The organism is Kitasatospora sp. NPDC048298 (assembly GCF_043201465.1).
Lineage (GTDB): Bacteria > Actinomycetota > Actinomycetes > Streptomycetales > Streptomycetaceae > Kitasatospora.
This window is the reverse complement of the sequence record NZ_JBICYZ010000020.1, coordinates 1-56,759: the sequence shown is the minus strand read 5'-3', so window position 1 is coordinate 56,759 and position 56,759 is coordinate 1. Positions and strand designations below refer to the sequence as shown.

The window sequence follows — 56,759 nt, the reverse complement described above, 5'->3', positions numbered from 1 at the left end:
GAGAAGGGCCGCAAGCAGAGCGGCCGGCTCGCCGGTGCCCGCCGCCCGGGCCGCGGCGGTGCCGCGCGTCCGTCCGGCGGCGGTGCGCCCGACACCGCCAAGATCCGCGCGTGGGCCAAGGAACAGGGCCTGGAGGTCAACGACCGCGGCCGCGTTCCGAGCAACGTCCGCGAGGCCTACGAGAAGGCCAACGCGTCCTGATCCCGGCGCCGCAGGCCCGCCGGAGCGGGTGCGGGGCCCCGGCGGCCGGGGACGGCACCGCCATCACACGCACGGGGCGCGGAGGATCTCCTCCGCGCCCCGCGGCGCGTGCCCACCGGGGCCGCGCCACCACCGGTACCGAGGGCCGCGCGGGGCGCCGGCTCGGGCGGCGGAACAACGACGGCCTGTGCAACGCTGTAGGGGCGAAGCGGCAACGCGGACACCTCCGGGCGGTGCACCCGGGCCCCGGCCGCCGTCGAACCGCCGTCCCCACGGCCCGACTTCTCGCCAGGCGAACACCGCCACCGCGGAAACTGCGCGAGAAGCGCCCCGATACCGGGTATGAATGCAGGTGGACGGGTTCTTCGGCCCGTCCAGGGGCAGTAAGTGCGACCGGCCGGAGCCGTTCCGGCCGCGCCCCGGCGGCACGTGTTCGCCGATGGCGTAGCGGAATCCGGTGCATCCGGCCCGTCTGCGGGAACACCGTTTCCCAGCATCAGGTTGAGATTGGTGTCGGCTGGTCGCGCAGCATCTCGCTCCTCTACCGGGGAGTGAATCCGTGGGCCGCGCCGCTGAGCGGGACTAGCATGCGGAAGGACAGGGCGGGGACGGACCCCGAACTGCCCGACCGCTCTGAGGAGCGATAAACGATGTTCGAGAGGTTCACCGACCGCGCGCGGCGGGTTGTCGTCCTGGCTCAGGAAGAAGCCCGGATGCTCAACCACAACTACATCGGCACCGAGCACATCCTCCTGGGTCTGATCCACGAGGGCGAGGGCGTCGCCGCCAAGGCCCTGGAGAGCCTCGGGATTTCTCTTGAGGCCGTTCGCCAGCAGGTCGAGGAGATCATCGGCCAGGGCCAGCAGGCCCCGTCCGGCCACATCCCCTTCACGCCCCGGGCGAAGAAGGTCCTGGAGCTGTCGCTCCGCGAGGCGCTTCAGCTCGGCCACAACTACATCGGCACCGAGCACATCCTGCTCGGCCTGATCCGCGAGGGCGAGGGCGTCGCCGCCCAGGTCCTGGTGAAGCTGGGCGCCGACCTCAACCGGGTGCGCCAGCAGGTCATCCAGCTGCTCTCCGGCTACCAGACCGGTGGCGGCGGCAAGGAGTCGGCCACGGCCGGCGGGCCCGCCGAGGGCACCCCGTCGACCTCGCTGGTCCTGGACCAGTTCGGCCGCAACCTCACCCAGGCCGCCCGCGAGGCCAAGCTCGACCCGGTCATCGGGCGCGAGAAGGAGATCGAGCGGGTCATGCAGGTGCTGTCCCGCCGCACCAAGAACAACCCGGTGCTGATCGGTGAGCCCGGCGTCGGCAAGACGGCCGTGGTCGAGGGCCTGGCCCAGGCGATCGTCAAGGGCGAGGTCCCGGAGACGCTCAAGGACAAGCAGCTCTACACGCTGGACCTGGGCGCCCTGGTGGCCGGCTCGCGCTACCGCGGTGACTTCGAGGAGCGCCTGAAGAAGGTGCTCAAGGAGATCCGCACCCGCGGCGACATCATCCTGTTCATCGACGAGCTGCACACCCTGGTCGGCGCGGGCGCCGCCGAGGGCGCCATCGACGCCGCCAGCATCCTCAAGCCGATGCTCGCCCGCGGCGAGCTGCAGACCATCGGTGCCACCACCCTGGACGAGTACCGCAAGCACCTGGAGAAGGACGCCGCGCTGGAGCGCCGCTTCCAGCCGATCCAGGTCGCCGAGCCCTCGCTGCCGCACACCATCGAGATCCTCAAGGGTCTGCGCGACCGCTACGAGGCCCACCACCGGGTCTCCATCACGGACTCCGCTCTGGTCGCCGCCGCCACCCTGGCCGACCGGTACATCTCGGACCGCTTCCTGCCGGACAAGGCGATCGACCTGATCGACGAGGCCGGCTCCCGAATGCGCATCCGCCGGATGACCGCGCCGCCGGACCTGCGCGAGTTCGACGAGAAGATCGCCGACGTGCGCCGCGAGAAGGAGAGCGCGATCGACGCGCAGGACTTCGAGAAGGCCGCGTCCCTGCGCGACGACGAGAAGCAGCTCCTGCAGGCCAAGGCCAAGCGCGAGAAGGAGTGGAAGGCCGGCGACATGGACGTCGTCGCGGAGGTCAACGAGGAGCTCATCGCCGAGGTCCTGGCCACCGCCACCGGCATCCCGGTCTTCAAGCTGACCGAGGAGGAGACGTCCCGCCTGCTGCGCATGGAGGACGAGCTGCACAAGCGCGTCATCGGCCAGAAGGACGCCATCAAGGCGCTCTCCCAGGCCATCCGGCGCACCCGTGCGGGCCTCAAGGACCCGAAGCGCCCCGGCGGTTCGTTCATCTTCGCCGGCCCGTCCGGTGTCGGTAAGACCGAGCTGTCCAAGACGCTGGCGGAGTTCCTGTTCGGCGACGAGGACGCGCTGATCGCGCTCGACATGTCCGAGTTCTCCGAGAAGCACACCGTCTCCCGGCTGTTCGGCTCCCCGCCCGGCTACGTGGGCTACGAGGAGGGCGGCCAGCTGACCGAGAAGGTCCGCCGCAAGCCGTTCTCGGTCGTCCTCTTCGACGAGGTCGAGAAGGCCCACCCGGACATCTTCAACTCGCTGCTGCAGATCCTGGAGGACGGTCGCCTGACCGACTCCCAGGGCCGCGTGGTCGACTTCAAGAACACCGTCATCATCATGACGACCAACCTCGGCACCCGGGACATCTCGAAGGGCTTCAACCTCGGCTTCGCGGCCGCGGGTGACACCCAGACCGGGTACGAGCGGATGAAGGCGAAGGTCGGCGAGGAGCTCAAGCAGCACTTCCGCCCCGAGTTCCTGAACCGTGTCGACGACATCGTGGTGTTCCACCAGCTGTCCGAGGACGACATCATCCAGATCGTCGACCTCATGATCGCCAAGGTGGACGAGCGGCTCAAGGACAAGGACATGGGCCTGGAGCTCAGCGTCGAGGCCAAGAAGCTGCTGGCCAAGCGCGGCTACGACCCGATCCTGGGTGCCCGTCCGCTGCGCCGCACCATCCAGCGCGAGATCGAGGACCACCTCTCCGAGAAGATCCTCTTCGGCGAGCTGCGGGCCGGCCACATCGTCGTCGTCGACGTCGAGGGTGAGGGCAAGGAGGCCAAGTTCACCTTCCGCGGTGAGGAGAAGTCGGCCGTCGCGGACACCCCGGCCGCGGTCGCCTCGTCCGGTCCGGACCTGACGAAGTAACCCAACTTTTAACAGACAACTTCACAGCCATCGAGCCCCCGGCGTTCGCGCCGGGGGCTCGTTGCGTGCGCCTCCCACCAGGGCCGGAGCCGGTGCGGGCCGGGATGGCTGGCTCCCACTCCGGCTGGTGCGGGTGCGCCCGGTTTCTCAGCGAGCTTTAACCAACATACGGTTGACAGACGGTCAGGTGATGGGAAGTCGCGGAGCATAGCGCCGTGGCCATGTCATGGTCAAGGTCTATCTTTTCTGTGCACGCTTGTATCAAATGACGTCCACCTGTCTTTCATTTTGGTTTGCCGGGCTTTGGCCATGTGCTTGGCCCCGGTCGGGGAGGACGTCACAACGTTGAAGAACACCAGGAAAGCCGCTGCGGCCTCGACGGCCGCAGCGGTCATAGTCGCGCTCGGCGCGGGCCTGTTCCCGGGCACCGCCGTCGCCGCCGGCTCGGCCCCGGTCCCGAAGGACCCGGCCGACGCCGTTCAGAACACCGAGCACAACATTCCGGGCCCGCTGACCGCGAAGGTGGAGGCGGAGCAGAAGGCCGCCACCGAGAAGCTGCTCAACGGCACCGCGCAGATCGAGCAGCACAACGGCAGCACCAGTGTGAAGCTCGGCAAGGACAAGTACGTCGAGCTCGCCCGCGAGCGCACGGACAAGATCTTCACCATCCTCGTCGACTTCGGTGACCAGGTGGACAACACCACCAAGACCGCCGACGGCAAGGTCAAGTACGGCGGCGAGGCCGGCCCGAAGCACAACGAGATCGAGGCGCCGGACCCGGCGACCAACAACTCGACCGCCTGGCAGGCCGACTACAACCAGCAGCACTTCCAGGACCTGTACTTCGCCAAGGACAAGCCCTCGCTGAAGACCTACTACGAGAAGCAGTCCTCGGGCCGCTACTCGGTCGACGGCGTGGTCTCGGACTGGGTCCGGGTGCCGTGGAACGAGGCCCGTTACGGGTCCGACTACTGCGGCTCCAACGTCTGCGCCAGCGCGCAGGACCTGATCCGCGACGCCGTGGACATCTGGTACAAGGACCAGCTGGCCAAGGGTCAGACCGAGGCGCAGATCAAGGCGACCCTGGCCCAGTACGACCAGTGGGACCGCTACGGTTCGCACCACGACGGGAACTTCAACCAGCCCGACGGGTACATCGACCACTTCCAGATCGTGCACGCCGGCGAGGACAAGTCGGCCGGTGGCGGCAAGCAGGGCACCAAGGCCCTGTGGGCGCACCGCTCGTACGTCTACGGCAACCTGCAGGGCACGGCCGGCCCCGAGGGCAACAAGCTCGGCGGCGTCCAGGTCGGCAGCAGCGGCCTGTGGATCGGCGACTACACGATGCAGCCGGAGAACGGCGGCCTCGGCGTCTTCGCCCACGAGTACGGCCACGACCTCGGTCTGCCGGACCTCTACGACACCGCCGGCAAGGGCATCGACAACTCGGTCGGCTTCTGGTCGCTGATGTCCTCCGGTTCCTGGCTCGGCGAGGGCAAGAACAGCATCGGCGACATGCCGAACGACCTCGACGGCTGGAGCAAGTACCAGCTCGGCTGGCTGAACGCCGACCGCGCCAAGGCCGGCACCGAGTCGACCCACCACATCGGCCCGGCGGAGTACAACAGCAAGCTGCCGCAGGGTCTGATCGTCGACCTGCCGAAGAAGAGCATCACCACCGACATCAACAAGCCGTTCGGCGGCACCGGTGAGTGGTGGAGCGGCAGCGCCGACAACCTGAACGTCACGCTCACCCGTGACATCGACCTGACCGGCAAGACCAAGGCCAGCATCAACGCCAAGGCCTGGTACGAGCTGGAGCAGGACTTCGACTACGCGTTCGGCGAGGTCTCCACCGACGGCGGCAAGACCTGGACCGTCGTCGACGGCACCTGGAACGGCACCGCGCTGCCGCGCGAGAACGGCCGTCCGGCCATCAGCGGCCAGGTGGCCGCCTGGGGCGACCTGTCGTTCAACCTGGACGCCTACGCCGGCCAGCAGATCAAGTTCCGCTACCACAACACCACCGACGGCGGCCTGCACTACCGCGGCCTGACGCTGGACAACATCGCGGTCGTCGCCGACGGCGCCACCGTGTTCAGCGACGACGTCGAGAAGGCCGACAGCAGCTGGGCGGCCGAGGGCTTCACCCGCTTCGGCGGCTCGTACACCAAGGACTACGCGCAGTACTACATCGCGGAGAACCGGCAGTACGTGTCCTTCGACCAGACGCTGAAGACCGGCCCGTACAACTTCGGCTTCGCCGACAAGCCGAACTGGGTCGAGCACTACTCGTACCAGCCCGGCCTGCTGATCTGGTACTGGGACGAGTCGCAGACCGACAACAACGTCAGCGCCCACCCGGGCCACGGCCTGGTCCTGCCGGTCGACTCGCACCCGGCTCCGCTGAAGTGGACCGACGGCAGCCTGATGCGTCCGCGCATGCAGGGCTACGACTCCACCTTCGGCTCCCGCCGCACCTCGGGGCTGACCCTGCACAAGGCCGGCGCCGAGACCGTCATCCCGAAGGCCAAGGGCGTCGACGAGTTCAACGACCTGAAGTCCTGGTGGAACAAGGACAACCCGTACAGCGGTGTCGACGTCCCGAAGACCGGGACCAGCATCGAGGTCGAGAACGAGTCCTCGAACTACCTGGAGACCTGGATCCGGGTCCGCCCGGTCGACAACTGATCGCCACCCCGGTAGCGATCGGCCTGTGACCAGGCAGCTCTGACAACTCCACGTCCGGCCCGTCCCCGCAGCGCGCGGGGGCGGGCCGGACGCTTTTTGTCGGGCCCGGCCGGCGTCGGGCCGGACGCCCTGTCGGGCCCGGCCGGCGTCGGGCCGGGGTTCAGGACCGCCCGGCTCCGGGGCCGGCCGGCAGCCGGTCCAGGAAGGCGGCGACCGCCACCGCGACGTCCGCGCCGGTCCAGTCGAGGGCGGGCGCGGCGACCGTGACCTCGGTCATCGAGAGCCCGGGCGGCCCGCACTCGCGCCAGGCGCCGAACAGCCCGATCCCGGTGTCCTCGGCCAGCCCCAGTCCGGCCTCCTCCAACTCCGCGGCCGGGTACGGCAGCCAGAGCTGGAGCTGGTGGGTGTGCGGCGGGGCCGGCTGCACCCGGGCGCCGGGGACGGCGGCGACCGCCCGGGCCAGCGCCCCGGCGACCGTCCGGGCGTGCGCCACGTACCCGGCCAGCCGCGGCAGTTCGCGCTCCAGCCCGGCCAGGGCGGCCAGCGCGAACGGCCACTGCTGGTAGAGCTGCCCGCCGTAGCGGTGCCGCCAGGCCCGGGCGGTGCGGACGAAGCCGCCCGGGCCGGCCAGCGCGGCGCCGCTGATGCCGCCGAGCGTCTTGTAGAAGGAGACGTAGACCGAGTCGGCCAGGGCGGCGACCTCCGGCAGCGGCCGGCCGAGGGCGACCGCGGACTCCCAGATCCGGGCGCCGTCCAGGTGCAGCGCCGCACCGTGCTCCTCCCGCACCACCGCGGCCAGCTCCACCAGCTCCGCCCAGCCGGGCAGCACGAACCCGGCGTCGCGTAGCGGCAGCTCCAGGCTCAGCGCGGCGTACGGCTCGTCCAGGGCGCGCAGTTCCCCGGCGGTGGGCTGGCGCGGCGCGGTGGTCGGCCAAAGGCTGCGCAGGCCGGACAGGACGCCGAGCGCGTGCCGCTCGTGCCGGTCGGTGTGGGCCAGCGGATGGGTGACCACGGCGCGCAGCCCGGCGGCCTCGGCGTGGATCCGCAGCGCGGTCTGCTGGGCCATCGTTCCGGTCGGGAAGAAGGCCGCGTCCTCGGTGCCGAGCAGCTCGGCGACCCGGTGCTCCAGGGTGCGGACCACGCCGTCGCCGTACTGGTCCGGACGGCCGTCCAGGTCGGGGGCGGTGTGCGGCTCGGAGGTGGCCCCGGGCTCGCCCGGGGGCCGGCCCGCCAGGTCGGCGAGGCGTTCGCGGATGCTCTGCGGCCGGGCCCCGGACAGCAGCCGTTCGCAGCCGCGCAGGGCGGCGAAGCGGCGGTCCGGCAGGCTCGGGCGGTCACTGGCGTCGGGATCTTCGCTCCTGTTGCCATACATGGCTCGATGGTCCCGCAGCGGACCGGACCGGTCAGCGGTGCGCGCGGAAAGCGGTCCGAGTCCGTCAAACCCCGGCCGCGCGTGGTGCTGGTCACAGGCCTCCGACGCGGTACGACCGGCGGTAGTAGTGGAGCCGGCGGGATCGGCGGTCCGCTCCGAAGCCGTCATGGACGATCGGATCGCATGATCACTACTCCATCGGTTGGAATCTCCGCCGCCACGCTGACTACATGCCGTAGTACGTCACCGCGTTTGGGACTCCGCTCAGTGACCGTTAAACCTGAGTGGTCCCCCGCTCAGCACGCTCCCGAACGGGCCCTTCGTGCTGCCCTCGTACGATCCGTGAGGTACGGCAAGCGATGTCCACCATCCCGCCCGTCGGGCCGGCCCTCCGCCGGCTCGCCGCCCGAGCGGTGGCCCAGGCCGCGGCCCAGGCCGCCGTCTGGCGACCCCGGATCGGCCACGCCGTCCGCACCCAGGCCGCGCCGCTGCGCACGCTCGGTTCGCCCCGGCACACCACGCTGCCCGGCAGCCGCCAGCGCGCCGAGCACGACCACGCGCTGGTCTCGGCCGGAGCCGCCGCCGTGCTGCTCGCCGGCGTGCTGCTGGTGGCCACCCCGGGCACGGCCTCGGCGCAGACCGTACGGCCCACCACGCCGGGCAGCTCGGCCTTCACCGTGCCGCGGGCGGAGGTGCCGAACGCCGGGCTGGTCCAGGTGGCCGGCCCCAGCCCGTACAAGCTGCCCGACGACGGGGACTCGGCGCAGCAGTCCGTGGGGGTGGCGGCCAACCTGCTGCCGCTCGCACCGCCGGCGCCGGAGCCCGGGGAGGAGCCCGCCGGAGAGCCGGCCCCGGAGCCCGAAGCGGCGCCCGGTCCCGAGCCCGAGCCGGCTCCCGGGTGGTCGGCGCCGGTGCCGAACGCGCCGACCAGCAACCCGTACGGGAAGCCCAACCGCCACTACGCGGCCGGGTACCACACCGGGGTGGACTTCGCGGTGGCCCCGGGCACGCCGCTGCTGGCGGTCGGCGACGCGACCGTGGTGTCGGCCGGCTGGGACGGCGCGTACGGCAGGGAGGTCGTGCTGCGGCTGGCGGACGGGCACTTCGCGCAGTACGCCCACATGTCCTCGGTCTCCGTCTCGGCGGGCCAGCGGGTGTCGGCGGGCGAGCGGATCGGGTCGTCCGGGAACACCGGCAACTCGACCGGCCCGCACCTGCACTTCGAGATCCGCACCAGCAACCGCTACGGCGCGGTGGTCAACCCGATCGCCTACCTCGCGGGGCACGGCGTCACGGACTTCTGAGCCGCCCGACGGTCGTCAGCCCGCGCTGGGGGCGGGGTGGCTGATCCGGGCGCCGATCTCCAGCGCGATGTCCCGGGCCGCCCCGATCGCCTCGTCCAGCTCGGCCGGGGGCGGCTGCTCGCCCCACACGTTCGGGGCGTGCTCGCAGTCCGCGTTGTCCTGCTTGACCAGGAACAGCGACGAGTGGACGGTGAACAGCGCCATCGCGGCCCGCAGCCGGTCGTGGAAGTCCGCGCCCGGCCCGTGCACCAGCTGCATCATGGTGATCATGCGGTCCTTGAAGGCCAGCCCGGCCGGGGACTCGCGCAGCGCGGGCTGGTTCTCGTGGAAGAAGCGCAGCAGCGGGGCCCGCTCGGCCATCCCGTCGGCGAAGCGGCGGATCAGCTCGTCGCGCACCTCCGGGTTCCAGCTCTGCTTGCGGCCCCACGCGATGGTGTCGTCGATCGGCGCGGCCATCCGCTCGACGATACCCAGGACGATGTCGTCCTTGGTCTTGAAGTGGTAGTAGAGCGCGGCCTTGGTGACGCCCAGGCGGTCGGCGATCTCGCGCAGTGAGGTCTGCTCGTAGCCCTGCTCGGAGAAGAGCTCCAGGGACACCTCGATGATGCGAGCCCGGGTGTCGCTACGGGGGCTGTGCGGAGTGCCCATGGCCTGCCTCATGACTGCGTCGGTGACTGCTGCGGACCCCGGGGCGGTGTCCGCTCCGGGCTCATTCTCCCTGCCCAGAAGGCCGGTCGGGAAACTGGCTTGACGACCGGCTAGTGAACAACCTACCGTGCCGACGGTCGATAAACTAGCCGGGCGACAAGTAAGTGAGCCGCCCCACGGCACCACGCTCCGCCCGCACCACCCTCCGGGAGACCCACCTCATGTCACAGTCCAAGACCGCCGGCCCGGTGCCGGAGGACAAGACGGCCGAGGAGGAGCAGCCGCGGTCACCGCGCGAGATCCGCCTCGTGATGGTCGGCCTGGTCGTCACCATGCTGCTGGCCATGCTCGACAACCTGATCGTCGGCACCGCGATGCCGACCATCGTCCACGACCTCGGCGGCGCCGAGCACCTGTCCTGGGTGGTCACCGCGTACACCCTGGCCACCGCCGCCTCCACCCCGATCTGGGGCAAGCTCGGCGACATGTACGGCCGCAAGGGCACCTTCCTCACCTCGATCGTGATCTTCCTGGTGGGCTCGGCGCTGTCCGGCCTGTCGCAGACCATGAACGAGCTGATCGGCTTCCGCGCCGTGCAGGGCCTGGGCGCCGGCGGTCTGATGGTCGGCGTCATGTCGATCATGGGCGCGCTCGTCCCGCCGCGTGACCGCGGCAAGTACCAGGGCATGTTCGCCGCGGTAATGGCCCTCGCCACCATCGGCGGCCCGCTGGCCGGCGGCTTCATCACCGACCACCTGAGCTGGCACTGGACCTTCTACATCAACCTGCCGCTCGGCGTGATCGCGCTGGCCGTGGTCGTCGTCACCCTGAAGCTGCCGAAGGTCCGCAGCAACGCCAAGATCGACTACCTGGGCGCGATCCTGCTCACCACCGGCATCACCTCGCTGGTGCTGATCACCACCTGGGGCGGCCAGCAGTACGCCTGGGGCTCCAAGGAGATCCTCGGCCTGGCCGCGCTCGCCGCCGCCTCGCTGATCGGCTTCTGCTACGTGGAGCGGCGGGCCCAGGAGCCGATGCTGCCGCTGGGCCTGTTCCAGAACCTGAACTTCACCCTGGTCTCGATCATCGGCTTCATCGTCGGCTTCGTGATGTTCGGTTCGACCGTCTTCCTGCCGCTCTACCAGCAGACGGTCCAGGGCGCCTCGGCCACCAACTCCGGGCTGCTGCTGATGCCGATGATGTTCGGCATGCTGATCATCTCGCTGGTGGTCGGCCAGGCCGTCACCAAGACCGGCAAGTACCGGATCTTCCCGATCATCGGCACCCTCGTGATGACCGGCGGCCTGATCCTGCTCTCCACCATGGGCACCGAGACCAGCAGGTTCACCTCGGCCTGCTGGATGGTCGTGCTGGGCGCCGGCATGGGCTTCCTGATGCAGATCACCATGCTCGTCGCGCAGAACAGCGTCGAGCTCAAGGACATGGGCGTGGCCAGCTCCACCGCCACCCTGTTCCGCACCATCGGCGGTTCCTTCGGTGTCGCGCTGTTCGGCGCGCTGTTCAACAACCGGGTGACCGACACCATGAAGGAGCGGCTCGGCGAGCAGGCCGTCGCCGGTGGCGGCGCGCAGGACCCGAGCCAGATGAGCATGGACGACCTGCGCAAGCTGCCCGAGGCCGTTCAGGACGCCTACCACCACGCGGTGTCCAACGGCATGCACACCGTCTTCCTCTGGGGCGCCGGCGTGGCCGTGATCGCGATCGCCGCGGCGGTGTTCCTGCGCGAGGTGCCGCTGCGCGGGACCGGCAAGGACGAGAAGCAGGCCGAGGCCTCGCTGGAGGCGGCGGCCGTCTGACGGCTCCGCCCCGTACGGCGCCCCCGGGAGGTTCGTCCTCCCGGGGGCGCCGTCGTTCCGCGGGCGCGCTGTGGTTCCGTGGGCGCCGTCGTTCCGGGGACGGGCGGCTTCGCGGGGGCCGTGGGGCCGCGGGGCCGGGCGGGGGCCGGGTGGGTTCGGCGCGGGAGGTGCCCGCTACTGGGGCAGCCGGTAGACGCCCTGCTCGACCGGCTCGACCAGGCCGTCCGCCACCAGGCCGTCCAGTGCCCGGGCCCGCTGCACGGCGTCCGGCCAGACCGCGTCCAGCCGGGCCTGCGGCACCGTCCCGTGCGCCTCGCGCAGCACCGCGAGCAGCTTGCCGCGCACCTGGCGGTCCGTGCCCTCGTAGGACTGGCCGCGCCGGGCCGGGCCCTCGTACGGCGGGCGGCCGGCCCGCTGCCAGGCGCAGGTGGTGAACAGCGGGCAGTCCCCGCACTCCGGGCCGCGCGCGGTGCAGACCAGCGCGCCCAGCTCCATCACGCCGACCGCCCAGGTGGCGGCCGTCTCGGCGTCGTCCGGCAGCAGCGCGGTGGCGGTGCGGCGCTCGGCGGCGGTGGTGGCCTGGGCCGGGTACTCGACACCGGTCACCGCGCGGGCGAACACCCGGCGGACGTTGGTGTCCAGCACCACGTGCCGCTGGCGGAAGGCGAAGGAGGCGACGGCTGCGGCGGTGTACTCCCCCACCCCGGGCAGCGAGAGCAGGGTGTCGTGGTCGTCCGGGACCTTGCCGCCGTGCTCCTCGGTGATCGCCACCGCGGCCGCGTGCAAGCGCAGCGCCCGGCGCGGGTAGCCCAGTCGGCCCCACATCCGGACGGCCTCGCCGGGCGCCTCGGCGGCGAGGTCGGCCGGGGTCGGCCAGCGGGTGAGCCACGCCTCCCAGGCGGGCAGCACGCGCTTGACCGGGGTCTGCTGGAGCATGAACTCGCTCACCATGACCGCCCAGGGCGTCGCGTCGGGGGCGCGCCAGGGCAGGTCCCGCTTGCTCGCCTCGTACCAGTCCAGGACGGTCGAGTGGAACAGCGGCAGGGGCATCGGCGGCCGGACGGCGCCGGCGGCGGCAGGGGCGGTGATGGCAGTCATGGCCCTTCGATCCTCCCACGCCCGCCGACCGGGCCGAAGTGGACCGGAGTGGTCCGGATCACCCCCGGGACCCGGCTGAAATCGTCCGGTCGGGGCTCGCTCGAACGGATCAAATGGCGGATCATGTGAAGGAAGGGGCGACTGTGCGGTGTTGGTGAGTCAATCGCCACACACAGTCTCGTAGAGTTTGATCGTGCCTTCTCTGCGTCAACCAGTCGGACCACTGCCGGCCTCGATCTACTGGCGTCGGCGCGTCGTCGTGCTCGTCGCCGTCGCGGCGGTCGCCGCGCTGATCGCGTGGCTGATGATCGATCAGGGCGGAGGGGGTGACGGCGGCTCACAGGGCAAGGCCGCACAGGCCGTTCCGTCCGAGTCCCAGAACCAGACACCGGCCCAGGCCATCACGCCCGGCGTCTCCCCGAGCGGCCCCGCGGCGCGCCCGGGCGGCGGCAACGGGGGCGGGCCGGTGGCGGGCGGTGGCGGAACCGAGGTCAACCTCAGCGGTGGCACCGGCGCCGGCGCGGCCAACCCGGCCCCCGGCGGCGCGGCGCCGGCCACGGGCGGCGGCACCGGTGGCGGCGCCGGCGGTACGGGCGGGTCCGCTCCGGCGGTCAACACCCCCGAGATCATGGCGCTGCCGGTCTGCGCCTCCTCCCAGGTGGCGCTGGAGCTGGCGGGCACCCAGAACTCGTACCAGCCGAAGGACAAGCCGCGGCTGGCCCTGACGGTCAAGAACTCCTCCGGCAGCAACTGCCGGGTTGACCTCGGCCGCACCGCCTCCGTGATCACGGTGAGCGGCAGCAGCAACGACCGGGTCTGGTCCTCCGGCGACTGCCCGGCCGACAAGGGCAACATCTGGGTGCAGCTCGGCGCGAACGGCAGCCAGACCGAGACCTTCACCTGGGACCGCAGCCGCAGCAAGCCGCAGTGCGCGACCGCCGACCAGACGCCGCCGCCGAGCGGCACCTACGTGGTGCTCGCGGAGCTCACCGGGGTCGCCGGGGACAAGGTCTCGGCCCGGGCCTCGATCCGCCTGGACGGCTGAGCGCCGGTCAACTCCCCTCGGAGCCCCCGTCCGCCGCGCGGACGGGGGCTCCGTCGTGCCCGTCGTGCTCCGTCGTGCCCCGGGGTTGCCGGCGAGGTGGGGTGCGGATGTGCGACGGCCCCCCGGGGAGGTGCTCCCCGGGGGGCCGTCGCCGTGTTCGTCCGGCGTTCGTACGGCCGCGCGTGCGGTCAGACGTAGCGTTCCAGGATGGACGATTCGGCAAGGCGGGACAGGCCCTCACGGACCGAACGGGCGCGGGTCTCGCCGACGCCCTCGACGGTCTGCAGGTCGTCGATGCTCGCGGCGAGCAGCTTCTGGAGGCCGCCGAAGTGTTCGACCAGGCGCTCTATGACCGTGTTGGGCAGGCGCGGGATCTTCGCCAGCAGGCGGTAGCCGCGCGGCGAGACCGCGGCGTCCAGCGACTCCGGCGAGCCCGAGTAGCCGAGCGCCTTGGCGACGGTCTGGAGGTCCAGCAGCTCGGCGTGGGTGAGCGCCTCCAGGTCGGCCAGCACCTCGGTGACCGTCCGGCCCTTCTTGGCGGCCCGCTCCGGGAAGTAGTCCCGGGCGACCAGCTCGCGCTCCGGCTCCACGCCCGCGATCAGCTCGTCCAGCTGGAGCGAGAGCAGCCGGCCGTCGATGCCGAGCTCCAGCACGTAGCCGGCGATCTCGGTGGCGATCAGCCGGACCATCTCCAGGCGCTGGGCCACGGCGGTGACGTCGCGGACCGTCACCAGGTCCTCGATCTCCAGGGCGGAGAGCGTGCCGGCCACCTCGTCCAGGCGGAGCTTGTAGCGCTCCAGGGTGGCCAGCGCCTGGTTGGCGCGGGACAGGACGGTGGTGGAGTCCTCCAGCACCCGGCGGGTGCCGTTGACGTACATCGCGATCAGCCGCATCGAGTGCGAGACCGCGACCACCGGGTAGCCGGTCTGCCGGTTGACCCGCTCGGCGGTGCGGTGGCGGGTGCCGGTCTCGTCGGTGGGGATGGTCGAGTCCGGCATCAGGTGCACGCCGGCCCGGACGATCTTGGTGATGTCCTTGTCGAGCACCACCGCGCCGTCGAGCTTGCACAGCTCACGCAGCCGGGTGGCGCTGAACTCGACGTCCAGGACGAAGCCGCCGGTGCACAGGGACTCGACGGTCTTGTCGAAGCCCAGCACGATCAGACCGCCGGTGTTGGCCCGCAGGACCCGCTCCAGGCCGTCCCGAAGCGCGGTACCGGGCGCGATGGCGGTGAGGGAGGCCCGCAGCAGGGCCTCCTCGCGGGAGGCCTTGTCCGCCCCCCGGTCGCTGGCTGCCACGTGACTCCTCCGGTCGACCCGTGCCGCGCGCCTCACGCCGTGCGCCGGTCCGCGGTCTGTTGCTCTGTCGCTCAGTACCGCTCGGTACTGCCTTCTGGCCAATGAGACTGGGGAAAGTCTAACTGTGTGTGGCCTCGGCAGGGCTTGGGTCAGCGCAGTTCGTCGGAGTCGAGCGGCTCCCAGCCGTCCATCAGCTCCTCGGGGTACGCCGCGGGACGCTCCGCGCCCCGGGCGGAGCGCGGGGCCGGCGGCACCGACGGTGCCTCACCGCGCTGTTCGGTGCGCGGCTTGGCGGCGGAGCGGCGGCGGCCCGGGATGGCCCGCAGCGCCTCGCCGATGTCGGCCACCTCGACCACCTTCATGCCCGGCGGGACCTTGCCCGGGTCCGGCGGGACCAGCGCGTGGGTGAAGCCCAGCCGGTGCGCCTCGGCGAGCCGCCGCTGCACCCCCGTCACCCGCCGCACCTCGCCCGCCAGGCCGACCTCGCCGATCGCCACCAGGTTGCTGGGCAGCGGGGTGTCGGTGGAGGAACTGGCCACCGCGAGCGCCACCGCGAGGTCGGCGGAGGGCTCCGTCAGCTTCACCCCGCCGACCGTCGCGGTGTAGATGTCCTGCTTGCCGAGCTTCACCCCGCCGTGCCGCTCGACCACGGCCAGGATCATCGCGATCCGGGGGGACTCCAGGCCCGAGGTGGTGCGGCGCGGGGAGGGGATCTGCGAATCCACCATCAGCGCCTGCACCTCGGCCACCAGCGGGCGCTTGCCCTCCAGGGTGACGGTGAGGCAGGTGCCAGGGACGGGCTTGTCACGCCTGGTCAGGAAGAGGCCGGACGGGTCGGCCAGGCCGACGATGCCCTCGTCGTGCAGCTCGAAGCAGCCCACCTCGTCGGTGGCGCCGTAACGGTTCTTGACCCCGCGGATGAGACGCAGCCGGGCGTGCCGGTCCCCCTCGAAGCTCAGCACCACGTCCACCAGGTGCTCCAGCAGACGCGGGCCGGCGATCTGGCCGTCCTTGGTGACGTGGCCGACCAGCAGGGTGGCCATGCCGCGCTCCTTGGACGCCCGGATCAGCGCGCCCGCCACCTCGCGGACCTGGGCCGGGCCGCCGGGGGCGCCGTCCAGCTCGGCGGAGGCGATGGTCTGCACCGAGTCCAGGATCAGCAGGCCGGGGTTGACCGCCTCGATGTGCCCGAGCACCGCGCCGAGATCCTGCTCGGCGGCGAGGTAGAGGTGCTCGGAGAGGGCGTTGATCCGGTCCGCGCGCAGCCGGACCTGGCCGGCCGACTCCTCGCCGGTGACGTAGAGCGTGCGGTGCTGCGCGGTGGCCGCCTTGGCGGCGACGTCCAGCAGCAGGGTGGACTTGCCGACGCCGGGCTCACCGGCCAGCAGCACCACCGCGCCGGGCACCAGACCGCCGCCGAGCACCCGGTCCAGCTCCGGCACGCCCGTCGAGCGGGCCGTCGCGACCTGGCCGTCCACCTGCGCGATCGGGCGGGCGGGCGCGCTGACCGGGCCGGCGGCCGTGGTGCGGATCGGCACCGCGCCGTACTCCTCGACCGTGCCCCAGGCGTTGCACTCCGGGCAGCGGCCGACCCACTTGGGCAGCTGGTTGCCGCACTCGGTGCAGCGGTACGCCGGGCGGGGCTTGGCGGTGGTCTTGGAACGCGGAGGCATGCGGCCCACCGTAGCGCCTGGGTCCGACAGTGCCCGGGCGGACGGCGGGCGGGGCCGGCGGCGGGCTCGCGGTGCGGGGAACGTGCGTCCGGCCGCGCGTGCGGCCGTGTGTCCGACCGTGGCATCCACACAGATGGGCGATGTTGTTACCCGAAAGAAGTACATACGCCTCGAATGGTCGGGGTCAGCCGGCGGCGTTCTCTACGGTCGGACGGGTGACGACGAGAACTGTTGGGCAGGCCGGGGCGGCGCGGGCCGCATCCGCGCTCGCGGCGTACGACCGGCAGGTGGACGGCCTGTTCACCTACTGCCTCTCGGTGCTCTGCGAGCACGACGCGGCCGCCGACGCCCTGGGCGAGGTCCGCGAGCTGGCGCGGCTGCACGGCGCCCGGCTGGCCGAGCCCGGGCTGCTGCGCGCCTGGCTGTTCTCGCTGGCCCGGTACTGCTGCCTGCGCAGGCTGGCGGGCGGGGTGAGCGGAGGGCCCGGTGTGGGCACCGGGCTGGTGTCCGGGGCCGAGGGGGGCCGGGCCGGGGCGGGTGAGGCCGAGGCGGCCCGGCGGCGGCGCGAGCTGGCCTCACTCGCCTGGCCCGAGGCCGCCGGCACCGACCCCGAGCAGCGCGAGGCGCTGGAGCTGTCCGTCCGACACCGGCTGACCCCGCTGGAGGTGGCGGCGGTGCTGGGCCTGCCGTTCGAACGGACCCGCGCGCTGCTCGCCGGGGCCGAGGCCGAGGTGGCCAGGACCAGGGCGGCGCTGCTGGTGCTCGGCGTGGGCAGCTGCCCGGAGCTGGACCGGCTCGGCGGGGCCGGAGCGGAGTCCTGGCGGGACTGGGTGCTCGGCCCCGCGCTGCGGCGGGAACTGGTGCAGCACGTGGTGGACTGCCCGACCTGCCGGGGGACGGCGGAGCGGGTGGCGGCGAGCCGGGCGGCGGAGGGCTCGGCAGGTGCGGCTGGTTCGGTGCGTGCGGTCGGTTCGGCGGGGCTGGCGGGGCTGGCGCTGCTGCGGGCGCCCGCGGTGGCGGGCCCGGAGGCGGCGCTTCGGGAGGTGGTCGGCCGGGCGGCGGAGCCGGGTCCGCGGTTCGACCAGGGCGGCTTCCCCCGGCACCGGGCGCCGGACGCGGGGCGCGGACTGGCGGTGCGGCGGCGGGTGGTGACCACCGGGGTGCTCGCGGCCGTACTGGCGGCGCCGGTGATCGCGCTCTGGGCCGGGCACCGGGGCGGTGGCGGGTCGGGGTCGGGAGTCTCGGTGTCGGCGGTGCGGGTGGACGAGTCCGGCCGGGCGGGCGGCCGGCGGCCGCAGCCCGCGGTGGACGGCCCGGCGGGGTTGGGTGCGTCCGGCATGCCCGGGACGGAGCTGACGGGGACCGGGGGCGGGCTGGTCTCGGGCGGTGTCGGCGCGGGCGGTGCCGACACGGGCGGTGCAGAAACGTTGCTTCCCGGATTTCAGCGACTCAGCTTCCAGGGCGCGGTGATCCCGGTCCCGGCCCACGGCGCGGCCCCGCTCGGCAGCCCGACCCTGGCCGCCGCACCGGTCCCCTCGGTCGACCGGGCCTCCACGACGGACGCCGGCGGACCGGCCCCGGCCGGGCTGCTCACCGTCGAGGCCGGCGAGTACGGCAGCCGGACTGTCCTCACCCTCACCAACTCCGGCACCACGGAGATCCGTTGGCACGCGGTGACGGACGCCGGCTGGCTCCGGCTCAGCCGCGACTCCGGCACCCTGGCGCCCGGCCAGCGGATCACCGTGATCGTCACCGTGGACGAGGACCAGGCGCCGGCCACCCACTGGACCGCCCGGATCGCGCTGCCGCCCTCGCAGGCCGTGGTCACCCTGGAGGGCGGGCCGCACAACCGCGGCGGCGCCACCTCCGCCCCGGCCGATCCCTCGCCGTCCTCCACACCGGCGCCCACCGGTTCCGCCACCGCCGCCACCTCCGCGACGGCATCGCCCACCCCCGCGCAGACCCCCACGACACCACCCGCCTCGGACGCCTCACCGCATCCGACGGCCTCCGCAACCGCCTCCCCGTCGGCCCCGAACTAGGCCGAGCTGTCGCCGGGTTGACTGCGCGAGACGTCGACCCGGCCGAACTCCCCCAAAGCCCCGGGCCAAGGACGCCCTCACGCAAGGGGCCGGGCGTCAGACGCGGTGGATCGGGGGGATCTGGTAGGTGCCGTCCAGGACCGGGGGCTCGGGCTGGTAGATGCGGAGGATGGGGCGGAACTCGGCGGGTGGGGTGGGGAGCCAGTTGGCGGCGGCGGTCGGGTCCTCGGGCTGGTCGTGTTGGAGGGTCAGGGTGAGGGAGCCGTCCTCGCCGTGGACCAGGCCGGGGGTGCGGTCGCCGATCGAGTAGCGGTCGATCGGGTTCTCGACCAGGTGGTAGTCCGGGACGGAGTACATCGTGACGGACCAGAACGCCCCGGTCGGGGGCGGCTGGTCGAAGTGCAGGGTGTAGCTGTGGAGGCCGGTGAGGGGCCGGCCGTCGGAGTCGTCGTAGGTCATCGCGTACGAGGCCTCGTACGCGTGGTTGCCCCAGAGGCCGGCCCGGGCGGCGGCGGCCCGGCTGAGGTAGGCGGCGCGGCGGTCGGGGATGCGCCACTCGGGGTCGTCCAGGGTGCCGGGGCCCAGGTGGTCGGTGTTGTAGTCGAAGAGGTGGAGCGCGCTGCGCCACTCGCCGGGCGGGTGGTCCTCGGGCGGGCGGCTGGCGTCCTCGACCCGTTCGCGGCCGGCGGCCAGGCCCTTGGCCAGTGCCAGCGTCCACTCGGGGGCGGCGGCCTGGTACGGCGAGGCGCCGTCGTCCAGCAGGCCGAGCGGGGCGAAGCGGCGCTGGTACTCGATGTCGGCGGTGGCGGGTGGGAAGGCCTGCATCCAGACCCGCAGCCGTTCGAAGAAGGCCAGCCGCTCGGGGACCGCCTCGTCCGGCTCGGGCAGTCCGGCGGCCAGGCCTCCGGGTTCCAGCGGCTCCAGTTCCAGGGCGGCCTGGAGTGCCCGGACCCGGGGCAGGTCGTCCGGGCCGGCGCAGGCGAAGCGGCCGACGAGGGTGCCGACGGTGGTCGGCAGCTCGATCACCCGGCTCGGGTCCGGCGGGGTGCCGTGCCAGTCGGGCGGGACGATCAGCCAGGTCTGCGCGCCGGTGCCGGTGGCCCGGCGGCCGAGGTAGGCGACGTTGTCCGTCCAGGCGTCGATGATCTGCAGCACGTAGTAGGCGCCCTCGGTGTCCGGGACGCGCAGCACCTGGGGGCCTTCGGAGAGGTCGAGCTGGGCGATCGAGTAGATCGTGTCGTTGTTGACCGAGACGAAGCGGTCGGCCGGACCGGCCAGCCGAGTGGCGTGGCTGATGTGGTTGAACGGCGCCGCCGGCAGGGTGCCCAGGCCACCCCGGGCGAAGCGCTCGACCATGGTGAGGCCGGCGACCAGCGGGTAGCCGTAGACGTACGCGTCTGCGGCCAGGGCCTCCAGCTCGGGCTGGTTCATCACGGGTCCTTCGTCCGGGGCGGGCACCGGGCCGGGGTGCGGTCGCCGACCGCGGCACGGGCGGCACAGGCGGCATGGGCGCACAACCGGCACAAGCCGTACAGATCGGATGCTAAGGCGGCCCCGGAGGCGCGGCACGTCGGACCGGACGCCGTTCGGCGCCGCCGACCCGATATCTGCCCACCGCTAATCCGGGCGTACGGGCCGGGCGTACGAGGCAGGGTCGTCGACATGAAGATCCTCCTGCTTGGGGGCTCGTCCTTCCTCGGACGGGCCTACGCTGCCGAGGCCCTCGCCCGGGGCCACCGGGTCACCACCTTCAACCGCGGCCGCAGCGCCGCCGACCTGCCCGGAGTCGAGGCCGTCCGGGGCGACCGCGACAGTGCCGGGGACCTCGCCCGGCTGGTCGACGGCCGCAGCTGGGACGCCGTCGTCGACACCTCCGCCCAACAGCCCGCCCAGGCCGCGCTCAGCGCCCGGCTGCTGCGCGAGCGGGCGGGCCACTACACCTTCGTCTCCTCCGTGCACGCCTTCGCCGACTGGCCCGCCCGGGTGGTCGACGAGGACTCCGCGCCGCACCCCTGCCCCGCCGACACCCCGCCGGGCCAACCGCCCGGCACCGCCCTGAAGGCCGGCTGCGAGCGCGCCGTGCTGGCCGGATTCGACACCGAGCGCGCGCTGGTGCTGAACAGCGGACTGCTCGTCGGTCCGTACGAGTTCGGAGGCCGGCTGCCCTGGTGGCTGGAACGGATGGCCCGCGGCGGGCGGGTGCTCGCGCCGGGGGATCCGCGGCGGACCATGCAGGTGATCGACGTCCGGGACTTCGCCGCCTTCGGGCTGGACCTGCTGACGGCCGGTACGGCGGGGCGGTTCGTCACCACGGCGCCGCCCGGCCGGCTCCGCTTCGGCGAGTGGCTGGAGACCTGCCGGGAGCTGGCGGGCGCCGCGGACACCGAGCTGGTCTGGGTACCGGACGGGCCGCTGCTCGCCGAGGGGCCGGACCAGGTCGGCGCGTGGACCGAACTCCCCCTGTGGGCACCGGATCTGCCCGAGCTGGCGGGCGCCTGGCTGGCCGACACGAGCCGGGCGGAGGCGGCCGGGCTGCGCTGCCGGCCGTTCGCCGAGACGGCGCGGGACACCTGGGAGTGGCTGCGGGCGCGCGGGCCGGCCGAGGACACCGACGCCGAGGGGCGCAAGGGGCGGCCGGGGGCGGCGGTGCGGCAGGGCATCGAACCCGCCAAGGAGCAGCGGCTGTTGGCGGCCTTCGGCTGACGGCGGACCGCCTCGGGAGCACAGACGCCCCGGGACGCGGCAGGAGTGGGAGGTCGGCCCAGCCGACTTCCCACTCCCGATGATGCTTCCGAGCAGCGTTGGTAGCGGGCGCCCGCTCAGTGCGTGCGGCGCGCACCCCGCTCAGTGCGTGCGGCGGGTGACCAGTTCGGCGAGCGCCAGCAGCTCGTCCGCCGCGGCCGGCTCCGGCACCGCGGCGGCCAGCTGCGCCATCGCCGCGGCCATCCGCTCACAGGACTCGCCCTGCGCCCAGCCGCGCCCGCCGGCCGCCTCGACCGCCGCCGCGCACTGCGCCAACTCCTCGGCGTCCAGCGGGCGTTCGATCGCGTACAGCTCGGCCAGCCGCTTGCCCTCGGCGGTGCCGGAACCCAGCGCCGCGACCACCGGCAGCGACTTCTTCCGGGCGACCAGGTCCGCGCCGACCGGCTTGCCGGTGACCGCGGGATCCCCCCAGATGCCGATCAGGTCGTCGATCAGCTGGAAGGCCAGGCCGATCTCCCGGCCGAAGCCGTCCAGCGCCTGGGCCGCCTCCTCGGAGGCGCCGCCGTACAGGGCGCCCATCGCGCAGGCCGCGCCGAGCAGCGCGCCGGTCTTGGCCTCGGCCATCGCCAGGCACTCGGGCAGCGAGACGTCGTTGCGCCGCTCGAAGGCGCAGTCGATCTGCTGGCCCTCGCAGAGCTCGACCACGCAGTCCGCGAGCCGGCGGATCGAGCCGTGGGCGGCCGGGTGGCCGTCCTCGGCGAGCAGGCGCAGCGCGAGGGAGTGCATGGCGTCCCCGGCCAGGATGGCCTCGGTGGTGCCGAACACCCGCCAGGCGGTGGGCCGGTGGCGCCGGGTGTCGTCGCGGTCGATGACGTCGTCGTGGAGCAGGGTGAAGTTGTGCACCAGCTCCACCGCGGCGGCCGCGGCGACGGCCTCGTTGGGCTTGCCGCCCAGGGCCTGGGTGGCGGCGAGGACCATGGCCGGCCGGATCGCCTTGCCGGCGGAGGCCTCGGCGGGGGTGCCGTCCGCCTCCCACCAACCGAAGTGGTAGCCGGCCACCTTGCGCATGGTGCCGGGCAGCGAGTCGACGGCGGCCCGCAGGACCGGGTCGACCAGGGCGCGGGTCCGGGCGAGGATGTCCGCCGCCTCGTGCCCCTCTTTGTGGTCCCGCTCCAGCATGGGACTCGTCATGGGTGTTTCCCCCTGTCGGGCGCCTGTCGTGGGACGGCCCGCCGACGGCGGGCCGGGGTTGCGCTGCGGTGCCGGGCGCGGTCACGCACCGCCCATGGCCGCCCTCGGGCGGGGGCGGGCCTGGCCGGTACGCGCCGGTGCGCACCCGGGCGCGCACCGTCCGGCCGGGACCGATGGGTGGCCCCGACGGACGGCGCGGCCCTGCGGCCGGCCCCGCGAGCCGTCAGTACTGCGCGATGTCCACGTTCTCCAGGACGCCGACCGCGTCCGGCACCAGGATCGCGGCGGAGTAGTAGGCGCTCACCAGGTAGGAAATGATGGCCTTGTCGTCGATTCCCATGAACCGCACCGAAAGGCTCGGCTGGTATTCGTCCGGAATTCCGGTCTGGTGCAGGCCAATGACGCCCTGGTTGTCCTCGCCGATCCGCATCGCGATGATCGAGCTGGCGCCCCCGACGATCGGGATCTTGTTGCACGGGAAGACCGGGACCCCGCGCCAGGACATGATCTGCCGACCCTCGACCTCGACCGTCCCGGGGTAGAGGCCGCGCTTGTTGAGCTGCCGGCCGAAGGCGGCGATCGCCTTGGGGTGGGCCAGGAACATCCTGGTGCCGCGGCGGCGGCTGAGCAGCTCGTCCATGTCGTCCGGGGTGGGCGGGCCGGAGTGGGTCTGGAACCGCTGGTCGTACGCGGCGTTGCTGAGCAGGCCGAACTCGGGGTTGTTGACGAGCTCGTGCTCCTGGCGCTCGCGCAGGGCCTCGATGGTCAGCCGGAGCTGGTGCTCGGTCTGGTTCATCGGCTGGTTGTAGAGGTCGGCGACCCGGGTGTGCACCTTGAGGATGGTCTGCGCGACGCTCAGCTCGTACTCGCGCGGCTTCAGCTCGTAGTCCACGAAGGCGCCGGGCAGCTCGTACTCGCCCTGGTGGCCGGAGGAGAGGTCGATCGCGGCCTCGCCGTGCTTGTTCTGCGCCTGCTGGAAGCCGTTCAGGTACTCGATGATCTGCAGCTGGAGCGCCTCGGAGCGGTCGTGCAGCTCCTGGAAGGCGGGCCAGGACAGCGTCAGCACGGTGCCGGAGGTCGCGGCGCGGACGGTGTACGGCCAGTCGCCGCCGTCCTGCCGGACCGCCTCGTCGCCGAGGTGGTCGCCGTCGGCGAGGGTGCCGACCACCGTCTCCTCGCCGTACTTGCCGGTGCCCAGCCGGTCGAGCTTGCCGTGCGCGATCAGGAACACCTCGGCGATCGGCGCCCCGGCCCGGACCAGGACGTCGCCCGCGTTGAAGTCCCGCTGCACGAAGCGCGCGGCCAGCTCCTCCAGCACGGCCTCGTCCTGGAAGCCGCGCAGCGCCGGCACCTCGACCAGCGTGGGCGGGACGACCCGCACCTCGGCACCGGTCTTGACGAAGCTCACCCGACCGCGGCCGACCGAGTAGCGCAGGCGGCGGTTCACGCGGTAGGTGCCGCCGGACACCTGCACCCAGGGCAGCTTCCTGAGCAGCCAGCGCGGGCTGATGCCCTGCATCTGCGGCGCGGACTTTGTGGTCGTCGCGAGGTTCCGCGCGCCCGCCGTGCTCAGACTCTGCTGCTGCCGGATCTCCGACTGCGCACCTGGCGCGGGCGCTGGAATACCGGCATTGGTTTCGGTCGACATGAGGGGAGCCCTTCGCATACCCGATGAAGTGTCGCCTTGCACATGCGTGTTGCAGCTTCATGGTGGGCCCATTCGAGGGCAGCCCGCAATCACTCGTTCGAGTGGTTCGGAATGGCCGAACAAATAGTACGAATAGATCACCCGATCGATATTGTTCGACTGTTTATTCGAACATATCGGCGTGTCAGGCCCCATCCTCGCGCATCCGCACCCCCGCCGACACCACCCCTTGACACGATGCACGGGTTGACGCGATCCGCGCGTCGACCCGATCCGCGAGCAGCCGCGCGCCGGACCTACAGCGGGCCGGACCTGCTGCGCGCCGCCCCTACAGCGGGCCGTCCCTGCTGCGGACTGCCCCTACAGCGGGCCGTCCCAGTCGAGGGTCGGCTCCAGCACCCCCTCCAGGGTGAGCAGCCAGCGCTTCACCTCGATCCCGACCCGGCCGCCGCCGAAGCCGCCGATCCCGTCCGCCGCCACCACCCGGTGGCAGGGCACCAGCAGCGGGACCGGGTTGGCGGCCATCATCTGCCCGACCGTGCGGGCGGCCAGTCCGGGCTCCGTGACGTCCTCGAACACCCCACTGCGGGCCGCCAGTTCGCCGTAGGTGATGGTCCGGCCGTACGGCACCTCGCGCCAGAGCGTCTGCAGCACCGCGCGGTGCGGGCCCGAGCTGAGGCTCCAGTCGATCGGCAGGCCCAGCTCGCGGGTGCGGCCCGCCAGGTAGGCGCCGATCCGCCCGGTGACGGCCGCGATCTTCGACTCGTCGGTGCAGGGCGGCACTTCACCCCCGCTCGGCCCGCCGTATCCGGCCGACACCACGCCGAGCGGGGTCACCGCGATGCGCATCGGCCCGCTGGGCAGCGGGGTGGGCACGGTGAGCCAGGACATCGACAAGGACTGCGGCACGCTCGGGCCCCCACCCTCCGCCGGACCGGCCGCCGGCCACCCCGGCACCCGGGGGGCGTCCCCGCCCCGCGCGCCATCGTACGGCGGGCGGTCGGCGGCCGAAGCGGCTCCGGTCGAAGCTGCCCCTTCCGTCAGAGCTGCCCCTTCAGGCCGCGGGCGTTCGACGCGCACCAGTGCACCAGCTCGGCACGGTCCGGGGTGCGCCCCTCGCACAGCACGGCGAGCTGTTCGTCGGTGATCCGGTCGGGCCCCGGGATCTCCAGCAGGTACGCCAGGTCGGCCAGCACGGTGGCGAGCCGCTGCGCGTCCACGTGGTCCAGGGTGACCGCGGACCCGTGATGGCTGATGGTGAGCGAACCGGGCATGATCGACCTCCTCCGTCACCCCCGACCTCCACCGTACGTCCGGGTCGGCCGCCCCGCCCGCCACGGAGGCGCACGTGCGCGGGAAGGGCAGCCGTTCGCGCTCCGGGGCCGGCCGGGCGCGGTGCGCGGTGGGCCGGGGGTGCGCCCCGAAGCCGTCCGAGGGGTTGGTCAGCTGTCCGGGCCCTCCTCCCAGCGGCGGTTCCGTACCGCCGGTACGGTCAACACTACGACCCCGGCCGCCAGTTGCCAGACCGCCCCGAGCAGCAGCACGGCGCCCGCGCCGAACCGGTCCGCCAGCGGACCGGCCGCCGCCGGCCCGAGCGGGCCGAGGGCGAAGGAACCCGGCACGCCGAAGGCCGTCGTCCGGCCGAGCAGCTCCACCGGCACCCACTTCTGCGTGGTGGTGTCGTAGAGCGTCCCGCAGACCGCCGAGCCGAGCCCGGCCACCAGCGCGCCGACGGCCACCCAGGGCAGCCCCGCCCCCGCCGCGAGCGGCCCGGAGGGCAGGGCCCACGCCGGTGCCGCCACGGACGCCACCGCGAGCGGCCGGGCGGGCGCCCGGCCGGGCATCAGCAGGCCGCCCGGCACCGCGCCGGCACCGTACCCGCCCATCACCAGACCCCGGGCGCCGCGCGCGGGCGGCGGGCGCAGGCGGCGGGCGCAGCGGTCGCGGGAGGCGGGCGCAGCGGCAGGCGCGACGTGCGAGCGGCGGACGCGGCGCCAACACCCTTGGCACTGGCGGGACTTCGAAGGCAGCTCCCGCCGGCGGCCGAGCATCGCCGGCCGGACGGCGGCGGCCTCAGGGCGAAGGACGCCACAACCGACGTCACGCCGTTACGCAGCCGATGGGCGGCCGTGACACGACCGGCCGAGGACCGCGACACGGCCCTCCTACCGTCGTCCCCGACGCCACCGGCCGAACCCGCAGAACCGGGCGAAGCGGCCGAAGGCGTCCGCGACGAGGACGCACGCGTCCGGCGCCGACGACGTACGTCCCCGCGACACCAGCACGCCGAGTCCCGCGGACCGCACCGCGGACCGGCGGGCCACCACGTACCGACCGATGCAGACGATGGAGACACCCCGCATGAGCAGGAGCCGTACCCACCACTCCCCCGCCCGCCGCGTCCTGGCCGCCTGCGCCCTGACCGGCGCCGCGCTGCTCGCCACCGTCACCGGCGGGCAGGCCTGGGCCGACGGCGTGCCGACGCCGGTCGCGACCGCCCCCGGCGCCATCCCCAGCGTCGTCCCCAGCGCCGCCCCGGGCGGCGGCACGGACGGCGTCCCGGCGCCGAAGACCGCCGTGCCCGCACCTTCGGCCACCCGGGCCGAGGGCGCGCCGGCCGTGTCCGCGCCGAAGGGCGCCACCCCGGCCCCGGCCGCCCCCGGTGGCGCCCAGCCGCAGGTCCGCGAGGTGCCCAAGGGCGCCGCGCAGGCCGGTGACGGATCCGCCGCCGCCGACGGTTCCGGTCTGATGCTCGCCGGTGGCGGTGCCGTCGCGGCCGTCGGCGCCGCGGCCCTGGGCTTCGCCGTCCTGCGCCGCCGCTCCGGTGCGCGCGGCTGACACCGGTCCCGAGTCCGCCGGGCACCCCGGCGCCGCTTCCCCGTACCCGGCCAGTCGGGGAAGCGGCGCCGGGGTCGCCCCGGTGGCGGGGACCGCCAGCCACCGACGCTCCAAGGAGCACCAGCGGGACAATCGCCGGGACAACCGGCGGGGACGCCGACGCGCCCCCCGCCCCGGCCCGGGCCCCCTGCGCCGCACCGCCTTCGGCACCGCGGGCCTGCTCTGCCTGGTGCTCGGCACCTCGCTCGCGCTGTCCGGCCGGGAGACCCCGGTGGTGCGGGTCGAGACCTCCGGGCACGGCACCGTCACCGGCACCGACGCCCCGGCGACCACCTCGGCTGTCCCGGCCACGACCGGCGCCGCGGCCACCGCCCCGAAGCCGTACCCGCCCTCGCCGCCGACCCGCCTGCTGGTCCCCTCCGTCGGGGTCGACGCGCCGGTGGCCGAGCTCGGCCTGAACGCGGACGGCACGGTCGAGGTGCCGCCGGCCGACCGGGGCCAGGAAGTCGGCTGGTACCGCAACGGCCCCACCCCCGGCGAGACCGGCCCCGCCGTGCTCATCGGGCACCTCGACACCGTGCACGGCCCGGCCGTCTTCAAGCAGTTGCCGAAGCTGCGGCCCGGCGAGCTGATCCGGATCCGTCGCGCGGACGGCGGCACCGTGGACTTCAAGGTCCGCACGCTGCTCCAGGCCCCCAAGGACCACTTCCCCACCGAGCAGGTGTACGGCGACACGCCGGCGCCCGCGCTGCGGCTGATCACCTGCGGCGGGCAGATCGGCTCGGACGGCCACTGGACGGACAACATCATCGTGCTGGCGGACCTGGCCTGACGGCGGCATGTGCTGAGGTGGGAAACGGAACCGCCCGCCGCCGTCCGCGCGACCTACCAGCGCGGGACGGTAACGGAAGCGACGACCGGAGCGAAGCCGCAGAGCAGGAGGACGAACACCGACCGTGGCAGCAACCCCAGTACCCCGCCGCCGACCCGGCGCCGTCCCAGTGGCCACCCTGGCCGGCCTGGTCGTCGTCCTCGCCCTCGCCGCCCTGGCCTTCGGCCGGGCCACCCCCGGCGACCTGCGCGACCAGGGCCCGGCCCGGACCGTCACACCGCCGGCGGTGTCCCAGCCGCTCTGGCCGCAGCTGCCCACTGCCACCCCGGTACCCACGCCCGCGGCCGGCGTCACCCAGGAAGCGCCGCAGCCCTTACCGGATCTGACCGTCCCCGGCCACGACATCACCGCGGTCGACGTCCGCACCGTCCTCGCCAAGGACCCGAAGCTGGGCCAGGAAGAACGGCTGGCGCTCGGCTCGTGCACCGGCTGCGACATCCGCACCCCCGAGTTCCGCGACCTCACCGGGGACGGGCAGCCCGAGCTCATCACCGCCGTCACCACCCCCGGGCAGGTCGTGCTGCACGTGTACACCCTCGTCGAGGACCACCTGCTGCCCGTCCTCCAGGTGCAGGTCCAGCCGGCGTTCAACGCCACGACCATCGGCACCGAGCTGTGGCTGTTCGAGCCGACCGCCGCCTACGTCGTGACCCGCAGCCACTACGAGTGGGACGGGACCAGGCTCGTCCTGAAGGAACGCACGGACGAGGGCCTCGGCCTGCTCCCGCCGACCAGCCCGGACAGCGGCCGCACGGCCACCGCCGCGCCCGAAGCCGGCCCGGCGCCGATGCGCCCCGGCTCGCTCGTGCCGAAGCAGGCCGCCCCCGAGGCCGCCGTCCCGTCCCCGCGCACCGTCCGGCCGACCGCGGTGCCCTCCGCGCCCTCCGTCCCGTCCGTGCCCTCCGCCCCCGCCGTGATCCCGGAAACGAAGCGATGACCCCCGCCGCCACCGCCCCCGCCCCTCCGCACATCCTCCTGGTCGAGGACGACGAGGTGATCCGCGAGGCCACCCGGATGGCCCTGGAGCGCTACGGCTTCCCGGTCACCACGGCCGCCGACGGCCTGGAGGGGCTGGAGGCCTTCCACGCCGTCCGGCCCGACCTGCTCCTGCTGGACGTGATGCTGCCGCTGCTCGACGGGGTCGGGCTCTGCCGCCGGATCCGGGAGGAGAGCCAGCTGCCGATCCTGATGATGTCCGCCCGGACCGACCCGGTGGACGTGGTCTCCGGGCTGGAGGCCGGGGCCGACGACTACGTGGTCAAGCCCTTCGAGAGCGCCGTCCTGGTCGCCCGGATCCGTACCGTGCTGCGCCGCGTCCGGGTCGTCCCGGCGGCCGAGTCCCCGGCCGACGCCCCGCCCGACGCCCCCGTCGCCGATGCCCCCGTCGCGCCCTCGGACACCCCCGGGACGCCGCAGCCGCCGCAGGCGCCGGAGTCCGCCCCTTCCCCGTCCCTCCGCAGATTCGACGGCCTCCAGGTGGACACCGACAGCATGGAGGTCCGGGTGGACGGCCGCCTCGTCCCGCTCACCCCCACCGAACTGCGGCTGCTGCTGGAGTTCACCGCCGCGCCCGGGATCGTGCTGGAGCGCTCCACCCTGCTCGAACGCGTCTGGGACTACGAGTGGGGCGCCGACACCCGGGTCGTGGACGTCCACGTGCAGCGGCTGCGCGCCAAGATCGGCTCCGGCCGGATCGAGACCGTCCGCGGCTTCGGCTACAAGCTGCGGCGCCCGGCATGACCCTGCGCCGCCAGATCGCCACCGCCGTCGCCGCCATCGCCGTCCTGGTCGCGGTGGCCGTCGGCCTGCTGGTCCACCAGGCGATGATCAGTCAGCACGTCGACCAGGCCCGCACCTCCGCACTCACCGCCCTCGACTCCGCGCTGGACGCCTACGTCCGCGACAGCGAGCCGACCGCCCGCGGCGGCGCCGTGAACGACCCGGCCCTGCCCGAGCGGCTGCGCGCCCTCGCCGCCGGCGGCCGGCACGGCTCGCTGCTCGCCACCGACGGCACCGGCGAGTCGATGTGGGCGGCCGGCCCGGTGCAGAACGGGGTGCTGTCCGTCCGGGTCGACTTCGCCCAGGACCGGCAGGCCATCGCCGACCTGGACCGGATCATCCTGCTCACCGTCGTCGCCGCGGTCTTCACCACCGTGCTGGCCGGCGTACTCGTCGCCGACCGGATCAGCCGCCGACTACGCACCGCCGCCACCGCCGCCCGGGGCATCGCCGCCGGCGGCACGGACACCCGGATCGGCGAACTCGTCGACGGCAAGGACGAGGTGGCCGACCTCGCCGCCGCCGTCGACCTGATGTCCCGCACCCTGCACCGGCGGCTGGAGGACGAGCAGCGCTTCACCGCGGACGTCGCCCACGAACTGCGCACCCCGCTCACCGGCCTGGTCACCGCCGCCGAACTGCTGCCGCCCGGGCGCCCCACCCAGCTCGTGCAGAACCGGGTCCAGGCGCTGCGCGGCCTGGTCGAGGACCTGCTGGAGGTCTCCCGCCTGGACGCGGACGCCGAGTCCCCCGACCTCTCCGCCGTCCCGCTGGAACGCGCGGCGCGCCGCACCGTCTCCCTCACCGGCCTGGACGTCGCCGTCGAGATCACCGCCGACCGGCAGGTCCGCACCGACCTGCGCCGACTGGACCGCATCCTCGGGAACCTGATCCTCAACGCCCACCGCCACGGCGCCGGGCCCGTCCACCTGAACGTCGACTGCCTGCGGATCACCGTCCGCGACCACGGCCCCGGCTACCCCGAGGACCTCCTGCGCCACGGCCCGCAACGCTTCCGCACCAACGCCCCCGAACGCGGCCGCGGCCACGGCCTCGGCCTCACCATCGCCACCGGCCACGCCCGCGTCATCGGCGCCACCCTGACCTTCGCCAACCACCCCGACGGCGGCGCACTGGCCACCCTCACCCTCCCCCCGGACTGACCCCACCCACGACAAAAGGGCCGGCCCGACACCCGTCGGACCGGCCCTTCCCACCTGCCGCAGAGCCCCCTGTCGGGTTCGAACCGACGACCCCCGCTTTACAAGGGCAGCTGTTCGACACCCAGCGTGACCTGTGGCTCGGCCACCCTGCCGGTTCCCCGTTCGCCGCGCCGCCGGTGCCCACGATTCACCGCCACGTACCGCCCGTTCTGGCGCGCCTGTGGCACGGGACGCGAGCTCGAATCAGGGCTTAATGTCCGGCAGCGCTGCTCCCGAGAACTGGAGAATAAGGGCCGCCTGGAGCTGCGCCTTAAGGCCAGGGTCCTCCACCTGATCAACCAGTCGAACGGCCTGCCGGAAGCCACGTTCAGTGCGCATGTCCAGACGCAGGTGCTGCGCCTGCCCCTCCATATGCTGCAAAGCCAGGCGGCCCTGGCGGTGAAAGAGCACGCCAATCGCTCCAGTCACCAGGCCACTGACATTTGTGACCACAGCGGCGTAGAGTCCGCCGGTCGTCTCCGACTTCCAGACGGCGAGCGAGATGCCAACAAAAAGAACAATCCCGCCGAACACCGATGCCACCAAACTCACCATCGAGCTGCGCTGAGCTTGGGCGAGACCATGAGCGTAGTAGTCGGCCAACAGCACCGTGAAGGTCTGCTCCTCACGCTCGGCCCGCTGTTCCTCAAGGGCAGCCTGATGAACGTGGATCTCGTAGTGATTCCTGTTGTGGGTAACGGATGTCGGATGCTCCGCATCAACTGGCGTTACGAGTTCGGCCCCCGAGACAGGGTTCGGCAGCGTGATTGCGCTGTCTCCTGCAGTGATCCTCAGCTCCCGGCGGAGCCGGTCGCGGTTCTCCTCAACAGACCTGGTGTAGGAGCCCCCCAAGCCCTTCCATGCGATTAGAACACCACCAACGACGAGCCCTACGGAGACGGTCAAGGTACTAGCCAGAGCCGGCCAATCCGAAAGGTTCACCAAGCCATACTGTCAGTCAAACGGCGGCGGTGAAGGATCTTTCGGACCAAAGGATCAGCCGGTCCCGCGCGGGCGGTAGAGCGGTTTTGGCCGGTGTCCTGCCTGGTTTGGGGTCGAGCATGATCGGGGGGCCGTAAGCTGTTGCGACTCGGTCAGGGCTTCTGGGCCTGACCGCAATTTGGCCGAGCGGCCCCCCGTTCTTGCTCGACTCGGGTCCCGAGCCTGGGAGGTGGGTAAAACCGTGGAGCCGCCCGCCCCCAGCCACGACGGGCTCTGACCTCGGCCCCCCTCCCGGCCGCACGTTCGACGTGCGCTGCCGGCCGCCGACGGAGCGGGGCGGAGACAGGAGCGACGGCGAGCGGCTGGGCCGCGCACTGGCGCGCTGTGTGCGCCCTTGAACCAGTAGCGAAACTTGTAACAGTCACCTTCCCACCCCACCCCGTCACCCCAACTCCCCTGCTACCTATCCCCATCCCACACACCGCCCGCTTGGGTCTGTGCGGCGCTGGCGCCCGCGTTCTGGAACTCATGGAAGCCCCTGCATCGCGTCGCCTGCGCCGCCCTGCCGCTGGACGGGCTGGGCCAGCTGGCTGAGACCTCGCGTTCCCGCCGATCGGTGCGTGGGCATGCTCTTCTCGGCCGGGGAAGCCATGCGGGAGGGGGAGACGTGACGGAGCTTGTGGTCAAGCTGTGGCGGGTTCCGGGCAAGGAACGGCTCTACGTCAACAAGGCTGGCGCCCGCGGCGATTCAGTGGCCTGGCTGGACTGCAAGACCGGTGTCGTCACGATCGACAGCCCTGACTTCGAGGCTTCTGCGCTGGACAAGGTCGAGGAGTGGTGCCGATCCTTCGGCAGCCATGTACCGTCGCGCACCGTCCGACGCCGTGAAGAGAAGCGCCCGCCGGCAAAGAAGGTCTCAGTTCAGGTACCGCCGCCTCGCGCCGAGGTTCCGTTCCTGCCTCCGATGCGGGAAGAGGACGACCTCTCGCGGAACCTTCCCGGTGCGGGGCTGGAGAGCCTGGTGCGCGAGGGAGAGGAGAGGTACGGGCTGCTCGTCCGCCTCGCGGCCAAAGTATCCCGCCAACGTCTCGGCGATTCGAGCACGCTGCGCGGCCTGGAGGGCGAGCAGATCGTGGGGGCCCGTCTGGAACCGCTGAAGGTTGCTGGCTGGAGGGTCCTTCATGGGGTGCCGCTGCCCTCCGGCTCCGACATCGACCACGTGGTGATCGGCCCGCCGGGCGTCTTCACGGTCAACTCGAAGCACCACCAGGGCGCCACCGTGTGGGTCGGCGACAAGGTCGTGAAGGTCAATCGCAACGGATTCCCGTACCTGGAGAACTCCGAGTTCGAAGCCAGCCGCACCGCCAGGCTGCTGACCGAGTGGTGCGGCTTCGACGTCCCCGTGCACCCCGTCATCGCCATCGTGGGCGCCCAGAAGATCACGCTCGGCGCGGACTCCGGGGTGACGGTCGTAGATGGCGAGCAGATTGCCTCCGTCCTGCCCGCCCGGCCGGCCGTGCTGTCGCCGAACCGGGTGGATCGAATCTTCACCATCGCCCGCCACCGCCACGTCTGGAGCCAGATGGGCAAGCGCGGCAGGAAGGCCCGCTGACTCAGCTCGCCCGCGGCATGTCGAGGAGCATCCGCCTGTCGTGCGTCCGGACGTGCGGGGCCTTCTCGCACTGTAGGACGATCTCCTCCGGGGCAAGCCACGCGAGTTCGTCGGCCCCCACAGCGGTCGACTGCGCCGGAGCGACTTCCGGACACTCGGGAGGGACGACCCGCCGGCGGCTTCTGGCACGCCCGTGGCGCAGCCGGAGTAGGACCCCAGCAACGGCGAAGGGCCAGCTCGACCGGGATCACCCGGCGAACTGGCCCTTCGTGCTGTGAGCCCCCTGTCGGGTTCGAACCGACGACCCCCGCTTTACAAGAGCGGTGCTCTGGCCAGCTGAGCTAAGGAGGCACGGTGGCCGTCCGCGAGGGATCACGGCGGCACCGGGGGGCAGTCTACCGGGCGCGGGGGACGGGATGGGGGGATATCCAGGGGTTGGTGGGATGGGTGGACGTGATGGAACCGATGCCGAAATCGGGTCGGGTGGGGGCTGACAAGCGGCGGAAGCGCAGGTAGCGTCGCCGGGAGTCGGCTCGTGTAGTGGTTCAGACCACTGGTGGGCCGGCGGAGCACGAACCCACCCCCCTTTACTCGGATCGTCCGGCACGTTCCTGCCGGTGAAGGAGAGCAACGACCATGGCTTCTGTCACGTACGACAAGGCGACCCGCGTCTACCCCGGGGCGGACAAGCCCTCGGTGGACGCGCTGGACCTGGAGATCGCGGACGGCGAGTTCCTCGTGCTCGTCGGCCCCTCGGGCTGCGGCAAGTCGACCAGCCTGCGCATGCTGGCCGGTCTGGAGGACGTCAACGCCGGTGCGATCCGGATCGGCGACCGGGACGTCACCCACCTGCCGCCGAAGGACCGGGACATCGCCATGGTGTTCCAGAACTACGCGCTCTACCCGCACATGACCGTCGCCGACAACATGGGCTTCGCGCTCAAGATCGCCGGCGTGAACAAGGCGGAGATCCGCACCAAGGTCGAGGAGGCCGCGAAGATCCTCGACCTCACCACGCTGCTGGACCGCAAGCCGAAGGCGCTCTCCGGCGGTCAGCGCCAGCGCGTCGCGATGGGCCGTGCGATCGTCCGCCAGCCGCAGGTCTTCCTGATGGACGAGCCGCTGTCGAACCTGGACGCCAAGCTCCGCGTCTCGACCCGCACCCAGATCGCCGGCCTGCAGCGCCGCCTGGGCATCACCACGGTGTACGTCACCCACGACCAGACCGAGGCGCTCACCATGGGCGACCGGGTCGCGGTGCTCAAGGACGGTCTGCTGCAGCAGGTCGACACCCCGCGCAACATGTACGACAAGCCCGCCAACCTCTTCGTGGCCGGCTTCATCGGCTCGCCGGCCATGAACCTGGTCCAGGTGCCGCTGGTGGACGGCGGCGTGAAGTTCGGCGGCTCGGTCGTCAACATCTCCCGCGAGAACCTGGCCGGCGCCGGCGCCGACAAGACGGTGACCGTCGGCATCCGCCCCGAGCACTTCGAGATCGTCCCGGCGGGCGGCATCGAGGGCGTCGCGGTGACGGTCAACGTGGTCGAGGAGCTCGGCTCGGACGGCTTCGTCTACGGCACCACCCAGATCGGCGGCGAGGACCACGACCTGGTCGTCCGCGTCCCCGGCCGCCAGATCCCGGCCCGCGGCGAGACCATCCACGTCGTGCCGATCGCCAACGAGACCCACGTCTTCTCCACCAGCTCCGGCCTGCGTCTGAGCAACTGACGCGGACTGCGCGTCACCAAACGCCACCAAGTTTCACGACGTGTCACGACACGTCACGGCACGCCCCGGAGCCCGTCGGACCCTCGCGGTCCGGCGGGCTCCGTCCGTACGCCCCGCGTCAACACGGCAAGGGGACGAAACCGGACACCGTGTCACTCGATGGTGTAACGGAGGGCGATCCGGCCCGTACCCACCGCTACTCTCCTGAGGGTGAAGCAGCTGTTGCGCCGTATCGGCCAGACCGTCGCCCTGACCCTGCCGGTCGTCCTGGTGACCACCGGCACCCTCGCCGTGACCCGGGTCCCGTGGGCCCCGCCGACCGGGCTCGACCAGCAGGTCGTGGCGGCGTCCAGCGGCGACGGCGCCGGGATCGGGCGCTCCAACAACGCGGCCGGCGCCGTGGCCAAGGCCGCGGACGGGCTCGCCCCGCAGGAGTCGCTGCGGGTGGCCCTGCTGGACGAGCTGCGCGCCAAGAACCCTTCCGCCGCGCTGGACCTGCTGGAGCGCTCGATGCGCGAGCAGCCCTCGCTGACGCCCTACTGCACCTCGCTGTCCACCGAGTTGGGCAAGGCGGCGGTGCGCAAGTACCAGGGCGACGTCCAGCGGGCGCGCTCCTTCGCCCGCCCGGTCTGCGACGGTTCGTTCGCGGCCGGCGTCGTCGGCTGAGGACGCCGGGCACGCCGAGTACGCCGGGCAGGCCGAGCAGGCCGAGGACATAGAAGGCCTCAAGGCCTCGAAGTCCCAAGGCCCGAAACCCGAGGCCACCGAGGCGGCGGACGCCCCCGTCCGCCGCCTTATTGTTCAGGCATGAGCGCTGACTCCGGCCCCGCCGCCGACCTCCCGTCCGCCCCGCACCCGCAGCCCCGGCCGACCACGACGCCCGTGACCCAGGCCGTCATCCTGGCCGGCGGCCAGGGCTCCCGGCTGCGCCCCTACACGGACGACCGCCCGAAGCCGCTGGTCGAGATCCCCGGGACGGGCACGCCGATCCTGGGCCACCAGCTGGCCTGGCTGGCCGAGGAGGGCGTCACCGACGTCGTGGTCTCCTGTGGGCACCTCGCCGACGTGCTGGAGGAGTGGCTGGACAGGGCGGACCTGCCGCTGCGGGTGCGCACGGTGGTCGAGGCGGAGCCGCTCGGGCGCGGCGGCGGGCTCAAGTACGCGGCCAAGGCGCTGCCCCGCCCGGACGAGCCCTGGTACGCCACCAACGGCGACATCTGGACCCGCTTCAGCCTGCGCGAGATGGCCGCCTTCCACCACGAGCGGGACGCCGTCGCGACGCTCGCGCTGGCCCGGCCACGGATCCCCTGGGGCGCCGTGGAGACCGACCAGTTCGGCAACGTGCTGGACTTCATCGAGGCCCCGCCCTCGCCCTTCCTGATCAACGCCGGCCTGTACGTGTTCAGCCCGGAGTTCGCCGAGCTGCTGCCGGACGTGGGCGACCACGAGCGCACCACCTTCCCCCAACTCGCCCGCGGCAAGCGGCTGGCGGGCTACCAGCTGCCGCAGGGCGTGTACTGGCGGGCGATCGACACCGCCAAGGACCTCACCGAGGCGGCCAAGGAACTCGCCTCCGGCGCCGGCCGGACTCCCCGCTAGCCCGGACCCTCCGGTAGGCCCGGGCCGCCACACCACGCGGCCGCGGGACGGCGGCACCGCCCGCGAACGGCGATCGGCCGGGCGCTCCCCCACGGAGCGCCCGGCCGATCGCCGTCACCGGTCCCTCAGGTCGCGGTCGGCGCCCCCGGGTGGGAGGCCCGGCCGCCGGACAGGTCGGCCAGCGGCGCGCTGCCCAGCACCCCGCCGAGCAGCCCGCCGGGGTTCGGGCTGGCCTTGGAGCCCGACCCCGCGCCGCCGGCGCCCGGGGTGCCGCGCGACGCGGGTGCGGTGCCGCCCGAGCCGCCCGCCGGGGCGGACGCGGCCGGGGAGGCGCCCGACCCGGCGTCCGCCTTGCCCGGGTGCCCCTTGCCGCTGGGCGTCGGGGTGGCCGGCTTGGCGGACGGCGTGCCGGGCGGGGTGGTCACGCTCGGGGTGGGGGTGGCGGGGCGCGGCGCGGCGGGCGGGGGCGTGGTGGACGTGCCCTTGCCGCCGGGGGCGCCGGACGGGCTGCCGGACGGCCAGACCGGCGTGCCGTAGTCGGTGGCCGGGCGGTCCGGCGCCTGGTGCGCCCGGGCGCCGGTGCGGACGGCGGCGCCGAGCATCGAGCCGAGCAGCAGGGTCAGCCCGACCACGACCGTGGTGACGACGGTGCCGCGGCGCAGCACCCGGCGGCGCAGCGCCCCGGGCGTGTCCGCGCCGAACCGGCGCCAGGCCTCCAGGTTGAGCCGCCCGTCCAGCGAGGCGAACGGCGCCCCGGCGATCAGCAGCGGGCTCCACGCCGCGAGGAAGATCAGGTCCGGGGTGTCGTAGACCGGGACGGCCCGCCAGCTGACGGTGAACAGCAGCGCGGCGGAGAGCGCCATCGCCGCGCCGGCGGCGAACCGCTGCCAGAGGCCGAGGACGGTCAGCACGCCGACCACGATCTGGGTGAACGACACCACCAGGCCGGCGCCCACCGGGTGCGCCATGGCGAAGGCCAGCAGCGGCTCGGCGACCTTCCACGGGTGCAGCGAGGAGAGCCAGCGCATCATCGAGCCGCGTTCGCCGCCGTCGAAGTACACCGGGTCGCAGAGCTTGCTGAACCCGGCGTAGACCGAGAGCGAGCCGAGGACGGCGCGCAGCGGCAGCAGCACCAGGCCGAGGTCGACCCGGCGGCCCGGGTACCAGGGCTGCCTGCCCTCGGCGTCGGCGGCGGAGACCTCGGGCAGCTCGCCGCTCGGGGTCCAGCCGTGCGGCTCGCCGACCGGTCCGACGCCCGCGTGGGTGGCGGTGCCGGCGCCCTCGCGGGGCTGGCGCGGGAGGGTCCGGACGCCCGCGAGGGAGGGGAGCACCTGGGTGTCCGCCTCGACCAGGCGGACGCCGCCGGCCGGGGTGCCGCGCACGGCCTCCAGCAGCCGGGTGGCCGCCATGTCCCCGGGGGGCGCCTGGCCGGTCCAGGTGACGGCGGTGACCCGGCCCTTGCGGCGCGGCGCGCCGCCGGCCCCGGCCCCGGCCAGCGCCGGGACGGCGGAGGCGGGCACGACGACCTGCGGGGTGACCAGCGGACGGCGGATCAGGCCCTGGTTGGCGTACGGGTCGCCGAACGCGGCGCCGGTGGACAGCAGTCCGGCCGGGGCCTCGATCAGCGGCGCCACCGGGGCGCCGAGCCGGAGCCGGAAGCTCGCCTGGGTGCTGCTGAGCCGCGAAGGGTCCGACTCCACCTTGACGGTGTTGAGGCCGGGGCCCGCGTCTATCCCGGTGCTGCCGTCGCCGAACAGGGGGCGCCGAGGTGTTCTGGTGTCCACGCCCGTCTAACCGGGTGACGGCCGCTTAGGACACTCTCCCGAGTGGATGTCCGGCACACACTTGAAGTGATCATGAAAAAAGCGATCGGGCCCGGTCGGGCCCGATCGCCTTCACTCTGTTTGCGGGGAATTCGGAAGATCGCCTGCGTTCCGAACCCCGGTCGTGCTGGGCCCCGGGCGCCGGTCAGCGGCGCCCGGTGGTGCTCAGCGCTTGGCCCGCATCCGCGCGGCCTCGTACAGCACGATGCCCGCCGCGACACCGGCGTTCAGCGACTCGGTCAGGCCGGACATCGGGATCCGGACCCGCATGTCGCAGGTCTCCGAGACCAGCCGGGACAGGCCCTTGCCCTCGCTGCCCGCGACGATCACGACCGGCCCGTTCAGCAGGTCCAGGTCGCCGATCTCGGCCTCGCCGTCGGCGGCCAGGCCGACCACCATCAGGCCGGCCTTCTGGTAGGCCTCCAGGGTGCGGGTCATGTTGGTGGCCCGGGCGACGGGCAGCCGGGCCGCGGCGCCGGAGGAGGTCTTCCAGGCACCGGCGGTCATGCCGGCCGCGCGGCGCTCGGGGATGACCACGCCGTGCGCGCCGAAGGCGGCGGCGGAGCGGACCACGGCGCCCAGGTTGCGCGAGTCGGTCACGCCGTCCAGCGCGATGATCAGCGCGTCCTGGCCGGCGTCGGCGGCGTCCGCCAGCAGGTCCTCGGGGTGCGCGTACTCGTACGGCGGCACCTGGAGCACCAGGCCCTGGTGGTTCATCCCGCCGGTCATCTGGTCCAGCTGGGGCCGCGGGGCCTCCATCAGCGGGATGCCGCGGTCGTTGGCGGCCTGGAACGCGTCGCGGACCCGGTCGTCGGTGTCGATGAACTGCTGGACGTACAGCGCGTTGGCCGGCACGTCGCCCTTCAGGGCCTCGACCACGGAGTTGCGGCCGAAGACCAGCTCTGCGCTGCCCGCACCGCCGCGGCCACCGCGACCGCCGCCGCCGGCCCGGCGCATGCCGGCCCGGGCCTTGGCGTCCCGCTCGCGCTTGACCGCGGCGTTGGCGGCGCGCTGCTTCGGGTGGCCCTTGCGCTCCTCGCCGGGAGGGGTCGGGCCCTTGCCCTGGAGGGCCTTCCGGCTGTGCCCGCCGGTACCGACAGACGCGCCCTTCTTCGATCCGGGGTTGCGGCGGTTCCTGCGCTGGCTGTTGCCGGCCATGGCTGTACTTCCTGTCTGTCCGGCATGCCCCGGCCGCCCCGGTGTGCCCGGTGGCGGTCGACGGCATGCGCTACGTCATGCGGGAGGGCCGCACCGGTCCGGTACGGCCCACCCATCACCCCGATCGTCGGATGGGGTTACTGGCTGTTGATCGTCCAGCGCGGGCCGGACGGGGTGTCCTCGATCGCCAGCCCGGCCAGGCCGAGCTGGTCGCGGATGGCATCCGCGGTGGCGAAGTCCTTGCGCTCGCGCGCCGCCTGCCGCTGGTCCAGGACCAGACGGACCAGCGAGTCGACCACACCGTGGAGGTCCTCGCCGCGCTCCGCCCCGGCCCACTGCGGGTCGAGCGGGTCGAGGCCCAGTACACCGAGCATCGCACGGACCTCGGCGAGTCGCGCCACCACGCTCTCCTTGTCGTCCGCGTTCAGGGCGCTGTTGCCCTGGCGGACGGCGGTGTGCACGACGGCCAGCGCCTGCGGCACACCGAAGTCGTCGTCCATCGCCTCGGCGAAGGCCGGCGGCACCTCGGGCGCCGCGTCGACCGTCCCGCAGCGCTCGACGGCGCGCTGGATGAAGCCCTCGATCCGGCCGAAGCCGGCCTCGGCCTCGCGCAGCGACTCCTCGCTGTACTCGATCATCGAGCGGTAGTGCGGGCCCGCCAGGTAGTAGCGGAGCACGATCGGCCGCCACGCCCGGACCATCTCGGAGACCAGCACCGAGTTGCCCAGCGACTTGCTCATCTTCTCGCCGGCCATGGTGACCCAGGCGTTGTGCACCCAGAAGTTGGCGAAGTCGTCGCCGTAGGCCTTGGACTGGGCGATCTCGTTCTCGTGGTGCGGGAAGATCAGGTCCAGCCCGCCGCCGTGGATGTCGAAGGCCGCGCCCAGGTACTTGTGGACCATCGCCGAGCACTCCAGGTGCCAGCCCGGACGCCCGCGGCCCCACGGGGTCTCCCAGCTCGGCTCGCCCGGCTTGGCGGCCTTCCACATCGCGAAGTCGCGCTGGTCCCGCTTGCCGGTCTCGCCCTCTCCCTCGGGCTGGCGCAGGTCGTCCAGCTTCTGGTTGGAGAGCGCCAGGTAGTCCGGGTACGAGCGGACGTCGAAGTAGACGTTGCCGTCGGCCGCGTAGGCGTGGCCCGTCTCGATGAGCCCACGCATCATCTCGATCATCTCGGGGATGTGCCCGGTGGCCCGCGGCTCGACGGTCGGCGGCAGGCAGCCCAGCGCGTCGTAGCCGTCGTTGAAGGCGCGCTCGTTCTGGTAGCCGACCTGCCACCACGGCGTGCCGAGCTCGCGCTCCTTGGCGATGATCTTGTCGTCGATGTCGGTGACGTTCCGGACGAAGGTCACCTGGTAGCCGCGGTAGGCGAACCACCGCTGCATGATGTCGAAGTTGAGCCCGGACCGGATGTGCCCGATGTGTGGCGCCGACTGGACGGTAGCGCCGCACAGGTAGATCGAGACACAACCCGGTACAAGCGGGACGAAGTCGCGTACCTGGCGGGTGCTGGTGTCGTACAGACGAATGCTCACAGCGTCAAGCGTAGTGGGCAGCAGGGGGTGCCCCGCCACATTCCCCCGGGAAACGGTGGGCTGTGGCGGGGTCGGACGCTGCCGCGGACGCGGCTCAGATGTTGCCGAGCACCTTGCTCGGGGCGAGCCGGACGATCACCCGGACGTCGTCCGGGCCGTCCATCGTGTACTTGTCCTGCCCCATGTACTTGCCGGCCAGCTCGTCGATCAGCTCCCGGCCGCCCTCGGTGGTCATCGAGACCTCGCCGCGCGCCTCCAGGTACTCGTACGGGCTGTCCGCCGGGTTGATCAGGATCGAGACCCGCGGGTCCCGCACCAGGTTGAGGTGCTTGCGACGGCCCTGGACGGTGGAGAACAGGATGTCGTCGCCCTCCCGCTTGACCCAGACCACGGTGGACTGGGGGCTGCCGTCGGGCTGGATCGTGGAGACCACGGCGAAGCTCTTGGTGTCGAGCAGGGCCCTGGCACGGTCGGAGAGCTGGGCGGACACGGTTTACCTCTTCTCGTCGGCGGTTCGGCCCGAGCGGAAGCCCCGTACGGGCCCGAGCCGAACAGTAGCGACTCGGGCCCCGCGGACACCGGGTGAACACCCGTCAGGGACGGTTTCTTCCCGCCTGCTCAGCGTGGCCGGCTCAACGCCGCTCGTACACCAGGGCGGTGGCGATCGCGGCCAGGCCCTCGGCCCGGCCGGTCAGCCCCAGCCCGTCGGTGGTGGTGCCGGAGACGGACACCGGGGCACCGGCCGCCTCGGACAGCGCGGCCTGCGCCTCGGCCCGGCGCTTGCCGATCTTCGGCCGCACGCCGATCACCTGGACCGAGACGTTGCCGATCTCGAAGCCCGCCGCGCGGACCAGCCGGGCCGCTTCGCCGAGCAGCTTCACCCCGGACGCGCCGGCCCACTCCGGGCGGTCGGTGCCGAAGTGGGCGCCCAGGTCGCCGATCCCGGCGGCCGAGAACAGCGCGTCGCAGGCGGCGTGCGCGGCGACGTCGGCGTCCGAGTGCCCGGAGAGCCCGACCCCGGCGTCCGGCCACTCCAGCCCGGCCACCCAGAGCGGACGGCCGGCCTCGAAGGCGTGCACGTCGGTGCCGATCCCGACGCGGGGGATCACCGGGGCCTGCGGGGCGGCGGGCACCGGAGCGGCGGTCGTCGGATCAGTAGGCATCGGCGGCCCTCCTGCGGGCGAGTACGGCCTCGGCGAGCACGAGGTCCAGCGGACGGGTGACCTTGAACGCCTCCTCGTGGCCGGGCACCACAACGACCCGGCCGCCGTAGCGCTCGACCAGGCCGGCGTCGTCGGTGACCGCGGGCGCGTCGGCGGTGCCCGCGCTCTCCTCGGCCAGCGCCTTGGCGTGCACCTCGACCAGGGTGGCGCGGTCGAAGCCCTGCGGGGTCTGCACCGCGCGAAGGGTGGCGCGCTCGGGCGTGTCGAGCACCGGCTCGGGGCCGCCCGGGTTCGGCTCGACGCGCTTCACCGTGTCGGCCAGCGGCACCGCCGGCACCACCGCCCGCGCCCCGGCCCGGACGGCGGCCGCGACGGTGTCCACCACCTCGACCGGGACCAGCGGGCGGGCCGCGTCGTGCACCAGCACGATCCCGACCTCGTCCGGGATCGCGGCCAGGCCCAGCCGGACCGACTCCTGGCGGGTCGCCCCGCCGGCCACCACCCGGATGTCCTTGTCGTCCAGCCCGTGGCTGTCCAGCAGGGCGACCACCTCGGCCACCCCGTCGGCGGGCGCGGCGACCACGACCAGGCCGACCGCCCGGCTGCGGGCCAGGGCCCGGACGGCGTGCACCAGGAGCGGCACGCCCCCGAGTTCCCGCAGGGCCTTCGGGGCCCCCGGCCCCAGCCGCTCACCGCGTCCGGCGGCGGGCACCACTGCTGCTGCGACTGCTCCTGACGCGTTCAGGTTTCACTCCTTCGGCGAAGTGGGTATGGCCATGGCGTGCCCGGCGGGCGCACCGGGCCCCTTCCGAAGAACCACGGTCCACCGCCCGCCGCACAGCTCCGCAAGCTCCGCACGACAACGGGTGCAGAAACGCTCTTGCAGGCCTGGGCCGGCTGGGGCGGGTGGCGTGGTCCGGACATGCCTCAGCGCCCGAAGTGCCACTGCACCACTCGCGAACGGTTCGTCCGCGGAGTGGTGCGTCGGCACCGGGCGCTGTGAGCGTTGGGCGGCAGCCCGACCGCACTGCGGTGGCGTGCGCTACGAGGCGAGGACCTCGTCGAGCAGCGTCTCCGCCTTGTCCTCGTTGGTGTTCTCCGCCAGCGCGAGCTCGCTGACGAGGATCTGGCGCGCCTTCGCGAGCATCCGCTTCTCGCCGGCCGAGAGGCCGCGCTCGCGCTCGCGGCGCCACAGGTCGCGGACGACCTCGGCGACCTTGATGACGTCGCCCGAGGCGAGCTTCTCCAGGTTCGCCTTGTAGCGACGGGACCAGTTGGTCGGCTCTTCCGTGTACGGTGCCCGCAGCACCTCGAAGACCCGGTCCAGACCCTCCTGGCCGACCACATCGCGCACGCCGACGAACTCCGCGTTCTCGGCGGGCACGCGGAGCGTCAGGTCTCCCTGCTGCACCTTGAGCACCAGGTAGGTCTTGTCCACACCTTTGATCTGGCGAGTTTCGATGGCCTCGATCAGCGCGGCCCCGTGATGGGGGTAGACCACCGTGTCGCCAACCTTGAACGTCATGTGACAGGACCCCTTCCGTGGCTTTCCAGAATAACACGCTTCTCGGCGCACCCGAAGGGCGTTTTCGCAGGTCAGGGCCGGTCTCGGGGCTTGACAAGGACCCCCATGACGTGCTGCGACCAGTGTTCGAGAGGGGCTTCCCGCAGGTCGGAGGCGGTTCCGGGGTTCGGCGAAACCCTTGCGCAACACCCCCGCAACCATGATTGGATCTTGAGCTTTCACCCCTTTCCGGGTCGCGGCCGAATCGTTATTCGATCTTGGTCGAAGCTTGTCCGTCACGTGACCCGAACATGTCGACCGTACCGCCGGACGGCCCCCGGCGGGCCCCGGGAGTGCGACACGGGGACCACCCCGTGAGGAGCGCATAAGCGAGGTCGATAATCTGAGACCTGACCTACCGACACGTGACCTAGGAGAAGCCGCCGCCGTGAGCCGCAGCCTTCGACGCGGCAGCATCGCCGCCATCGCCGCCATCGCCATCGCCTCGCTGTCCTCCTGCGCCGCCGGCAACACGCCGGACACCCTGCAGATCAAGCCGGATAACGCGGCGGCGACCGTCGGAACGCACCTCCGACTGAACAACATCGTGGTCGTCACCGGCGAGGGCGCCGTCGGCGACCACACCGGTCCCGCGAACGTGGTCGTGAACATCGCGAACACCGCGGACATCCCGGCCGAGCTCCAGTCCGTCACCGTCGGCGGTGCCGCTACCACCTTCGCGGACGCCGCCGGCGCGCCGCTGTCCAGCATCGTCATCCCGGCCGGTGGAGCCGTGGCGATCGGCGGTCAGGGCAACCCGACCGCCACCGCCGCCTCCGCGACCGTCCCCGTCGGCGGCTTCGCCCCGACCGTCTTCGCCTTCAAGGACGGCCAGAAGGTCGAGGCCCAGGCCTCCGTGAGCCCGGACTCGGGCGAGCACGGCCACGGCCTCTACCAGGGTTACGGTCCGACCCCGTCGCCGACCGCCACCCCCGCCAAGACCACCACCCCCGGTGCCACCGCCCCGGCCACCGGTACCACCCCGGGTGCCCCGACCACCGGTGGCGCCGTCCCGGCCGGCACCACCGCCCCGGCCCTCCCGGCCGCGCACTGACGCCGCACTCCGCCTCCGGCGGGCCCGCCCGGGCCCGCCGGAGCGACGCGAAGGCCCCCTCCGGCTGCTGCCGGCGGGGGCCTTCCGCGTGGTCGGGACGGTTTACGGCTCGAACTTGTAGCCCAGGCCGCGTACGGTGACCAGGTAGCGCGGCGCGCCCGGGTCCGGCTCGATCTTGGCCCGCAGGCGCTTCACGTGGACGTCCAGGGTCTTGGTGTCGCCGACGTAGTCCGCGCCCCACACCCGGTCGATCAGCTGCATCCGGGTGAGCACCCGGCCCGCGTTGCGCAGCAGCATCTCCAGCAGGTCGAACTCCTTGAGCGGCAGGTCGACCTTGGCGCCGTCCACCGTCACCACGTGGCGGTCGACGTCCATCCGGACCGGGCCCGCCTCGAGGGCGCCCGGGCCGTTGCCGTTGTCCCCCGCGCCGCCGTCCTCGCCGCGGCGGCGCAGCACCGCGCGGATCCGCGCGACCAGCTCGCGGGTGGAGTACGGCTTGGTGACGTAGTCGTCAGCGCCTATCTCCAGACCGACGACCTTGTCGATCTCGCTGTCCTTGGCGGTCACCATGATCACCGGGACGTTGGAACGCACCCGGAGCTGGCGGCAGACCTCCGTGCCGGGCAGGCCCGGCAGCATCAGGTCGAGCAGGACGAGGTCGGCACCATTGCGTTCGAACTGCTCCAGGGCGTCGGGGCCGGTGGCGGCGACGGCCACCTCGAAGCCCTCCTTGCGGAGCATGTACGAGAGGGCGTCGCTGAACGACTCCTCGTCCTCGACCACCAGTACTCGGGTCACGATCAGGCCTCCGGGGCAAGCTGAGGGGTTGTGTCTGACAGGTGTTGTTCCCGCTCCCCGGCGGGGAGCGAACGGGCCTTGCGGTCCGTGGTGAGGGTCGGGGGTGCGGCGGGGTCGCCGCCCGGCGCGTGGTCCGTCCCGTCGTCGAACTCGTCGTCGGGCTCGTCCTCCACCGGGGCCCGCCCGGCGGGCAGGCGGACGGTGAAGGTCGAACCCTGGCCCTCGACACTCCACACCGAGACGGTGCCGCCGTGCGAGGCCGCGACGTGCTTGACGATGGACAGGCCCAGACCGGTGCCGCCGGTCGCCCGGGAGCGGGCGGGGTCGACGCGGTAGAACCGCTCGAAGACCCGCTCGCGGTCCTTCTCGGAGATGCCGATGCCCTGGTCGGTGACCGAGATCTCGATGAGCTCGCCGTCCGCCTCCCCGAGAGCCGCGGCGCTGGAGATCCGGCGGGTGGCGATGGCCACCCGGGTGCGGGGCGGGCTGTAGTTGACGGCGTTCTCGACCAGGTTGCCGAGCGCGGCGGCGAGCTGGCCGCGGTTGCCGTGCAGGTAGAGGCCGGCGATGCCGCCCGCCGCGATCAGGATCTGCTTGGCGGCGGCCTGCTGGCGGCAGCGGTCGATCGCCTCGGCGATCAGCTCGTCCACCGCGACCGGCTCCGGGTCGACCATCAGCCGGTCGTCCTGGACCCGGGAGAGGTCGATGATCTCCTGGACCAGGCTGGCCAGCCGGGCCGCCTCGACCTGCATGCGGCCGGCGAAGCGCTGTACCGCCTCCGGGTCGTCGGACGCGTCGACGACCGCCTCGGAGAGCAGCGACAGGGCACCGACCGGCGTCTTGAGCTCGTGGCTGACGTTGGCCACGAAGTCCCGGCGGACGGCCTCCACCCGGCGCCGCTCGGTCTGGTCCTCGACCAGCACCAGCACCAGTCGGGAGCCCAGCGGGGCCACCCGGACGGAGACCGCGAGCGGCTCCGCCGCGCGGGCCGCGCCCGGCCGGGGCACCTCCAGTTCGACCTGGCGGATCTCGCCGTCCCGGCGGGTGGAGCGGGCCAGCGAGAGCATCTGGTCCACGGCGACGGCGCCACCGCGCACCAGGCCCATCGCGTACGCCGCCGAGCTGGCCTTGACCACCTCGTCGCCCTCGCCCAGCACGATCGCGCAGGAGCGGAGCACGGAGAGCACGGTGTCGACCCCGGGCGGCAGCGGCGGCTCGGGGTTGCCGGTGCCCAGGGACTGGTGCCGGCCGGGGTTCCTGCCGCCGGTTCCGCTGTACCTGCCCTTGGCCTGCTCGCGCTCGCTCCAGCGGAAGGCGATGGAGGCGGTGAGGCCGACGCCGAGCCCGGCTATGGCACAGGCAGCGGCGGCGGCCACGTTCACGTCCATGTGGCCAGCGTAAGCGCACGGCCAGGGCACTCCCCAAGCGTGGGATCAAGGCATCGACCATGCGTTGCCGAGAATTCACCTTCAGGTAGCTGCCGATTCACCGGAGCGGCCGTGCACCGTCGCCCTGGCGGCGGAAAGTTGGCCAGGCAGCCCGTGTGGGAGAGATCGGTGTGCCGAACAGCGGCCACCGGCTCGGGTGTGCGCGTACGATGCGCGCCACCAGCAGCGGTCACCCGGACGCCGGAACGACGGTCGGACGGGCTGGCCGGTCGGCACCGCCACCGACACAGCTACTGAGGAGAGAACATGCGCGACGCGTACCACGAGGAACTCGATGCGATCGGCGACAGCCTGGTCGAGATGGCCCGGCTGGTCGGATCGGCGATGGGCCGGGCCACCACCGCCCTCCTCGACGCGGACCTGGCGCTGGCGGAGAGCGTGATCGCCGCCGACGAGAAGGTCAACGACCTCCACCACGAGCTGGAGAACCGGGCCATCGACCTCCTCGCCCGCCAGCAGCCGGTCGCCACCGACCTGCGCATCGTCGTCACCTCGCTGCGGATGAGCGCCGACCTGGAGCGCTGCGGCGACCTCGCCCGGCACGTCGCCAAGGTCGCGCGGATGCGCTACCCCGACACCGCGGTGCCAGGCGACCTGCACTCCACCGTCCTGGAGATGGGCCAGCTCGCCCAGCGCCTGGTGGCCAAGGCCGGCCTGGTCATAGCCACCAAGGACGTCGACAAGGCCCTGGAGATGGAGCAGGACGACGACGCGATCGACTCGCTGCACCGCGAGCTGCTGTCGCACCTGATCGACGAGCGCTGGCACCACGGCATCGAGACCGCCGTCGACATCACCCTGGTCGGCCGCTACTACGAGCGCTTCGCGGACCACGCGGTGTCGGTCGCCAAGCGCGTGGTGTACCTGGTGACGGGCGAGCACGTGGCCGACTTCGTGGCCGCCACCGAGGCCGCCGAGGCCGCGCCGGTCGACTGACCGCCGGTCCCGGTAGCGGCGGTCGCGGTACCGGCAGGCGCGGTACCGGCAGGCGCCGTGGCTGCCCGGCTCACCCCGAGGGGTGAGTAAACCCGTGACGAGGGTGGTGCGGGCGCACGGTCCTCCGTGCGCCCCACCCCTGCGCGCCCGTTGACGTCCCCTCCGTTCGGCGGTTTCACTCGACGGTGGGGGCACAGGAGTGCGCCCGTCCTTAGGAGGGAAGCTCGATGAAGGCCAACCCGACCCGACCGGCAACCGCCCACGACACCGTCGAGCCACTCGCCCCGAAGCTGCTCCCCGTCCTCGCCGCCGGCTGCGGCTGCGGCCCGGGCTGCGGCTGCGGCTGCCAGTCCGGCGCGCCCTGCCAGTGCGGCGGCGCCGACGGCGGCTGCTGCGGTGGCCACTGAGCGGCCCGCCGCCCGTGGAGGCCCCGAGGTGCACGGCCTTCCGGCGGCCGTGCACCTCGCTCGTGCCGCCGTCCCCTCGCGGGGTCAGAACCTGACGTCGGTGCAGGAGTAGAAGGCGTTCCCGGTGTCGGCGATCGTCCAGACCGCGACGACCACCTGGTGCCCGGTGCGCCCGCTCGGGATGGTCGCGGTGTGGCTGAGCGTGCTCGGCACCTGCACCCCGCCGTACGGGACGGTCAGGAAGGGCGTCAGGTCCAGGTTGGCCCGGGTGACGGGCCGGCTCGCGTCGTAGCCCGGCTTGGTCATGTAGTACCGGAAGTCCGTGGTCGCGTGCCGGGCGGTGAACGCCCAGGTGAAGGTGAGCTGCCGGCCCGCCGTCACCGGGGTGGTCGGCCAGGCGCCCGCGTGGGGGTCGTCCAGCTCGGCGAAGCGCGCGTTGCCGCCGGCGCAGATGGTGCCGTCCGAGGGGCCGAGGGCCGGGAAGCCCTTGGGGCCCTCGACGCTCTGCGGCTCCCACTGGATGTCGCCGCAGTCCCACGGGACGCCGTCGACGTGGGTGTCGCAGAGCGCGGCGCGGCTGGGCGGGGTCGAGATCCAGCCGTGGGACGAGGCCGGGAAGGCGAGGGTCAACGGGATCGCCAGCGCGGCGACGGCCGCCCCGACGATGTGGCGTGTGCGCATGGTGCTCCTCCGTGGGGGTGGATGGAGTGTGCGCCGGGGCACAGACGCGCGCGTTGGGGGTGCGGCGGCCCGAACGGGGGGATCCTGGCATGCCTGCGCCGGTCCGGTGCCCTCACGGTAGGAGCCGCCGGCCGAGCCCGTCAATGGTCTGAACCACTTTGCCGACTACCCAACTCCCTTGCCAGGCAATCGGGTTGGCCTCGAACCGACCGAAAACGAACGAAGGCCCCGCCACCCGGTCTGCCCGGGCAGCGGGGCCGTAGCGGCAAGTGGCCTACTTCTTGCCCTGGGTCTGGCCTGTCGGTTTTGCGGGCCTGGTCAACTGGCTCTGGCCTGGGGCTGATCCGTCGACGCTTGTCATCGTTGGCCGCCCCTGGCCGACGCCGGACGGCCCACAGGCGGCCCAGATCCCACACCACACCGAAGCCGCTGACTCTGCTTCAAGGTCGCACCGGAGGGGCACGCTCGAAGTCAATTTCCTATTCAGGAGCGATCGTCGCCGTAAACGTCTTAACGCACGCTCTCAACCGGTATGCTGAGTGATGTTCAGCTCCAACGGTCTCGCGCGCCTCGGCGAGCGGCCGAGGGCCTCGTGTTTACGGGGCAATTCAACCCGAGGAGCTGGGCAAACATGGGAAAGCGGCGGTCACCTGCCAAGATGCCGGAGAGTCAGCCCTCTTGGGGGCCGATCCTCATCGCAGCGTTTACGGCGGTGACGGCTATCGCGAGCTGCGTAGAGCAGCTGGTGCGCTGAACTAGCGCTCCCCCATGGTCGAGAGCAGGACCGGAAGACGTCCGGGGCTAGCGCGAGCAAGCCCGGCCGTTGTCAAGTCGGCCGGACTCACTCGACCTCTCTACACAAGAGCCCGGGTCTGGTTGCCGCCAGGTCCGGGCTTCTTGTTGCAGAAGCTAGTGAAGCAACCCGTTCGTTGCTTCCAGACTTCAACCGAGAAGTTTGAAGCAACTTGCTTAGTTGCCAGCTGGCAAGAACTTGCTGTCAGCTGACAACAACAAGAGAACTGTATCAACGGAGCCACATGAAAAGTGCCATTTTGGCTCCTCGCAGTTCCTCGTAGTTGCTCGCAACTCCTCGTAGTTCCTCGCTGCTTCTGGTTGATGCCAACGTCTCCTCCTCGAAGGATCACCGCTCGAAGGACCTTCTTGCAACACACGCGAGGTCCAACCGGCTTGACTTACGGCAACTGACAGAACGCCACAGCAGCGTCGTCACTGACCTTGTATCGCGGCCATCGAAGTCCGTCAGGGTCACTGGCCTCAGCCTTTCGAACGGTTGAGATCAGCCCGTCAGCGCCAGCCTCCCGGAGCGTGACGAAGGCGTCCGACCACGATGCGGCGCGGTACTCGGTGACGAGGCGCGAGGCCCCGTCGGACAGGACGACTGCCGCCCGAACGTCGGCCAGCAGCACCGTGCCCGCGATCGCGTGGTGTGCCGCCTCGCCGTTGGAGGTGGCAACCCAGTAGCCGTCCACGGTGTTTCGGGTGAGCCGTTGGGCCTCGACCATCCTGCGGACGGCCTCTGTGTGCTCGGGCGTCCCGGTGGCGAACCGTTCCGTCTCCGCTCGGAGTTCGGGCACCACGGTGTCCACCCGCAGGTCGGTGACTACCTGGTAGTCGTCGGCCCGCTCGAAGACGATCGGCGAGTCGGCGAGGACCAGGTAGTCGAAGTGCTCGGCTCCGGCCCGCAGGATCGAGACCGTTGCCGATGGCGTACCAGGGTTGGCGAGGTCGCACCCGGGGTGGAGCGCTGCAACCTGGTCGAGGGCTTGTTCCAGCCCGTCGGCCAGCGGCCGGCCGGGCTCTGCCAGTGCGGCCACCAGGTGGCCACCCAACTGGGCGACGTACCAAGGGACTCCGTGACGACAGCCGGTGTCCAGCCCGGCCGTGCTCAGGCCATCGAGGACCACGGCGAGCGCGGGCGTGGCCGCCACCCAGTCTTCGTTCGGGTTGGCTCCACCCGGAGCGGTGGCGATGGAGACGCGCATCTGTCAGCCCTCGTGTCGGTAGATCGGGGTAACCCTGCTGCTCTCCAGAACTTCCAGAGTCTCCGGGTCGTAACGGCAGGAGATCAGCGTGGAGAAACGCTTCGTCCGAACCTCGCGGTACAGCTCGCCGAGGTGGTTCTCCAGGTAGTGCACGACGCCGTTCGCGCCGATCGCGTGGATGCCCGCGACGTAGAGGAACGTGCCCTTGCCGTCGAGGCGGGGAAGCCGAGCGAGGTAACCGACGTCCCCGGCCGTGCCGTCCACATCGATCGGGGAGCGGTACTCGGTCTCGGTGTGCAGGTCCACCAGGTGCCAGGCAGAGTCCTTGCGGAACCGCAAGTTGTCGTCACCTTCGAGCACCTGGGCCACGATCGGGGACAGCCGCGGACCGCAGATGACGACCAGGTGCTCGCGGTTGAGGTTCACGATGCCGGACGGCGGAATGACCTCGTACTCGGAGTCGAGCTTCAGGCCCGCGAACAGCTTCCGCAGGTGCTCGTAGTTGTTCAGGTCTTCCCTGGTCACGACCTGGCTTGGGTTCTCGTCCGGGGACTTCCCCGCCTCGTACTTACCGCCGACTGCCACGGTCATCGGGCCGAGACCGAAGAAGGCCCGCTCCGGCGCGGGGCCGGCCGACGCGAGCTGACCGACACGCCCACGGCTTACGCCGAGCAGGGCGGCAATCTCGGTCTGCGACATGCCCGACGCCGACGCCTCCTCGATGGCCTCCCGACGGACCCGGGACAGCTCGACCACCCGGTTCTGGTAGTCCGCCATCAGGGCAATCGCCGCCTTGGCCCGGTCGATCGGGACGGCCACGTTGGTTACCCGCTCAAGCTCCTCGTGCATCGTGATCCCTTCACTGCCTAGGGGGGCAAAGCAAGCCTACCGCTAGAGGGGCTTGACGCACAGATAGGGACTGCCTACCTTGGGTATCGCGAGAGAGCGAAAGCCCCCCTAAGCAACCTGAGAGTGGGCCTAGCACTTCTCTGACCTGCCCAAACGCAGCGAAGCGGCGCCCCAACCGCCAAGTCAGTACGCCGCTTCGTGCCCCAGTGAAGGGAGTTCCATCATGCACGCTTCGTTCGCCGCTCAGCCGTCGCTGACCACCGGCGCGGTGGAGGAGAACGTCTCGCTGTTCGGCGAGACGGAGCCGGGCCAGGACGAGGCCCGCCTGTCGGTGCGGGTGTCGTTGTCGCTGCGGTTCTTCGACCTGGTGGGCCTGCTGGCCTTCCACCCGGCGATGATGCTCACCGCCTCGGACCTGCTGAAGTCCGAGGAGCTGGCGGAGGCCCTGCGGTTCGCGATCATCTCCTCCGACGCCGACCAGATCGAGGAGTACTCGGAGCTGGCCCGTACGGCGCTGTCGCACCCGCGCCGGTCGTTTTACGCGTACACCAAGCTCGTGGCCGAGGCCGTCACCCGCACGTTCGGCATGACCGCCCCGCAGCCGCCCACCGCGCCGGCCGTGAACACCCTCCGGCTCGTCGCCGCCTGACACCACCTCGTCGGGTGAGCGCTCACCGACGCTCACGGGCGCTCACCACTCGCTCACCCGACCGCCCGGCTTCAACCCCGACTGGCCCGGTTTCAACCGCAGTCGGCCGACTTTCAAGGGCACGCGCTCAGCGGTGAACACCCGACTGTTCACCGCCGCTCACCGGACCGTTCCCGGCGTTACCCGCCGACCGTTCCCGTGTTCCGGGAAGCGCTTCCCGCTCTTTACCCCCATGCATCGGTCGCCCACTGACCAGGCGTCACGGACCGGCCGCTACCCGACTTGCTCACCGGCGCTCACCCCGATCGTTCCCGCGTTCCCGGTAGCGCTTCCCGCCCTTGCAGGAGTAGCTGTGACCAGTCAGAACGGGGCCGACTCCCGCGCCCCCGAACCTCCACCACCCGGAGCTGAAACCCCGGCCCGCGCCGCTGAAACGGGCCCGGCCGTGAGCGCCGTTCACCCCGGTGTTCACCGGCTCGTTCACCCCGCCGCTGAAGCGTTCACCGGGGCCGCTGAAGCCCCGGCCCGCGCCCTTGAAGCGGCGCCCGGCGGCCCTGAAACGGGCCCGGCCGCGAGCGGTGAACGCGGTGCCGTGAGCGCCGGTGAGCGCCCGGTGAACACCCCCGGCGCCAGCGCCGCTGAAACGCCCGACCGTGCGGTTGAAGCGGCCCCGGACGGGGTTGAAGCGGCCCTGCTGCCCGACCCGATCGCGTTGCCCGCTCCGGTGCGGGACGCGCACCGCTCGACCGCCCGGTGGGCCGCCGACCGGTTCGTGAGCGTGCTTCGGCGGATCAGCCCGGCCGTGGTGCTCGACCGGTGGGGACAGCCGGTCGGGATCCCCGAGTACGGTTCCCCCGCCTTCGCCGCCCTTCCGCCGGGCGACCCGCGCCGCGAAGCCGCCCTCATCACCGCCGCCGAAGCCTGGCGCCAGCAGGCCGAGGAAGCCCCGCTCTACCTGCACGCCAGCATGCGCACCAACATCGTGCTCGGCGAGCAGGCCCGGGCCGCGTGGGTGGCCGAGGACGAAGCCTCCTGGAAGCGCCTGGTGCGCACGGTGCGGGCCTGGTCGAACCACCCGACCGCGCTGGAGCTGGCCGAGCGCCGCACCCGCGCCGCCGAGGCCGCCCGACGGCCCGTGAGCGCCTCGGCCGGGTGGCCGCCGGTGGCCATCCCCGGACAGCCCGGCTGGCACCGCCACCACCTGCCCGACGGCCGCCAGGCCGACCTGCCCGACACCACCAGCCTCGCGGAGAGCGCCTGATGCCCGTCGAACTCCACCTGGCCACCGCCGCCGACGGCCGACCACAGGCCCAGCAGAACCCGATGTACGACCCGGCACCCGGCATCGTCCGCCCCGACCGGCCCGGGCCCGTTCCGGACCCGGAGGTGTTCTGCGGCTGGGCCGGAGAGACCGTCGCCGCCCTCGACCCCACCACCGAGGCCGACCCCGTCGGCGTCCTGGCCAACCTCCTCTCGGCCGCAGGCGCCGCCATCGGCCCCGGGCCGTTCATGTGGATCGGCAACGACCGCCACCCCGCCCTGATCTGGGCCCTCACGGTCGGCGCCACCTCCATGGGCAGGAAGGGCGCCGCCACCAACACCGTGCGCCGCCTGCTGAAGGCCGCCGTGCCGGACTTCATCGCCAGCAACACCCGCTCCGGCCTCTCCTCCGGCGAAGGCCTGATCGAGATGGTCCGCGACGGCGACGGCGACAAGGACCCCGGCGTCCTCGACAAGCGCCTGTGGGTGGTCGAGTCCGAGTACGCCGTCACCATGGCCCGGGGCCGACGCGAAGGCTCCTCCCTGGGCGGCATCCTGCGCCAGGCCTGGAACGGCGAAGACCTCGGCGTGATGAACCGGGACGCGCTGCACGCCACCGCCCCGCACGTCGCCGTCGTCGGCCACATCTCTCCACGTGAGCTGCGCGCCAGGATGCAGGACGCCGAGATGGCCGGCGGCTCCTACAACCGCTTCCTGCCCATCGCCCTGTGGCGCAACCTCCTCCTGCCGGACGCCCCCGGTGCCTCCGACGAGCTGATCGACAACCTCGCCTCGGCCTGGCGGACCGTACTCACGGACGCCCGCCGCATCGGGGAGGTCCGGCTCACCCCCGAGGCCGCCCAGCTCTGGCGCGACGAGGTCTACCTGGCACTGTGCGGGGACGAGGCCGACGAGGGCCCGCTGGCCGAGTTCACCGCCCGCGCCGCCCCCTACGCCAAGCGCGCCGCCATGGTCTACGCCCTGACCGACCACACCGACCGCATCGGCGAACAGCACCTGCGCGCCGCCTGGGCCCTCGTCCGGTACGCCCGCGCCAGCGCCGCCCACATCCTCGGCCCCACCGCCGCCGCCAGCACCGGCGACCCGGACCTGGACAAGCTGGCCGCCGCCGTGAAGGCCGCCGGGCCCAGCGGGCTGACCGGCGACGAGGTGTACCGGCTCTTCAAGCGCCGCAACGCCGCCTACCGCTCCGACCTCACCGCCCGTCTGTGCCAGCTCCCCGGCTTCGCCGCCGCCCAGGTGCCCGGCGAAGGACGCCACCGGACCGTCTTCCTCTTCGCACCCCCGGGGTGAAAAGGGTGAGAAGGGTGGAAAGGGCCCTGACCTGCGAAAACACCGGGTGCTAAGCGGGGTGGAAAGGAGTGCCAAGCCCCCCGCTCCACCCACGGCCCCGACCCTTTCCACCCCTTTCCACCCCGCTTTCCACCTCCCAAAAACGCAGGTCAGACCCCTTATCAACCTTTCCACCCTTTCCACCCCGCACCCCGACCAGAAAGGCCCACCACTATGACCCGCCCGACCACTACCAGCACCGCCCGACCGGCCGCACGAACGGACGCTCCACCGGCCACCCCTGAGCCCCGGGCGCGCTCCCCACCAGGCCTCAGTGGGCCCCGCTCCGCCCCAACCACAGTCGCCACTCGGGGGCACACATGCCAGACGGGAACGGACCCGGCGTCCACTACCAGGACGCACCCCCGCTCCCCTCCCCCCTCCAGAGAGCGCCCCTGACGGCGTTGTTGTCGCAGGTCAGAGCAACAACAACAACCACAACAACGCCGAGCGGGGGCATCGGAGAGGGGTTCGCCCAGCACGCCAAACCCCACCCAGGAAAGCCCCTTCCTCGCCCGCTCAGGGGCCCGCAACAGACTCCCCCTCCAGGCCGGGGACGGGAGAGAGGCGCCGCCCCCACCGGCCTTCCTCGACCGGCCCCGTCCGACCCCGCCCTCCTCTCCTCCCCTCCCCCCGCCACCCCCGCCCCGGCGTTGTTGCCAACGTTGGCCCAGGTCACAGTGCCAACACCAACGCCAACAACACCGCCGAGCGGGGGCACCGAGGGGCCCGCCCCGCCCCACCCCCAGGCTCCGGAGATTCCCCCGCCTCGCGCCCTCCCTGATGCCGGGCCTGACACCCCCTGACACCTGACAGCCCTGACACCCAAACCCCTAGGCAAACGCGAGTGTCAGGGGTCCCCGGCACCGCCTGACACCCACCCCTGACACCTCGGCTGACACCCCGCTGAGAGAGCACGACCGCCGCTCGGTCGCCACTGCCCAGCCCACCTGTCACCTGTCGTCCCGCCCCGAAACGGGCCCCACAGCCCCTAAACCCCCCTGGCCTGCGCCTTACAGGCGACAGGCGGACGACAGGCGACAGGCGACAGGCGACAGGCGACAGGCGGACGACAGCCCAACCGCCCAGGAGAACACCTTGGCCAACCGCCGCGCCCACGCCGACACCCAACCCACCGTGACCGCCCTGCCCACCCGCTTCCTCACCCCCGAGGACGTCGCCGCCATGTTCGGCGTCCCGCTGGAGACCGTCTACCAGTGGCGCCGCAAGCGCACCGGCCCTCCCGCCTTCCGCGCCGGCCGACACCTCCGCTACCACCCCGACGCCGTCGCCCAATGGGTCGCCGACCAGACCCACCAGGCCGCCGCCTAGGCCAGGCCCCACCGCCCTCCTCGGCCAAGCCCCGTTCGGGACCTCCCGAACGGGGCTCGGACAGGGCTCCGCCGCCCCCTCCCCAGGGCATCGACAGGGCCCGGAAGATCCCGGCTACACCTCTCGCCCGACCGGCGGAAATGCCTCGACTACAGGCCCTGTCTGCGCCGGTGAGTTTTGGCCCCACCAGAACGGACTCGGCTGGCCCCACTTTTGGGCCGTTCGGGTGAGGGCTCCGGGCGGTGTCGAGAAG

The 56,759-nt window shown here is 72.5% G+C and carries 48 protein-coding genes and 1 tRNA gene (1 of these 49 running past the window's edge); 24 read left to right on the top strand and 25 right to left on the bottom strand.

What is annotated here, in order from left to right:
- From ACGF0D_RS17390 to ACGF0D_RS17380, 3 genes are all read left to right on the top strand, one after another.
- Positions 1–201 carry the 3' portion of an Lsr2 family protein gene (locus tag ACGF0D_RS17390; RefSeq protein WP_363380541.1) on the top strand. The gene continues 153 nt to the left of window position 1, outside the view, so 201 of the gene's 354 nt are visible here — the last part of the coding sequence; its start codon lies off the left edge, out of view; the stop codon is at positions 199–201.
- A gap of 650 nt (positions 202–851) precedes the next feature.
- On the top strand, positions 852–3,374 hold the full coding sequence (locus ACGF0D_RS17385) for an ATP-dependent Clp protease ATP-binding subunit (RefSeq protein WP_392867801.1): 2,523 nt from the start codon (positions 852–854) through the stop codon (positions 3,372–3,374).
- A gap of 345 nt (positions 3,375–3,719) precedes the next feature.
- Positions 3,720–6,065 (top strand): immune inhibitor A domain-containing protein, encoded by a 2,346-nt coding sequence (locus tag ACGF0D_RS17380; RefSeq protein WP_392917007.1) that lies wholly within the window; start codon positions 3,720–3,722, stop codon positions 6,063–6,065.
- Between the two features lie 160 nt (positions 6,066–6,225).
- Here ACGF0D_RS17380 and ACGF0D_RS17375 read toward each other — a convergent pair whose 3' ends face one another.
- Positions 6,226–7,437 (bottom strand): threonine aldolase family protein, encoded by a 1,212-nt coding sequence (locus ACGF0D_RS17375; RefSeq protein WP_392917004.1) that lies wholly within the window; start codon positions 7,435–7,437, stop codon positions 6,226–6,228.
- A 359-nt stretch (positions 7,438–7,796) separates the two neighbouring features.
- On the opposite strand from ACGF0D_RS17375, the gene ACGF0D_RS17370 reads away from it, so the two are divergent.
- Positions 7,797–8,741, top strand: coding sequence for a M23 family metallopeptidase (locus ACGF0D_RS17370; protein WP_392917001.1), 945 nt, complete (start codon positions 7,797–7,799; stop codon positions 8,739–8,741).
- Between the two features lie 15 nt (positions 8,742–8,756).
- Here the strand turns inward: ACGF0D_RS17370 and ACGF0D_RS17365 are convergent, their stop codons facing one another.
- The gene (locus ACGF0D_RS17365; RefSeq protein ID WP_392916998.1) at positions 8,757–9,389 is read right to left on the bottom strand and encodes a TetR/AcrR family transcriptional regulator; all 633 of its coding nucleotides are present in this window, start codon (positions 9,387–9,389) and stop codon (positions 8,757–8,759) included.
- A 221-nt stretch (positions 9,390–9,610) separates the two neighbouring features.
- Here ACGF0D_RS17365 and ACGF0D_RS17360 point away from each other — a divergent pair, with 221 nt between their 5' ends.
- Positions 9,611–11,206, top strand: a complete 1,596-nt coding sequence (locus tag ACGF0D_RS17360; RefSeq protein WP_392916995.1) for an MDR family MFS transporter — start codon at positions 9,611–9,613, stop codon at positions 11,204–11,206.
- A gap of 174 nt (positions 11,207–11,380) precedes the next feature.
- On the opposite strand, the gene ACGF0D_RS17355 is transcribed toward ACGF0D_RS17360, so the two are convergent.
- Positions 11,381–12,304 carry an A/G-specific adenine glycosylase gene (locus ACGF0D_RS17355; RefSeq protein WP_392916992.1) on the bottom strand — a complete coding sequence of 308 codons (924 nt, stop codon included), beginning with the start codon at positions 12,302–12,304 and terminating at the stop codon, positions 11,381–11,383.
- A 193-nt stretch (positions 12,305–12,497) separates the two neighbouring features.
- Here ACGF0D_RS17355 and ACGF0D_RS17350 point away from each other — a divergent pair, with 193 nt between their 5' ends.
- Positions 12,498–13,349: a hypothetical protein gene (locus ACGF0D_RS17350; RefSeq protein ID WP_392916989.1), complete on the top strand. Its 852-nt coding sequence runs from the start codon at positions 12,498–12,500 to the stop codon at positions 13,347–13,349.
- 188 nt (positions 13,350–13,537) lie between these two features.
- On the opposite strand, the gene disA is transcribed toward ACGF0D_RS17350, so the two are convergent.
- Complete coding sequence (gene disA, locus ACGF0D_RS17345) at positions 13,538–14,596, bottom strand: DNA integrity scanning diadenylate cyclase DisA (protein WP_270151163.1); 1,059 nt, start codon at positions 14,594–14,596, stop codon at positions 13,538–13,540.
- A gap of 200 nt (positions 14,597–14,796) precedes the next feature.
- Positions 14,797–16,320, bottom strand: a complete 1,524-nt coding sequence (gene radA, locus ACGF0D_RS17340; RefSeq protein ID WP_392916986.1) for a DNA repair protein RadA — start codon at positions 16,318–16,320, stop codon at positions 14,797–14,799.
- A 215-nt stretch (positions 16,321–16,535) separates the two neighbouring features.
- Here radA and ACGF0D_RS17335 point away from each other — a divergent pair, with 215 nt between their 5' ends.
- Positions 16,536–18,362, top strand: a complete 1,827-nt coding sequence (locus tag ACGF0D_RS17335; RefSeq protein ID WP_392916983.1) for a hypothetical protein — start codon at positions 16,536–16,538, stop codon at positions 18,360–18,362.
- Positions 18,363–18,458: 96 nt separating this feature from the next.
- Here the strand turns inward: ACGF0D_RS17335 and ACGF0D_RS17330 are convergent, their stop codons facing one another.
- A complete protein-coding gene (locus ACGF0D_RS17330; protein ID WP_392867828.1) occupies positions 18,459–19,793 on the bottom strand; it encodes a DUF1254 domain-containing protein in 1,335 nt (444 codons plus the stop codon).
- 231 nt (positions 19,794–20,024) lie between these two features.
- Between ACGF0D_RS17330 and ACGF0D_RS17325 the strand changes: the two genes are divergently transcribed.
- Positions 20,025–21,065, top strand: coding sequence for an NAD-dependent epimerase/dehydratase family protein (locus ACGF0D_RS17325; RefSeq protein WP_392916981.1), 1,041 nt, complete (start codon positions 20,025–20,027; stop codon positions 21,063–21,065).
- Between the two features lie 141 nt (positions 21,066–21,206).
- Here ACGF0D_RS17325 and ACGF0D_RS17320 read toward each other — a convergent pair whose 3' ends face one another.
- The 5 genes from ACGF0D_RS17320 to ACGF0D_RS17300 form a co-directional block, all read right to left on the bottom strand.
- On the bottom strand, positions 21,207–22,256 hold the full coding sequence (locus tag ACGF0D_RS17320; protein WP_392916978.1) for a family 2 encapsulin nanocompartment cargo protein polyprenyl transferase: 1,050 nt from the start codon (positions 22,254–22,256) through the stop codon (positions 21,207–21,209).
- A 223-nt stretch (positions 22,257–22,479) separates the two neighbouring features.
- Entirely contained in the window at positions 22,480–23,904 is a 1,425-nt protein-coding gene (locus ACGF0D_RS17315) for a family 2B encapsulin nanocompartment shell protein (protein ID WP_392867834.1), read from the bottom strand.
- 360 nt (positions 23,905–24,264) lie between these two features.
- Complete coding sequence (locus ACGF0D_RS17310) at positions 24,265–24,813, bottom strand: methylated-DNA--[protein]-cysteine S-methyltransferase (protein ID WP_392867837.1); 549 nt, start codon at positions 24,811–24,813, stop codon at positions 24,265–24,267.
- Between the two features lie 131 nt (positions 24,814–24,944).
- The gene (locus ACGF0D_RS17305) at positions 24,945–25,178 is read right to left on the bottom strand and encodes a hypothetical protein (RefSeq protein ID WP_392867840.1); all 234 of its coding nucleotides are present in this window, start codon (positions 25,176–25,178) and stop codon (positions 24,945–24,947) included.
- A 168-nt stretch (positions 25,179–25,346) separates the two neighbouring features.
- The gene (locus ACGF0D_RS17300) at positions 25,347–25,790 is read right to left on the bottom strand and encodes a hypothetical protein (protein ID WP_392916976.1); all 444 of its coding nucleotides are present in this window, start codon (positions 25,788–25,790) and stop codon (positions 25,347–25,349) included.
- A 475-nt stretch (positions 25,791–26,265) separates the two neighbouring features.
- On the opposite strand from ACGF0D_RS17300, the gene ACGF0D_RS17295 reads away from it, so the two are divergent.
- From ACGF0D_RS17295 to ACGF0D_RS17275, 5 genes are all read left to right on the top strand, one after another.
- Positions 26,266–26,742: a hypothetical protein gene (locus ACGF0D_RS17295; RefSeq protein ID WP_392916973.1), complete on the top strand. Its 477-nt coding sequence runs from the start codon at positions 26,266–26,268 to the stop codon at positions 26,740–26,742.
- A gap of 82 nt (positions 26,743–26,824) precedes the next feature.
- Positions 26,825–27,574, top strand: a complete 750-nt coding sequence (locus ACGF0D_RS17290) for a class F sortase (protein ID WP_392916971.1) — start codon at positions 26,825–26,827, stop codon at positions 27,572–27,574.
- A gap of 124 nt (positions 27,575–27,698) precedes the next feature.
- Positions 27,699–28,571, top strand: coding sequence for a hypothetical protein (locus ACGF0D_RS17285; RefSeq protein ID WP_392867850.1), 873 nt, complete (start codon positions 27,699–27,701; stop codon positions 28,569–28,571).
- Entirely contained in the window at positions 28,568–29,374 is an 807-nt protein-coding gene (locus ACGF0D_RS17280) for a response regulator (protein ID WP_392916968.1), read from the top strand. The genes ACGF0D_RS17285 and ACGF0D_RS17280 overlap by 4 nt, the downstream gene beginning before the upstream one ends.
- Positions 29,371–30,576, top strand: a complete 1,206-nt coding sequence (locus ACGF0D_RS17275) for a sensor histidine kinase (RefSeq protein ID WP_392916965.1) — start codon at positions 29,371–29,373, stop codon at positions 30,574–30,576. The genes ACGF0D_RS17280 and ACGF0D_RS17275 overlap by 4 nt, the downstream gene beginning before the upstream one ends.
- Before the next feature lie 243 nt (positions 30,577–30,819).
- Here the strand turns inward: ACGF0D_RS17275 and ACGF0D_RS17270 are convergent, their stop codons facing one another.
- On the bottom strand, positions 30,820–31,557 hold the full coding sequence (locus tag ACGF0D_RS17270; protein WP_392916962.1) for a hypothetical protein: 738 nt from the start codon (positions 31,555–31,557) through the stop codon (positions 30,820–30,822).
- A gap of 667 nt (positions 31,558–32,224) precedes the next feature.
- Between ACGF0D_RS17270 and ACGF0D_RS17265 the strand changes: the two genes are divergently transcribed.
- On the top strand, positions 32,225–33,169 hold the full coding sequence (locus tag ACGF0D_RS17265) for a nuclease-related domain-containing protein (RefSeq protein ID WP_392916959.1): 945 nt from the start codon (positions 32,225–32,227) through the stop codon (positions 33,167–33,169).
- A 277-nt stretch (positions 33,170–33,446) separates the two neighbouring features.
- On the opposite strand, the gene ACGF0D_RS17260 is transcribed toward ACGF0D_RS17265, so the two are convergent.
- Positions 33,447–33,520: transfer RNA gene (locus ACGF0D_RS17260), tRNA-Thr, on the bottom strand.
- 285 nt (positions 33,521–33,805) lie between these two features.
- Here ACGF0D_RS17260 and ACGF0D_RS17255 point away from each other — a divergent pair.
- From ACGF0D_RS17255 to ACGF0D_RS17245, 3 genes are all read left to right on the top strand, one after another.
- Positions 33,806–34,897 carry an ABC transporter ATP-binding protein gene (locus ACGF0D_RS17255; protein WP_392916956.1) on the top strand — a complete coding sequence of 364 codons (1,092 nt, stop codon included), beginning with the start codon at positions 33,806–33,808 and terminating at the stop codon, positions 34,895–34,897.
- 210 nt (positions 34,898–35,107) lie between these two features.
- Entirely contained in the window at positions 35,108–35,563 is a 456-nt protein-coding gene (locus ACGF0D_RS17250; RefSeq protein ID WP_392867866.1) for a hypothetical protein, read from the top strand.
- Positions 35,564–35,704: 141 nt separating this feature from the next.
- The gene (locus tag ACGF0D_RS17245; protein ID WP_392867868.1) at positions 35,705–36,496 is read left to right on the top strand and encodes an NDP-sugar synthase; all 792 of its coding nucleotides are present in this window, start codon (positions 35,705–35,707) and stop codon (positions 36,494–36,496) included.
- Positions 36,497–36,621: 125 nt separating this feature from the next.
- Here ACGF0D_RS17245 and ACGF0D_RS17240 read toward each other — a convergent pair whose 3' ends face one another.
- The 7 genes from ACGF0D_RS17240 to ACGF0D_RS17210 form a co-directional block, all read right to left on the bottom strand.
- On the bottom strand, positions 36,622–38,280 hold the full coding sequence (locus ACGF0D_RS17240) for a DoxX family membrane protein (protein WP_392916953.1): 1,659 nt from the start codon (positions 38,278–38,280) through the stop codon (positions 36,622–36,624).
- 204 nt (positions 38,281–38,484) lie between these two features.
- Positions 38,485–39,477: a 23S rRNA (guanosine(2251)-2'-O)-methyltransferase RlmB gene (rlmB, locus tag ACGF0D_RS17235; RefSeq protein WP_392867873.1), complete on the bottom strand. Its 993-nt coding sequence runs from the start codon at positions 39,475–39,477 to the stop codon at positions 38,485–38,487.
- Positions 39,478–39,614: 137 nt separating this feature from the next.
- On the bottom strand, positions 39,615–41,009 hold the full coding sequence (cysS, locus tag ACGF0D_RS17230) for a cysteine--tRNA ligase (RefSeq protein WP_392916951.1): 1,395 nt from the start codon (positions 41,007–41,009) through the stop codon (positions 39,615–39,617).
- Between the two features lie 94 nt (positions 41,010–41,103).
- Entirely contained in the window at positions 41,104–41,499 is a 396-nt protein-coding gene (locus ACGF0D_RS17225; protein ID WP_392867878.1) for a PPOX class F420-dependent oxidoreductase, read from the bottom strand.
- Between the two features lie 142 nt (positions 41,500–41,641).
- The gene (gene ispF / locus ACGF0D_RS17220) at positions 41,642–42,172 is read right to left on the bottom strand and encodes a 2-C-methyl-D-erythritol 2,4-cyclodiphosphate synthase (protein ID WP_392916948.1); all 531 of its coding nucleotides are present in this window, start codon (positions 42,170–42,172) and stop codon (positions 41,642–41,644) included.
- On the bottom strand, positions 42,162–42,917 hold the full coding sequence (ispD, locus tag ACGF0D_RS17215) for a 2-C-methyl-D-erythritol 4-phosphate cytidylyltransferase (RefSeq protein WP_392868763.1): 756 nt from the start codon (positions 42,915–42,917) through the stop codon (positions 42,162–42,164). Before ispD ends, ispF begins: the two co-directional genes overlap by 11 nt.
- A gap of 297 nt (positions 42,918–43,214) precedes the next feature.
- Positions 43,215–43,697: a CarD family transcriptional regulator gene (locus ACGF0D_RS17210; RefSeq protein WP_014136563.1), complete on the bottom strand. Its 483-nt coding sequence runs from the start codon at positions 43,695–43,697 to the stop codon at positions 43,215–43,217.
- 427 nt (positions 43,698–44,124) lie between these two features.
- On the opposite strand from ACGF0D_RS17210, the gene ACGF0D_RS17205 reads away from it, so the two are divergent.
- Positions 44,125–44,790, top strand: coding sequence for a DUF461 domain-containing protein (locus tag ACGF0D_RS17205; RefSeq protein WP_392916945.1), 666 nt, complete (start codon positions 44,125–44,127; stop codon positions 44,788–44,790).
- 102 nt (positions 44,791–44,892) lie between these two features.
- Here ACGF0D_RS17205 and ACGF0D_RS17200 read toward each other — a convergent pair whose 3' ends face one another.
- The gene (locus ACGF0D_RS17200) at positions 44,893–45,588 is read right to left on the bottom strand and encodes a response regulator (RefSeq protein WP_392867887.1); all 696 of its coding nucleotides are present in this window, start codon (positions 45,586–45,588) and stop codon (positions 44,893–44,895) included.
- A gap of 2 nt (positions 45,589–45,590) precedes the next feature.
- Positions 45,591–46,976: a sensor histidine kinase gene (locus tag ACGF0D_RS17195; RefSeq protein ID WP_392916942.1), complete on the bottom strand. Its 1,386-nt coding sequence runs from the start codon at positions 46,974–46,976 to the stop codon at positions 45,591–45,593.
- 306 nt (positions 46,977–47,282) lie between these two features.
- Here ACGF0D_RS17195 and phoU point away from each other — a divergent pair, with 306 nt between their 5' ends.
- Both phoU and ACGF0D_RS17185 read left to right on the top strand, forming a co-directional pair.
- Complete coding sequence (gene phoU, locus ACGF0D_RS17190) at positions 47,283–47,972, top strand: phosphate signaling complex protein PhoU (protein ID WP_392867892.1); 690 nt, start codon at positions 47,283–47,285, stop codon at positions 47,970–47,972.
- A 227-nt stretch (positions 47,973–48,199) separates the two neighbouring features.
- Positions 48,200–48,379, top strand: coding sequence for a hypothetical protein (locus ACGF0D_RS17185; RefSeq protein WP_316522953.1), 180 nt, complete (start codon positions 48,200–48,202; stop codon positions 48,377–48,379).
- A gap of 84 nt (positions 48,380–48,463) precedes the next feature.
- Here ACGF0D_RS17185 and ACGF0D_RS17180 read toward each other — a convergent pair whose 3' ends face one another.
- The 3 genes from ACGF0D_RS17180 to ACGF0D_RS17170 all read right to left on the bottom strand — a co-directional run bounded on the left by ACGF0D_RS17180 (position 48,464) and on the right by ACGF0D_RS17170 (position 51,912).
- Positions 48,464–49,060, bottom strand: coding sequence for a lytic polysaccharide monooxygenase (locus ACGF0D_RS17180; RefSeq protein ID WP_392916939.1), 597 nt, complete (start codon positions 49,058–49,060; stop codon positions 48,464–48,466).
- Between the two features lie 1,193 nt (positions 49,061–50,253).
- Positions 50,254–51,063, bottom strand: coding sequence for a hypothetical protein (locus ACGF0D_RS17175; RefSeq protein ID WP_392916936.1), 810 nt, complete (start codon positions 51,061–51,063; stop codon positions 50,254–50,256).
- 3 nt (positions 51,064–51,066) lie between these two features.
- Positions 51,067–51,912, bottom strand: a complete 846-nt coding sequence (locus tag ACGF0D_RS17170) for a sigma-70 family RNA polymerase sigma factor (protein WP_392916933.1) — start codon at positions 51,910–51,912, stop codon at positions 51,067–51,069.
- Between the two features lie 223 nt (positions 51,913–52,135).
- Between ACGF0D_RS17170 and ACGF0D_RS17165 the strand changes: the two genes are divergently transcribed.
- The 4 genes from ACGF0D_RS17165 to ACGF0D_RS17150 all read left to right on the top strand — a co-directional run bounded on the left by ACGF0D_RS17165 (position 52,136) and on the right by ACGF0D_RS17150 (position 56,506).
- The gene (locus ACGF0D_RS17165; RefSeq protein WP_392916930.1) at positions 52,136–52,561 is read left to right on the top strand and encodes a hypothetical protein; all 426 of its coding nucleotides are present in this window, start codon (positions 52,136–52,138) and stop codon (positions 52,559–52,561) included.
- Between the two features lie 592 nt (positions 52,562–53,153).
- Complete coding sequence (locus ACGF0D_RS17160; protein ID WP_392916927.1) at positions 53,154–53,822, top strand: hypothetical protein; 669 nt, start codon at positions 53,154–53,156, stop codon at positions 53,820–53,822.
- Positions 53,822–55,135: a DUF3987 domain-containing protein gene (locus ACGF0D_RS17155; protein ID WP_392916924.1), complete on the top strand. Its 1,314-nt coding sequence runs from the start codon at positions 53,822–53,824 to the stop codon at positions 55,133–55,135. Before ACGF0D_RS17160 ends, ACGF0D_RS17155 begins: the two co-directional genes overlap by 1 nt.
- Positions 55,136–56,272: 1,137 nt before the next feature.
- Positions 56,273–56,506: a helix-turn-helix transcriptional regulator gene (locus ACGF0D_RS17150; protein ID WP_392916921.1), complete on the top strand. Its 234-nt coding sequence runs from the start codon at positions 56,273–56,275 to the stop codon at positions 56,504–56,506.
- Positions 56,507–56,759 lie beyond the last annotated feature (253 nt).

Bases quoted from the DNA above. Each gene is read 5' to 3' on its own strand.
- ACGF0D_RS17385 (WP_392867801.1), top strand. From the start codon at position 852: ATGTTCGAGAGGTTCACCGACCGCGCGCGGCGGGTTGTCGTCCTGGCT.
- ACGF0D_RS17375 (WP_392917004.1), bottom strand. From the start codon at position 7,437: ATGTATGGCAACAGGAGCGAAGATCCCGACGCCAGTGACCGCCCGAGC.
- ACGF0D_RS17370 (WP_392917001.1), top strand. From the start codon at position 7,797: ATGTCCACCATCCCGCCCGTCGGGCCGGCCCTCCGCCGGCTCGCCGCC.
- ACGF0D_RS17365 (WP_392916998.1), bottom strand. From the start codon at position 9,389: ATGGGCACTCCGCACAGCCCCCGTAGCGACACCCGGGCTCGCATCATC.
- ACGF0D_RS17360 (WP_392916995.1), top strand. From the start codon at position 9,611: ATGTCACAGTCCAAGACCGCCGGCCCGGTGCCGGAGGACAAGACGGCC.
- ACGF0D_RS17355 (WP_392916992.1), bottom strand. From the start codon at position 12,304: ATGACTGCCATCACCGCCCCTGCCGCCGCCGGCGCCGTCCGGCCGCCG.
- radA (WP_392916986.1), bottom strand. From the start codon at position 16,320: ATGCCTCCGCGTTCCAAGACCACCGCCAAGCCCCGCCCGGCGTACCGC.
- ACGF0D_RS17330 (WP_392867828.1), bottom strand. From the start codon at position 19,793: ATGAACCAGCCCGAGCTGGAGGCCCTGGCCGCAGACGCGTACGTCTAC.
- ACGF0D_RS17325 (WP_392916981.1), top strand. From the start codon at position 20,025: ATGAAGATCCTCCTGCTTGGGGGCTCGTCCTTCCTCGGACGGGCCTAC.
- ACGF0D_RS17320 (WP_392916978.1), bottom strand. From the start codon at position 22,256: ATGACGAGTCCCATGCTGGAGCGGGACCACAAAGAGGGGCACGAGGCG.
- ACGF0D_RS17315 (WP_392867834.1), bottom strand. From the start codon at position 23,904: ATGTCGACCGAAACCAATGCCGGTATTCCAGCGCCCGCGCCAGGTGCG.
- ACGF0D_RS17305 (WP_392867840.1), bottom strand. From the start codon at position 25,178: ATGCCCGGTTCGCTCACCATCAGCCATCACGGGTCCGCGGTCACCCTG.
- ACGF0D_RS17300 (WP_392916976.1), bottom strand. From the start codon at position 25,790: ATGGGCGGGTACGGTGCCGGCGCGGTGCCGGGCGGCCTGCTGATGCCC.
- ACGF0D_RS17295 (WP_392916973.1), top strand. From the start codon at position 26,266: ATGAGCAGGAGCCGTACCCACCACTCCCCCGCCCGCCGCGTCCTGGCC.
- ACGF0D_RS17280 (WP_392916968.1), top strand. From the start codon at position 28,568: ATGACCCCCGCCGCCACCGCCCCCGCCCCTCCGCACATCCTCCTGGTC.
- ACGF0D_RS17275 (WP_392916965.1), top strand. From the start codon at position 29,371: ATGACCCTGCGCCGCCAGATCGCCACCGCCGTCGCCGCCATCGCCGTC.
- ACGF0D_RS17255 (WP_392916956.1), top strand. From the start codon at position 33,806: ATGGCTTCTGTCACGTACGACAAGGCGACCCGCGTCTACCCCGGGGCG.
- ACGF0D_RS17245 (WP_392867868.1), top strand. From the start codon at position 35,705: ATGAGCGCTGACTCCGGCCCCGCCGCCGACCTCCCGTCCGCCCCGCAC.
- rlmB (WP_392867873.1), bottom strand. From the start codon at position 39,477: ATGGCCGGCAACAGCCAGCGCAGGAACCGCCGCAACCCCGGATCGAAG.
- ispF (WP_392916948.1), bottom strand. From the start codon at position 42,172: ATGCCTACTGATCCGACGACCGCCGCTCCGGTGCCCGCCGCCCCGCAG.
- ACGF0D_RS17210 (WP_014136563.1), bottom strand. From the start codon at position 43,697: ATGACGTTCAAGGTTGGCGACACGGTGGTCTACCCCCATCACGGGGCC.
- ACGF0D_RS17195 (WP_392916942.1), bottom strand. From the start codon at position 46,976: ATGGACGTGAACGTGGCCGCCGCCGCTGCCTGTGCCATAGCCGGGCTC.
- phoU (WP_392867892.1), top strand. From the start codon at position 47,283: ATGCGCGACGCGTACCACGAGGAACTCGATGCGATCGGCGACAGCCTG.
- ACGF0D_RS17185 (WP_316522953.1), top strand. From the start codon at position 48,200: ATGAAGGCCAACCCGACCCGACCGGCAACCGCCCACGACACCGTCGAG.
- ACGF0D_RS17180 (WP_392916939.1), bottom strand. From the start codon at position 49,060: ATGCGCACACGCCACATCGTCGGGGCGGCCGTCGCCGCGCTGGCGATC.
- ACGF0D_RS17175 (WP_392916936.1), bottom strand. From the start codon at position 51,063: ATGCGCGTCTCCATCGCCACCGCTCCGGGTGGAGCCAACCCGAACGAA.
- ACGF0D_RS17170 (WP_392916933.1), bottom strand. From the start codon at position 51,912: ATGCACGAGGAGCTTGAGCGGGTAACCAACGTGGCCGTCCCGATCGAC.
- ACGF0D_RS17165 (WP_392916930.1), top strand. From the start codon at position 52,136: ATGCACGCTTCGTTCGCCGCTCAGCCGTCGCTGACCACCGGCGCGGTG.
- ACGF0D_RS17155 (WP_392916924.1), top strand. From the start codon at position 53,822: ATGCCCGTCGAACTCCACCTGGCCACCGCCGCCGACGGCCGACCACAG.